The organism is Serratia sp. TSA_7, from assembly GCF_052692135.1.
In genome coordinates, this window is record NZ_JBQZFU010000007.1 from 57672 (window position 1) to 115342 (window position 57671).

General features: G+C 57.7%; 45 protein-coding genes and 1 pseudogene (2 of these 46 cut by a window edge). 31 read left to right on the forward strand and 15 right to left on the reverse strand.

The window, feature by feature from the left end:
* From ACUTQW_RS19560 to ACUTQW_RS19575, 4 genes are all read left to right on the forward strand, one after another.
* Positions 1 to 77, forward strand: partial view of a beta-barrel assembly-enhancing protease gene (locus ACUTQW_RS19560; RefSeq protein ID WP_004951876.1) — the 3' portion only. Its footprint begins 1393 nt before the window's first position; the window shows 77 of its 1470 coding nt (coding positions 1394-1470); the start codon falls outside the window, past its left edge; the stop codon is at positions 75 to 77.
* Between the two features lie 20 nt (positions 78 to 97).
* Positions 98 to 451 carry an arsenate reductase (glutaredoxin) gene (arsC, locus tag ACUTQW_RS19565; RefSeq protein WP_006327209.1) on the forward strand — a complete coding sequence of 118 codons (354 nt, stop codon included), beginning with the start codon at positions 98 to 100 and terminating at the stop codon, positions 449 to 451.
* A gap of 200 nt (positions 452 to 651) precedes the next feature.
* Positions 652 to 882 carry a hypothetical protein gene (locus ACUTQW_RS19570; RefSeq protein ID WP_071919919.1) on the forward strand — a complete coding sequence of 77 codons (231 nt, stop codon included), beginning with the start codon at positions 652 to 654 and terminating at the stop codon, positions 880 to 882.
* Between the two features lie 12 nt (positions 883 to 894).
* A complete protein-coding gene (locus tag ACUTQW_RS19575) occupies positions 895 to 1434 on the forward strand; it encodes a helix-turn-helix transcriptional regulator (protein ID WP_006327214.1) in 540 nt (179 codons plus the stop codon).
* Positions 1435 to 1461: 27 nt separating this feature from the next.
* On the opposite strand, the gene hda is transcribed toward ACUTQW_RS19575, so the two are convergent.
* Positions 1462 to 2163: a DnaA inactivator Hda gene (gene hda, locus ACUTQW_RS19580; protein ID WP_013814077.1), complete on the reverse strand. Its 702-nt coding sequence runs from the start codon at positions 2161 to 2163 to the stop codon at positions 1462 to 1464.
* A gap of 229 nt (positions 2164 to 2392) precedes the next feature.
* Here hda and ACUTQW_RS19585 point away from each other — a divergent pair, with 229 nt between their 5' ends.
* Both ACUTQW_RS19585 and ACUTQW_RS19590 read left to right on the forward strand, forming a co-directional pair.
* Positions 2393 to 2908 carry a hypothetical protein gene (locus ACUTQW_RS19585; protein ID WP_006327215.1) on the forward strand — a complete coding sequence of 172 codons (516 nt, stop codon included), beginning with the start codon at positions 2393 to 2395 and terminating at the stop codon, positions 2906 to 2908.
* Positions 2909 to 2946: 38 nt separating this feature from the next.
* Complete coding sequence (locus ACUTQW_RS19590) at positions 2947 to 3195, forward strand: GlsB/YeaQ/YmgE family stress response membrane protein (protein WP_004951888.1); 249 nt, start codon at positions 2947 to 2949, stop codon at positions 3193 to 3195.
* Positions 3196 to 3244: 49 nt separating this feature from the next.
* Here the strand turns inward: ACUTQW_RS19590 and uraA are convergent, their stop codons facing one another.
* Both uraA and upp read right to left on the reverse strand, forming a co-directional pair.
* Complete coding sequence (gene uraA / locus ACUTQW_RS19595; protein WP_445654937.1) at positions 3245 to 4534, reverse strand: uracil permease; 1290 nt, start codon at positions 4532 to 4534, stop codon at positions 3245 to 3247.
* Positions 4535 to 4717: 183 nt separating this feature from the next.
* Positions 4718 to 5344 (reverse strand): uracil phosphoribosyltransferase, encoded by a 627-nt coding sequence (gene upp, locus ACUTQW_RS19600; protein ID WP_006327216.1) that lies wholly within the window; start codon positions 5342 to 5344, stop codon positions 4718 to 4720.
* Positions 5345 to 5599: 255 nt separating this feature from the next.
* Between upp and purM the strand changes: the two genes are divergently transcribed.
* The 3 genes from purM to speG all read left to right on the forward strand — a co-directional run bounded on the left by purM (position 5600) and on the right by speG (position 7941).
* Entirely contained in the window at positions 5600 to 6637 is a 1038-nt protein-coding gene (gene purM / locus ACUTQW_RS19605; RefSeq protein WP_006316901.1) for a phosphoribosylformylglycinamidine cyclo-ligase, read from the forward strand.
* Positions 6637 to 7275 (forward strand): phosphoribosylglycinamide formyltransferase, encoded by a 639-nt coding sequence (gene purN, locus ACUTQW_RS19610; protein ID WP_013814081.1) that lies wholly within the window; start codon positions 6637 to 6639, stop codon positions 7273 to 7275. Before purM ends, purN begins: the two co-directional genes overlap by 1 nt.
* A gap of 114 nt (positions 7276 to 7389) precedes the next feature.
* Entirely contained in the window at positions 7390 to 7941 is a 552-nt protein-coding gene (gene speG, locus ACUTQW_RS19615) for a spermidine N1-acetyltransferase (RefSeq protein WP_004951898.1), read from the forward strand.
* Positions 7942 to 8017: 76 nt separating this feature from the next.
* Here the strand turns inward: speG and ACUTQW_RS19620 are convergent, their stop codons facing one another.
* From ACUTQW_RS19620 to ACUTQW_RS19655, 8 genes and pseudogenes are all read right to left on the reverse strand, one after another.
* Positions 8018 to 8212, reverse strand: coding sequence for a DUF596 domain-containing protein (locus ACUTQW_RS19620; RefSeq protein ID WP_445654938.1), 195 nt, complete (start codon positions 8210 to 8212; stop codon positions 8018 to 8020).
* A 195-nt stretch (positions 8213 to 8407) separates the two neighbouring features.
* Positions 8408 to 8650: pseudogene (locus ACUTQW_RS19625) on the reverse strand (DUF637 domain-containing protein); the annotation flags it as partial.
* A gap of 42 nt (positions 8651 to 8692) precedes the next feature.
* Positions 8693 to 9058, reverse strand: a complete 366-nt coding sequence (locus tag ACUTQW_RS19630; protein ID WP_041417089.1) for a DUF596 domain-containing protein — start codon at positions 9056 to 9058, stop codon at positions 8693 to 8695.
* Positions 9059 to 9066: 8 nt separating this feature from the next.
* Positions 9067 to 15129: a DUF637 domain-containing protein gene (locus ACUTQW_RS19635; RefSeq protein WP_445654939.1), complete on the reverse strand. Its 6063-nt coding sequence runs from the start codon at positions 15127 to 15129 to the stop codon at positions 9067 to 9069.
* A gap of 63 nt (positions 15130 to 15192) precedes the next feature.
* A complete protein-coding gene (locus ACUTQW_RS19640) occupies positions 15193 to 16872 on the reverse strand; it encodes a ShlB/FhaC/HecB family hemolysin secretion/activation protein (RefSeq protein ID WP_445654940.1) in 1680 nt (559 codons plus the stop codon).
* Between the two features lie 229 nt (positions 16873 to 17101).
* Positions 17102 to 17914, reverse strand: a complete 813-nt coding sequence (gene pstB / locus ACUTQW_RS19645; RefSeq protein ID WP_006316912.1) for a phosphate ABC transporter ATP-binding protein PstB — start codon at positions 17912 to 17914, stop codon at positions 17102 to 17104.
* A 28-nt stretch (positions 17915 to 17942) separates the two neighbouring features.
* Positions 17943 to 19595 (reverse strand): phosphate ABC transporter permease PstA, encoded by a 1653-nt coding sequence (gene pstA, locus ACUTQW_RS19650; protein ID WP_020439566.1) that lies wholly within the window; start codon positions 19593 to 19595, stop codon positions 17943 to 17945.
* Positions 19592 to 21766, reverse strand: coding sequence for an ABC transporter permease subunit (locus ACUTQW_RS19655; protein ID WP_006327223.1), 2175 nt, complete (start codon positions 21764 to 21766; stop codon positions 19592 to 19594). Before ACUTQW_RS19655 ends, pstA begins: the two co-directional genes overlap by 4 nt.
* 490 nt (positions 21767 to 22256) lie before the next feature.
* On the opposite strand from ACUTQW_RS19655, the gene ppk1 reads away from it, so the two are divergent.
* From ppk1 to ACUTQW_RS19685, 6 genes are all read left to right on the forward strand, one after another.
* Complete coding sequence (gene ppk1 / locus ACUTQW_RS19660) at positions 22257 to 24320, forward strand: polyphosphate kinase 1 (RefSeq protein WP_004951925.1); 2064 nt, start codon at positions 22257 to 22259, stop codon at positions 24318 to 24320.
* A gap of 10 nt (positions 24321 to 24330) precedes the next feature.
* Complete coding sequence (gene ppx / locus ACUTQW_RS19665) at positions 24331 to 25881, forward strand: exopolyphosphatase (protein WP_004951928.1); 1551 nt, start codon at positions 24331 to 24333, stop codon at positions 25879 to 25881.
* A 190-nt stretch (positions 25882 to 26071) separates the two neighbouring features.
* A complete protein-coding gene (locus ACUTQW_RS19670; protein ID WP_004951930.1) occupies positions 26072 to 26251 on the forward strand; it encodes a YfgG family protein in 180 nt (59 codons plus the stop codon).
* Positions 26252 to 26451: 200 nt separating this feature from the next.
* Positions 26452 to 27885, forward strand: a complete 1434-nt coding sequence (gene mgtE, locus ACUTQW_RS19675; protein ID WP_004951933.1) for a magnesium transporter — start codon at positions 26452 to 26454, stop codon at positions 27883 to 27885.
* Between the two features lie 164 nt (positions 27886 to 28049).
* Entirely contained in the window at positions 28050 to 31388 is a 3339-nt protein-coding gene (locus ACUTQW_RS19680) for a diguanylate cyclase (RefSeq protein ID WP_020439569.1), read from the forward strand.
* A gap of 215 nt (positions 31389 to 31603) precedes the next feature.
* Complete coding sequence (locus tag ACUTQW_RS19685; protein WP_004951938.1) at positions 31604 to 31954, forward strand: DNA-binding protein; 351 nt, start codon at positions 31604 to 31606, stop codon at positions 31952 to 31954.
* Positions 31955 to 31956: 2 nt separating this feature from the next.
* Here ACUTQW_RS19685 and alkA read toward each other — a convergent pair whose 3' ends face one another.
* The gene (gene alkA / locus ACUTQW_RS19690) at positions 31957 to 33453 is read right to left on the reverse strand and encodes a DNA-3-methyladenine glycosylase 2 (RefSeq protein ID WP_006327225.1); all 1497 of its coding nucleotides are present in this window, start codon (positions 33451 to 33453) and stop codon (positions 31957 to 31959) included.
* Positions 33454 to 33634: 181 nt separating this feature from the next.
* On the opposite strand from alkA, the gene yegD reads away from it, so the two are divergent.
* The 3 genes from yegD to ACUTQW_RS19705 are packed head-to-tail and all read left to right on the forward strand — an operon-like array spanning position 33635 to position 36101.
* Positions 33635 to 34987 (forward strand): molecular chaperone, encoded by a 1353-nt coding sequence (yegD, locus tag ACUTQW_RS19695; protein WP_006327226.1) that lies wholly within the window; start codon positions 33635 to 33637, stop codon positions 34985 to 34987.
* 47 nt (positions 34988 to 35034) lie between these two features.
* Positions 35035 to 35598 (forward strand): GNAT family N-acetyltransferase, encoded by a 564-nt coding sequence (locus ACUTQW_RS19700; RefSeq protein WP_006327227.1) that lies wholly within the window; start codon positions 35035 to 35037, stop codon positions 35596 to 35598.
* Positions 35592 to 36101: an AAA family ATPase gene (locus tag ACUTQW_RS19705; RefSeq protein WP_006327228.1), complete on the forward strand. Its 510-nt coding sequence runs from the start codon at positions 35592 to 35594 to the stop codon at positions 36099 to 36101. Before ACUTQW_RS19700 ends, ACUTQW_RS19705 begins: the two co-directional genes overlap by 7 nt.
* Here ACUTQW_RS19705 and ACUTQW_RS19710 read toward each other — a convergent pair.
* Both ACUTQW_RS19710 and ACUTQW_RS19715 read right to left on the reverse strand, forming a co-directional pair.
* Positions 36098 to 36715, reverse strand: coding sequence for a pyridoxamine 5'-phosphate oxidase family protein (locus ACUTQW_RS19710; protein ID WP_004951944.1), 618 nt, complete (start codon positions 36713 to 36715; stop codon positions 36098 to 36100). The two genes, ACUTQW_RS19705 and ACUTQW_RS19710, sit on opposite strands and share 4 nt — an antisense overlap.
* Before the next feature lie 68 nt (positions 36716 to 36783).
* The gene (locus tag ACUTQW_RS19715; RefSeq protein WP_004951950.1) at positions 36784 to 37737 is read right to left on the reverse strand and encodes an aldo/keto reductase; all 954 of its coding nucleotides are present in this window, start codon (positions 37735 to 37737) and stop codon (positions 36784 to 36786) included.
* A 454-nt stretch (positions 37738 to 38191) separates the two neighbouring features.
* Between ACUTQW_RS19715 and ACUTQW_RS19720 the strand changes: the two genes are divergently transcribed.
* Genes ACUTQW_RS19720 through baeR form a run of 6 tightly spaced genes read left to right on the forward strand, consistent with a single transcriptional unit; the run spans position 38192 to position 49177 of the window.
* On the forward strand, positions 38192 to 39436 hold the full coding sequence (locus ACUTQW_RS19720) for an MdtA/MuxA family multidrug efflux RND transporter periplasmic adaptor subunit (protein ID WP_006327229.1): 1245 nt from the start codon (positions 38192 to 38194) through the stop codon (positions 39434 to 39436).
* Positions 39436 to 42552, forward strand: a complete 3117-nt coding sequence (locus ACUTQW_RS19725; protein WP_445654941.1) for an MdtB/MuxB family multidrug efflux RND transporter permease subunit — start codon at positions 39436 to 39438, stop codon at positions 42550 to 42552. Before ACUTQW_RS19720 ends, ACUTQW_RS19725 begins: the two co-directional genes overlap by 1 nt.
* On the forward strand, positions 42549 to 45629 hold the full coding sequence (mdtC, locus tag ACUTQW_RS19730; protein ID WP_064799087.1) for a multidrug efflux RND transporter permease subunit MdtC: 3081 nt from the start codon (positions 42549 to 42551) through the stop codon (positions 45627 to 45629). Before ACUTQW_RS19725 ends, mdtC begins: the two co-directional genes overlap by 4 nt.
* 19 nt (positions 45630 to 45648) lie before the next feature.
* Entirely contained in the window at positions 45649 to 47082 is a 1434-nt protein-coding gene (locus tag ACUTQW_RS19735) for an MFS transporter (protein WP_006327232.1), read from the forward strand.
* Positions 47079 to 48461, forward strand: coding sequence for a two-component system sensor histidine kinase BaeS (gene baeS / locus ACUTQW_RS19740; protein ID WP_006327233.1), 1383 nt, complete (start codon positions 47079 to 47081; stop codon positions 48459 to 48461). Before ACUTQW_RS19735 ends, baeS begins: the two co-directional genes overlap by 4 nt.
* On the forward strand, positions 48461 to 49177 hold the full coding sequence (gene baeR, locus ACUTQW_RS19745; RefSeq protein WP_004951961.1) for a two-component system response regulator BaeR: 717 nt from the start codon (positions 48461 to 48463) through the stop codon (positions 49175 to 49177). Before baeS ends, baeR begins: the two co-directional genes overlap by 1 nt.
* Here the strand turns inward: baeR and ACUTQW_RS19750 are convergent.
* Entirely contained in the window at positions 49172 to 49357 is a 186-nt protein-coding gene (locus tag ACUTQW_RS19750; protein WP_064799088.1) for a hypothetical protein, read from the reverse strand. The two genes, baeR and ACUTQW_RS19750, sit on opposite strands and share 6 nt — an antisense overlap.
* 351 nt (positions 49358 to 49708) lie before the next feature.
* On the opposite strand from ACUTQW_RS19750, the gene ACUTQW_RS19755 reads away from it, so the two are divergent.
* The 7 genes from ACUTQW_RS19755 to ACUTQW_RS19785 all read left to right on the forward strand — a co-directional run.
* The gene (locus ACUTQW_RS19755) at positions 49709 to 50047 is read left to right on the forward strand and encodes a YegP family protein (protein ID WP_004951963.1); all 339 of its coding nucleotides are present in this window, start codon (positions 49709 to 49711) and stop codon (positions 50045 to 50047) included.
* A gap of 235 nt (positions 50048 to 50282) precedes the next feature.
* On the forward strand, positions 50283 to 51635 hold the full coding sequence (trhP, locus tag ACUTQW_RS19760; protein WP_004951966.1) for a prephenate-dependent tRNA uridine(34) hydroxylase TrhP: 1353 nt from the start codon (positions 50283 to 50285) through the stop codon (positions 51633 to 51635).
* A gap of 487 nt (positions 51636 to 52122) precedes the next feature.
* The gene (gene yegS / locus ACUTQW_RS19765; protein ID WP_006327236.1) at positions 52123 to 53022 is read left to right on the forward strand and encodes a lipid kinase YegS; all 900 of its coding nucleotides are present in this window, start codon (positions 52123 to 52125) and stop codon (positions 53020 to 53022) included.
* Between the two features lie 200 nt (positions 53023 to 53222).
* Positions 53223 to 54437, forward strand: coding sequence for a D-mannonate dehydratase ManD (manD, locus tag ACUTQW_RS19770; RefSeq protein ID WP_006327237.1), 1215 nt, complete (start codon positions 53223 to 53225; stop codon positions 54435 to 54437).
* 14 nt (positions 54438 to 54451) lie between these two features.
* Complete coding sequence (locus ACUTQW_RS19775) at positions 54452 to 55468, forward strand: Zn-dependent oxidoreductase (protein WP_261150259.1); 1017 nt, start codon at positions 54452 to 54454, stop codon at positions 55466 to 55468.
* Positions 55469 to 55552: 84 nt separating this feature from the next.
* Complete coding sequence (locus ACUTQW_RS19780; protein ID WP_006327239.1) at positions 55553 to 56842, forward strand: MFS transporter; 1290 nt, start codon at positions 55553 to 55555, stop codon at positions 56840 to 56842.
* Between the two features lie 47 nt (positions 56843 to 56889).
* On the forward strand, positions 56890 to 57671 hold the 5' portion of the coding sequence (locus ACUTQW_RS19785) for a mannitol dehydrogenase family protein (protein WP_006327240.1). The gene runs 703 nt beyond the window's last position; the window shows 782 of its 1485 coding nt (coding positions 1-782); it begins with the start codon at positions 56890 to 56892; the stop codon falls past the right edge of the window.

Here is a 57671-nt window from a genome sequence, read left to right on the forward strand (position 1 = left end):
AACAGGCGCGTTATGATGCGCGCATCGACCAGCTGCGCCAGTTGCAAGAGCGTTTCCGCCAGTACCAGCGCGGCTGATTTTCATAAGGATGAATTAAATGAAAAACGTCACTATTTACCACAACCCGCGCTGTTCCAAGAGCCGCGAGACCCTGGCGCTGCTGGAACAGCATGGCGTAACGCCTGAAGTGGTGCTGTATCTGGAAACGCCGCCGTCGGCAGACGAGCTGAAGAAACTGCTGAAGGAATTGGGTTTCAGTTCCGCACGCGAGTTGATGCGTAAAAAAGAGGATCTGTACAAAGAACTGAAGCTGGCGGATGAAACCCTGAGCGAAGCGCAATTGCTGGCGGCAATGGTGGAGCATCCGAAGCTGATCGAGCGCCCTATCGTGGTCAAAGGCAGCAAAGCCCGTATCGGCCGGCCGCCGGAGCAGGTGCTGGAGATATTGTAAACGCCGCTCCGGTAGCCCCCATTGACCAAGATTATGATCATAGCCCTTACCTGGGCTATTTTTAATTGATTGTTATATAAATACTTTTCATCATCCCTTTTGGTTCTTCCTGCTATTCTCCCGGCGTGCAGTTTTAACTCACAAACGGCGTTGACAACCGTCAACGGTTAAAATATCCTCAACATAGCTTTAGGTGGCCGATGAAAAACCACCCTAATAAACATATTCAGGCCGCGTTATCCTATGCCATCTCGCAAGGTTGGTTTTTTCGCTCCAGCAATGGGCACGCGTTTGGCCGCCTACAATGTTCTCTTCCGGAGCATCGAGAACACATGATGAGCATCTGGTCCACGCCAAAAAACCCTGAACAGCACGCCATGCAAATACGGCGCAAGGTAGATCAATGTCTTGCTCAATCAGGAAAAAAGTAACAGGGGGCCCCTATGGCGCTTTACCATTTCTCACTGACGCTGACCGGCGTCACCTCAGATACCGCCAATCTGGAGGATGCATTGTATGCCAGCGGGTGTGATGACGGCTTAATCTGTTTCTATGGCAAGACCGTTTACCTGGAGTTCGATCGTGAAAGCGACAGCTTCGCCAAGGCTATTTTCAGCGCCATCGAAGATATCGAATCCGCCGGTATTGCCGCTCAGGTAGTGTCCGTCGATTCCTCTCTGGTGGGCTTAAGCGATATTGCCGAGCTCACCGACATGTCGCGGCAAGCCATCGCTATGCTGAAAGACGGCACACGCGGTTCCGGTGATTTCCCCTCCCCGATCCAAAGAATCAAAGGTTCGTCGCCCTTATGGCGTTGGGCTAGCGTAGCAACCTGGCTGGCGAGCAAAGGTAAAATTGGCCAGGAACTGGCAGATAATGCGCGCTGTCTGGAGAACATCAATCTGGCGTTGCAACTGAGAGCCAGCAAGGAACGCGATCAGATTGATCGCTATTTTTCCTTACTGGAACACGCGGAAGAATAACGGCGGTAGGTCATTGTAGGGCTACGGCTACAGCCCCAGAATTTCTTTGACGAATGGGATAGTCAGCTTGCGCTGAGCGGTGATAGAGGCGCGATCGAGCTGATCCAGCGTCGTAAACAACGTGCGCATTTCACGATCCAACCGTTTCAACAGGAAACGGCCTACATCTTCCGGCAGTTCAAACCCACGCAGTTTACCGCGCAGTTGCAAAGCCTGCAGTTTCTCTTCATCCGACAGCGGTTGCAGCTTGTAGATTTGCCCCCAGTCGAGGCGCGAAGCCAGGTCAGGCAGATGGAGGTTCAATTGGCGCGGCGGGCGATCGCCGGTAATAAACAGGCGCGTGCGGCCGGTTTCCAGAATGCGGTTGTAGAGATTAAAGATCGCCATTTCCCACTCTTCGTCGCCTGCGATGCATTCGATATTGTCGATGCACACCAGGGCCAACTGCTCCATGCCATCCAGCACTTCAGGCACGAAATAGGCGCGCTTATCCAGCGGGACATAGCCTACCGCTTCACCGCGCTGTGAAAGCTCCGCACAGGCCGCATGCAACAGGTGACTGCGCCCACCGCCCTCGCGAGACCAGAAATAGATATAACTGCCATGTTCCTGACGAACGGCGGACTGGATCGCGCTCAATAGGGATGGGTTCTCGCCCGGATAAAAACTGGCAAAAGTTTCATCATCGGGAAGATAAAGTGGCAGTGACAGCTGTGCCGGCGTATTCAGGGAAGCACCTCAACCAAAACTGGCAGGAAAACGCGGTAAGTCTATCACAAAAAGCGGGCTCTGTTGAACCGGCAGGATTTTATGCCGCAATAGTGAGCAACGGGCCCCACTGACGGCAAACCAACGCATTGCCATTGCGGGTGAAATTTGTATTTTATCCAAGGATTATCCTAGTATAGAAAGGCGAAATGCAGTCACCATAAACAAGGTTTCTACAAGGACATAGACAATGAAAGTATGGAATAAAGTGCTTTTGGCCTCAATCATTGGGCTGTTGGTTGCCGGCTGTGATGATTCATCCAAAGTCGACGCCAATCTTGAGAAAGCCAAAGACAGCGCAGAGCAGATGAAAGACGCCGCACAGAAAAAAGCGGACGATCTGACCGATAAAGCGGAAGCTACCGCCAAGGACATCAAAAAAGAGGCGTCCACTCAGGCTGACCAGCTTAAAGACAAGGCTTCAGCCATTAAAGACGACGCGTCCAAGCAGGCGGAAGCGATCACCAACGATGCCAAGGCCAAAGCCGACGCCATCAAGAATGACGCCACCCAACAAAGCCAACAGTTGGTCGAGCAGGCTAAATCCATTAAAAACGATGCCATCAGTGGCGCCAAGGATCTGACCGAAGAAGCCAAAGCGAAAACCGAAGCCATTAAAAACAGCGCTGAGAACAAAGCGGAAGAATTAAAAAATGATGCCAACGCTGTAGGGACAGAAAACACCCCGCCGGCCAAGCAGCAGTAATAGAAATCGAGTCTCAAAAGCAAAGTAAGGAGCAGTAAATGGGTATTATTTCCTGGATTATCTTCGGCCTCATCGCCGGTATTTTAGCCAAGTGGATCATGCCAGGCAAAGACGGTGGCGGTTTTATTCTGACTATCGTGTTGGGTATTGTCGGCGCCGTGGTCGGTGGCTATATCAGCACCTTCTTTGGTTATGGCAAAGTTGACGGTTTCAATTTCGGCAGCTTCGTGGTGGCGGTGATCGGCGCTATCGTGGTGCTGTTCGTTTACCGTAAAATCCGCAGTTAACGGATTGCGCATTAACGAAACGGGCAGCCCTTTGGCTGCCCATTTTTATTTATTTCCGTTGTGCCGATTCATCCGCTGCGTCGATCACCTCTTCTTCCTTGCGGTACAGGCTGATGACCTTGAACAGCAGGCTGAGGCCGATACCGACGATAGTCGCCAGCGCCATGCCCTTCAACTCCGCCGCGCCGATATGCACCTTGGCGCCGCTAACGCCGATAATCAGGATCACCGAAGTCAGGATCAGGTTCTGCGCCTTGTTGTAATCCACTTTGGATTCAATCAGCACGCGAATGCCGGAAGCCCCGATCACCCCATACAGCAGCAGTGAAACGCCGCCCATCACCGGTACGGGCACCGCCTGAATGGCCGCCGCCAGCTTGCCGACGCAGGAAAGCAGAATCGCCAGAATGGCCGCGCCGCCGATCACCCAGGTACTGTAAACCTTGGTGATGGCCATCACGCCGATATTCTCGCCGTAGGTGGTGTTCGGCGTTGAGCCGAAGAAACCGGAGATGACCGTCGAGATGCCGTTGGCAAACATCGAGCGATGCAGGCCCGGATCGCGGAGCAGGTCTTTCTTCACGATATTTGCGGTCACGACCAGGTGCCCAACATGTTCGGCGATCACCACCAGCGCCGCCGGCAAGATGGTGAAGATGGCGAACCATTCAAAACGCGGGGTGTAGAAGGTCGGCAGCGCAAACCAGTGCGCCTCGCGGATTGGCGTCAAATCCACCACGCCCATAAAGAACGCCAGCCCATACCCCACCAGCACGCCAATCAGGATCGGGATTATCGCCAGAAAACCGCGGAACAGCACAGAACCCAGGATGGTCACGCCCAATGTCACCAGTGATATGGTCACGGTAGTGGTATCCGCATTGGTGCCGTCGGCCGGCAGCAGGCCCGCCATGTTGGCCGCCACGCCCGCCAGTTCCAGGCCGATAACGGCAACAATCGCCCCCATCGCCGCCGGCGGGAATATCACATCCAGCCAGCCGGTACCGGCTTTTTTGACGATCAGCGCCACCAGGCAAAACAGCACGCCGCACATGATGAAACCGCCCAGCGCCACCTCATAACCCAGCGGCAACAGCAGCAGTACCGGTGAGATAAACGCAAAGCTGGAACCGAGATAGGCCGGGATCTTGCCCTTGCAGATAAACAGATACAGCAGCGTGCCGACGCCGTTGAACAGCAGCACCGTCGCCGGGTTGATCTTGAACAGGATGGGCACCAGCACGGTTGCGCCAAACATGGCGAAAAGATGCTGGAAGCTGAGCGGAATGGTCTGCAATAGCGGCGGGCGTTCGCTGACGCCAATGGCGCGACGGGTCATGGGGGCCTCTGAGTCGTTATCGGTTGTATAAGCTTCGTGATATATGCTCAATGGATTTCAAGTTACAGCCAGGCAGCAAGGGGAATAAGCCTCAGGAACTTATCCATGCCCGTAGCCAGCGACGCTGTCGCTTGAAAGACGAAGAGCATAAAAAAGCCGACTCATTAAAGTCGGCTAAATTTGTTACTTGGTACCAAATATCTTGTCGCCGGCATCACCCAGGCCCGGCACGATGTACCCTTTCTCGTTCAGACATTGGTCGATGGAGGCGGTGTACAATTCGACGTCCGGATGCGCTTTCTCCAGCGCGGCGATCCCTTCCGGCGCCGCAACCAGCACCAGCACCTTGATGCTGTTGCAGCCGGCTTTCTTCAGCAGATCGATAGTGGCGATCATCGAACCGCCGGTAGCCAGCATCGGGTCAACAACCAGCGCCAAACGCTCTTCGATATTGGACACCAGCTTCTGGAAATACGGCACCGGCTCCAGGGTTTCTTCGTCACGGTAAACGCCAACCACGCTGATACGCGCGCTCGGGACGTGCTCCAGCACCCCTTCCATCATGCCCAGACCTGCACGCAGGATCGGCACAACGGTAATTTTTTTCCCTTTAATCTGGTCTATTTCAACCGGCCCACACCAGCCTTCGATGGTGACTTTTTCCGTCTCCAGATCGGCGGTCGCTTCATAGGTCAGCAAACTACCCACTTCAGAAGCCAGCTCACGGAAGCGTTTGGTGCTGATGTCATGTTCACGCATCAGACCAAGCTTGTGTTTCACCAGCGGGTGTTTCACCTCAACGATCTTCATCATTTTTCTCCTATTAAGGTGGTTGACGGCCAAAAAAATCGCGGGATTATAACTCCTTTTACCGGCCGCGCCACCCACAATAGCCCGATCGGGATCAACTAAAGTTCGAATAACAGTATAGATGACGAAAAAACGGAGCTGGTTCACAAGCCACTCGCAAACGTTTGCCTGCGCTGTTAGAATTGCCGCGCCTTATTCCGGTATCAACGCCGGATGCACCGTATTCAAACCGCAAACCGTCGTGGGGATCGCGCAGTGACCGACAAAACCTCTCTCAGCTATAAAGACGCAGGTGTCGATATCGATGCTGGCAATGCATTGGTAGACCGCATCAAAGGTGTAGTTAAACAGACCCGCCGCCCGGAAGTGATGGGTGGTCTGGGCGGTTTTGGCGCCCTGTGTGCGTTGCCGCAGAAATACCGCGAGCCGATCCTGGTTTCCGGTACCGACGGCGTAGGCACCAAGCTGCGTCTGGCGATGGACCTGAAACGCCACGACACCATCGGCATCGATCTGGTCGCAATGTGTGTGAACGACCTGGTGGTACAGGGCGCTGAGCCGCTGTTCTTCCTGGATTACTTCGCCACCGGCAAACTGGACGTGGACACCGCGGCCAGCGTCATCACCGGTATCGCCGAAGGCTGCAAGCAGTCCGGCTGTGCGCTGGTGGGTGGTGAAACCGCCGAAATGCCGGGTATGTACCACGGCGAAGATTACGATGTGGCCGGCTTTTGCGTCGGCGTGGTCGAGAAATCCGAAATCATCGACGGCAGCAAAGTGCAGTCCGGTGACGCACTGATCGCACTGGGCGCTTCCGGCCCGCACTCCAACGGCTACTCGCTGGTGCGCAAAATCCTGGAAGTCAGCAATACCGATCCAACCACCACCGACCTGGAAGGTAAACCGCTGGCTGACCATCTGCTGGAGCCGACCAAGATTTACGTAAAATCGGTACTGGAACTGATCGAGAAAATCGACGTGCACGCCATCGCTCACCTGACCGGCGGCGGCTTCTGGGAAAATATCCCGCGCGTGCTGCCGGAAGGCATGCAGGCGGTGATCGACGAATCAAGCTGGCAGTGGCCGGCGGTATTCAGCTGGCTGCAGCAGGCCGGTAACGTCAGCCGCCACGAAATGTACCGCACCTTTAACTGTGGCGTGGGCATGGTAATCGCACTGCCGGAAGAATCCGTTGAACAAGCCATCGCATTGTTGACCGCAGCCGGTGAAAAAGCGTGGAAGATCGGTAAACTGACCGCATCTTCTGACGAACAACAAGTGGTCATCAACTGATGAAAAAGATCGTGGTGTTGGTCTCCGGCCAGGGGAGCAATCTCCAGGCACTGATTGACGCCTGCCAGCAGGGCCGGATTGCCGCCGATATTGTGGCGGTGTTCAGCAACAAGGCGCAGGCTTACGGCCTGCAACGCGCAGAAGCGGCAGGCATTGCCGCCCATGCGCTGGATGCCAAGGCCTTTGCCGACCGCGCAGCGTTTGACGCTGCGCTGGCAGACGCCATCGACCGGTATCAGCCGGATCTGGTGGTGCTGGCCGGCTATATGCGCATTCTCAGCCCGCAGTTCGTGCAGCGCTATGCAGGCCGCATGCTGAATATCCACCCTTCCCTGCTGCCGAAATACCCTGGGCTGCATACTCACCGCCAGGCCATCGACAACGGTGACAGCGAACACGGCACCTCGGTGCACTTCGTGACCGAACAGCTCGACGGCGGCCCGGTGATCCTGCAAGCCAAGGTACCGATTTTCCCCGGCGACGAGGAAGACGAGGTGGTTGAACGGGTGCAAACCCAGGAACACACCATTTACCCGCTGGTGGTGAACTGGTTTGCCGAAGGCCGCCTGGCGATGCGTGATAACGCCGCCTGGCTGGACGGCGAACGCCTGCCGGAACAAGGGCACGCAGCGGACTGATCGCTGTACTCTGAACACCGTCTAAACGGCGCCTTTCACGGCGTCGTTTTTTTTCGCCGCAATCAAGCCCCTGACGTTATACTTTGCACAATTTCACGACATAGAGGAACACACATGTCCAGCACTACCAGCGTCAGGCTACGTCCATTGGAACGGGATGATCTGGCGTTCGTCCATCAGATGGACAACAACGCCAGCGTGATGCGCTATTGGTTTGAAGAACCTTACGAAGCCTTTGTCGAGCTTTCCGATCTCTACGACAAACACATCCACGATCAGAGCGAACGGCGTTTTATCATCGCCCACGAAGGCGCCAAGGTCGGGCTGGTGGAACTGGTGGAGATCGACCACATCCACCGCCGCGCAGAATTCCAGATCATCATAGATCCGGCCCATCAGGGCAAAGGCTACGCCAGCACCGCCGCCAAGTTGGCGATGGATTACGGCTTCTCGGTGCTGAACCTGTACAAGCTGTATCTGATCGTCGACAAAGAAAACCCGAAGGCGATCCACATCTACAGCAAGCTGGGCTTCGAAGTGGAAGGCGAACTGATTGACGAATTCTTCGTTAACGGCGAATACCGCACCGTGCTGCGCATGTGCATCTTCCAGCCGCAGTATCTGGCGAAGTTCAAAACGCCTGGCGATAAGCCGCTGGTTAAATAAAAGTGAAAAACCCGCGAATGCGGGTTTTTATAGCGTACTTGATGGCCCTTACGGGTTGTTAATATGACAAAGCAAATCAAGTCCAGTCTTGATATCCATCATCATAGATCCAGACAGCCCCCCCTGGGCATTCTCCAAATGTGAACCACAGTCCGTAATACATTTCTTGCTCACAGGAAGGCATGGCTTTTCTATACATATCGATCTGTTTATCAATAGAGCCGTCCAAGAGTCTATCGTGTTTGCCCAGCTTAATTTTACCATCTTGCATGAGACGCTGAAGTAACTCTAAAAAATATCCTTTTTTTTCATCATACGATATTTTTTTCCATTAAAGTTTTCAGGTATCATCGCAGACCATATTGTTCCAACGGATGAGCCATCCAACTCTTGACTGAACAACTCGTATTCTTCATCGCTATATAGCATGGGTGACCTCATCGAAATTTAATTTCTGTTCTTCACTTCCCAATACCTCGCCATTATCGCCAATCAACTTCGCCCCTTCGGCATTAATCTGGCTGCCGATATTGGCCAGCAGGGCATTGGTCAGATTGTCCTTAAAGCTGCCGCCATTAATGGCGGTATTCAAGCTGGAACTGATGACCGATTGCCCCGCCACCCGCTGCGCCACCTTGCTCCAATCGCCATTGCTCAGTTGCGGCAACTTGACGTTGTGCGGGTTGAGCGGTTTCTGTGTCGTTGTTTTGAATAAATTAAACGGCTCCGAAGAGCCGTCTCTGCAAAGTTGTTAGGTCCAGTCTAAGTATCCGTTTTCATGGATCCAGACTATCCCGCCAGGGCATTTCTCGGTCAGGAACCAAAAGCCATCAAAAGCACCAGCATCCATATCTTCTTGGCTATGAGGAAATTTTTTTTCAAATAAATTCATTTGTTCCTCTATAGTTCCAGACAGGAACTCCCCATAATTAGCTAACTTTACTTTACCATCTTGCATTAAGCGCCGAAGGAACCATAGAAAAATTGCTTTCTCTTCATCAAAGCTTAAATTAACCTCCCCTGATACACTATCAGGGTGAATGTTCTTCCAAAGATTCCCAATTGACAAACCTTCGAGAAGATCTTTTCTCTCTTCATACTGTTTCTCTGTCAACATATTCTCACCTAACGAAATTTTAATTCATATTTATTTGATGCTATGCCTACCGCATTTTTTATCCTCTCATTACCAATGATGTCAATTGTCCAGCGAGCTTGAGTTTCTCCTGCTGAGCTCGAGTAATTTCGAAGATTAACTGTCATATCACCTGATTTTGCAAAGTATACCGTACCTTTCGGAGTTATTACTTCTTTCAGTGGTATACAGCCTATCAACGATTGCGCATAGTCAAAAATTTCTCTTTCTGTTAGGGTTTGTGAAGCAAAAACTTTTGTCTTTCCTTTCCTATCACTTCCCCCATCCCCAAGTACTTGTTCAAACTGTCGCCCAAACACACTCAGCTTAGTATCACTCTGTTTCTGGTCAAATATCTTGACCAACTGATCTGTATTGGTTTTCTGAACTCCCCGCAGATAATCCGCGGTCTTCGTTGACAAGTTTGTACCCGCAGCCGTTTCGCCTTTGATGAAATCGGCAACCGGTTGAGCATTGAAATTTTTTGTTTTATACAACTCGTCTGAAGTCGTCACCAACTGCTGCGTCAGCTTCTTAACGCTATCCTCGGTTTTTCCCAGGATCAGCGTGCTGCCGGTAGTAATGGCTCCCGTTCCAATTATCGCCTCCGGTGCCACAATGTCTGCCGCATAAATCCCAGCCTGATTCAGGCAAAGTGCCGGATTGGTTTTGCAACCGGCAATCGCCAATCGTGCTGCCAGAACCAATTCTGGCGCAGCTCCCACCAGCGTCATCCCCCCAGCGGCAAGTACCAGACCACCGCCACCTACGGTCGCCACTATCGCGGCAGCTTCTCGACGAGCCACAACACGTTTTGCCGCAGCAACATCGCCTTTATCAGCGGCCAAAATATCTTTCTGATTATCCAGCGCATACTGCATCAACATATGTTCGGTCATGTTGTAGCGATAAACCGACTGTGCACTGTCCGCAGCACTGTAGGCGCCTTCCGGTGTATGCGTTGTCAACGCCCCGGTCAAAGCCCCGATTACTCGTGCCGTTTGCTCTTTTACTTCATTGCCGTTTAACGCTTCCTGCAGACGGTAGAGCTGGCGTTCCTTTTCATTGAGATTGGCCGGTTCAAACAGTGTGCTTTGCATAATCACCCCGGCCAGCTCCGCCGCCAGCGCCCCTGCCGCCGCACCTTTACCGTCACCGCGTCCGATTTCCGCCGCCACACCCGCCACCACCGCATGGCTGACAGATTTACCGACTACGCCCAATACCTCGCCGTTATCGCCAATCAGCTTCGCCCCTTCGGCATTAATCTGGCTGCCGATATTGGCCAGCAGGGCATTGGTCAGATTGTCCTTAAAGCTGCCGCCATTGATGGCGGTATTCAGGCTGGAGCTGATGACCGATTGCCCGGCCACCCGCTGCGCCACCTTGCTCCAATCGCCATTGCTCAATTGCGGCAATTTGACGTTGTTCGGGTTGAGCGGTTTGCCCGCTGCGTCCTTGCTCCAACCCATCGCGCTGTCAAAGCCGTTGAGCGCCCCGCCAATCGCCATGGCGGTCGCGGTCGCTTTGACGCTTTCGTTACTGCCCAGCACTTTCAGGGTTTTCGATAGGTTGCCCTGATTTTCCACCAATGCCACTGCCGCTTGAGAGGCAAGCGACGACATCCCTGCCGTCACCGCACCACTGGTCACTGCACCGCCACCAATGGCCCCGGCAACATTGCTGGCAGCTAGCGCCGTGAGCGAACTGCCCGCTGTCACTGCCGCCGCTGCAATGGCAATCACCGCCGCCACCGCCGGGTTCAGGTGTTGGCTCTTGTAATCCCAGCTGTCGTAGGCGTCCTTGACGATGTTCCACTGCACGTCGTTGCGTTTGTTGAGGTCTTTTACCCAGGTGGTGCCCGGCGTATTACCCAGCGCATCTATCGCGCTTTGCAGCACCTGGCCGTTTTTCGCCTTCACGTCGGCGCTAACACCCTTTGCCGCATCGACGGTCAGCGTACCGCCAGTATGAATGCTCGGCAGCACCCACTTGTTGTCTTCATAGCCTTTATTGGATTGCTTGATGAAGAAACCTTTCGAGTTGCTGATCGTTTGCTCGAAGGAGGTATTTTTTACGGCACGGAAGTTGACCTGCCCATATGTGCTGGTTAATCGAACATTCTGCCCGGCGGCGATTTTACTGGCTTCATAGGTGCTGTCGTCGCGGCTCATTAGGTTGATGTTGCCGGCGGCAGTAAACTCGGTGACCTTATTGGCTACATCATGGCGAGTCTGCTTAACTTCGGTTTTCTTGCCCCACCATTTGCGCTTGGTTTCCTTTTTCTCGTAATGGCTGGACTCTTCCATTGCCTGGGCGTAGAGATAACCGCCCTTGGCGGCGATATCCAGAGTCCCCGTACGCACAGCCAATTCTCGGTTGTTAGCGTCTTCTTGACCTTTACGTTGTCTTTCCGCATCGTATTGGCGCTGCCTTTCCGATCGTACTGTGTTCAGCCGATTCTCGGCATCCTCTTTTTCCCTAGCCGGTTGCATAACTTGCTGCTGTGCCTGCTCAAACACACTTTGAGCGACATTTACTGCATTCAAGGCATTATTTACTGCATTCCGCCGGTCTATCAGGCGCTGACGAATTTTGTCATATTCCGCCACGGTGGCATCTTTGAATGCATTGCCCACCTTGGTACCTTCTGGCGTAGGTGCCGAGGTTTCCCCCCATTGCAGAACATTATTGACAAAGGCCAGTCCGCCTTCACGCAATAAATGGTCGAGATGCGCCTGGTTGTCAATGTGTGCCGATACATCGAGATACGCGCCACCACCACTGTATATCGGTACGGCAACGAATCGGACTGACGAAGAAGTGATAGGGTGAGCTACGACATCAAACAACGATAGGGTATCGGGGTGATGACGTGCGGCTTCCAACTCCCGCCGACGTTCATTAAGCTGCCCTTCGGCATTGCCTCTGTTTTGCTGCGCCTGTTCATATCGCTGACGGAACTGCTGAGCCTGCAGTTCCGCCGTTGCCAATACGGCATCAATGCTGGAGAGGTCAGCCGGTGTCGACACCAGCCCGAGCGCCCCTTTCGTCACCAGTTTGGTGGCCTGGAATAAAATGCTGCCATTAGAAATGATCGTCATCAGACCACCGGCAGTTAGCTCAGTACCCTGCTGGGTTCGTGTTTCGGTAAATTCCTTGTTGCCCTCGCGGTAGGTATGATTTTGCACTGCCTCGAAACGCATGTCTCCGCCCGAGGTTAGGGTCATGTTACCGCCAGAGCTCAGTTTGGCGCCGTAGGTCAGCAACTGGTTGTTGGCCGCAGCAGTAAAGTTTTTCCCTGCGTTAAGGGTCGTGACCAGATGACGATCGTCTTTGTTATTATCGTTAACCGCATCGATGGCAGAGTAACCAGCCGCCGCCAACCACAAGTTTTGCCCGGCCAGCAACGTGATGTTGCCATTGGCAGAGAGAGTACCGCCCTGAGTCCCGAGATCACGCGCAGAGTTAATCAGCAGATTGCCCCCGGCGTGCACTTTGCTGCCTAACTCAGGAGTCCTGGTTGAGTGAAAAAGATAATTAACTCGTTCATTCAACCCACGATAATTGAGATCGGCGTTATGGCCAGCCAGTAACGTAATATCCTTGGCCGCTTTAATCTGAGCACCCCGTAGAGCCAGGTATCCGCCGGAATTAAGCAGCACCGAGCCGCTGGCCTTCATCTGACCTACCGCCAACATCTGGTTAAACAGCGCCAACTCTCTGGCTGGAGTAGGCGAAATGACGGGTGAAAACGGCTTGTACCACAGCCAGGAGAAGTCTCTGTCCAACGTAATGCTGCCATTCGCCGTCATAGCGATGTTACGGCTCTGTGGCGCCAAACGCGTATTGAGAAGCGCGATGGTACTGCCTGCATTCAACGTCAGATCGCCGCTGGCTTCCAGCCCTCCCATCCAATGCGAACCGTCCGGTTGGAAATAATGCGGTCCCTGACTGGTGTGGAACTTGATCTCACCATTCTTCGTCAACAGAGTGACGTTTTTTCCTTTCACCTCGCTCTGCCAGGCATCGATATTATTCACCGCCGCCATGGACACATTATTTCCGGCGTTTAGTACACCTTGACCAAGATTAATTCTATCTTCGGCAATAAGTGTGATATCACCGCTTGCCCGAATGGCATCGGTACTGCCGATAGTATTGGCATGCAGCAGAATATTTTTCGCGACTAACGTGTCTGGACGAGTTGAAACCACAGCCTCACTGGTTTTCACGTCGTACGGCAACGGCGTATCGATATGAATTCCGCCGTTAAAATCCGCAGTCAGGTTATTACCAGCGGTAATTGACGATTTCTGATGCCCCTTATCTTTCCATGCCAGTAACTCCTGCTGCCTGGTATATGCAGCTTTTTCAGTAATATTTAACAGATCCCAGTCACCTGGAGGAGCATCTTCATCACGGGCTATGCTACCGACACCAAAAGTAGAAGAACCTAATTGCCAATACAGATCCTTTTGGCCAAGTTGCAAACTCTTTACGATAAAGTCTTTCCCCGTCAGTATCAGGTCTTTGGCTGCATTAATATTGGACTGATCGTTCCAGAGAGAAGTCGCGTTTATATAAGCATTACTACCCGAGCTGATCACACCCGGCACCTGTGATTTAGTGATCACATAGTCATCCCGTCCGACATTAACCTTATCGTTTTTAGATAGATTGATTTCCCCAAACCAACTGCCAATACCAAAATCCTTCAATTCAGGTTCCAGTCGCACAACAGCATCCACCCCTTGCCGTGTGTCGTAGTAACTGCCAACGGATGATTTATTAAATGCCTTTGAATCCCCGGGGATATTTCTCCAGCCCGCGCTCACTTCATTCCGAACGTTATTCAGACTCTCAGTTCTAATAACCAAATCACCGCTGTTGGTCAGTATCTTCGCCGAGCGGTTCTCAACGCTAGTCGCCTTATTGCCCTGCGCATCCTTCTGGATCCATAAAGTGTTGTTGCTGTGCAACGCCGTGTTGTCTCCGTCACGCAGTTCAACATTGCGCACCTTGTCGGCAAACACCCGCATATCTCGGTGTGCAGTCACATTGCCGTTGTTGTTGAGCGTATCGGCAGCCAGCGTCACGTCGCGTTCGCCACGGACCTTAACGCCGGTGGCAATATGAACCTCTCTGGCACTGACGTTCAAATCCGTTTGTGCATGCGCTTGTCCCAGTTCAATACGTCCATTAACGGTAAGTGTGACATCCCGTTGCGTGCTATTGATATTATTTAGGTTGACCCCGACCCCATCCTCATTGGCCACGAGACGGATCTTATTGGCATACATACCGCCCAATGCTTTGGTGTCCACCGCGAGCACAGGTTTAGCGCCTTCGCCGGCGATAGGCTTGATGGTGCCGTCTTTGAAACTGACGCGGTTAGCCCCCAGGGTCAGCGACAGATTATTGGCGTTGATCTTGCCATTCAGTTCGGTAGCGCGGCTGATGATGTCGACGTAGTCGGCGCTGTTGCCGTCCAGCCCTTTGCCGCCGATGGTGACGCCACCCTTTTTCACCTCCAGCGCTTCCAGCGCGCCCTGCTTGTCGAACTGCGGTTTACCGGTAGTCAGGGTGACGCCGGGAGCGTTGATAAAACCACAACCGTCGCAGCTGATACCATTGGGGTTGGCGATCATCACGTTGGCCTTGTTGCCGAACACCTCAAGCTTGCCCTGCAGTTCGGAACGGCTGCCGCCGGTGACTTCGTTGATGATCAAATCGGCCGGTTTACCCTTGAGGTTAGGGTTGCCGTTGATAATATCGACACCTAGCTGCGTTTTTCCGCCCTGTGTCGCATTGTTCAGCACAGCCCCCGGAGCCCCGACGTTGAAATCCTTATAGGTGTTATGAGAAATGCCCGCACCGTTCGGCGTGGCGATATTCACCACCGGTACGTTACCCGGTTTGATGACCACCTGAGTGTTGCCGTTGGCGGCGTTGATACCCGCGGCAAAGGCGGGGTGCAATGGCTGCAGCGCCGTCAGATAAATCAGCAGATAGCTGATACTCCGGGGTAACGGGTGGTTGAGCTTATCCATTATTCACTCCTTTGAAATGATGTTGGTTTTAGACATCTGCGGGCGTCTTACCCTGTGCTGACGTTATAACGTGAAGGCGGCTTGCCAGTAGGCCACCCAATGATCCGGTTGCAAGCTGCCAGGGTGCTTCAGGGGTTTACCGACGGTGAACGACTGATTGAACCATCGCCCATTCAGCAAAGCGCCCAGCGCCACGCCACTGACGTTTCCACCGTCGATTTGCCCGGCGCGCCCCTGCACCCAGCCGGTGTCCAACGCGCCAATCAGAGAGAGGTCCCCCAGCCCCGGCTGCGTCATCCATTGCCAGTTGAGCTCGTTACGCCAGTACCCACCGCGATTGCCGGTCAGGTATTGCTCCTTGAAGCCGCGAACCGAATACTGCCCGCCAACGGAGACGCGCTCGCTGGAGTACAGGTTATCCGGCGTAGTTTGCCCGTAGGCTGATGTCAGGTAGTACAAAGAGGGTGTCAGAGGATAGAAGTAACTGGCGCTGAGGCTGAGTTTGCGAAACTCGCTGCGCGGCGCATTGGTATGCTCCGGGTCATCCGTGGTGGCACTCAACATACGTAGGCCGTGGCTTACCGTCGGGTTCAGCGTCAGATAGCCGCGCCCGGCGACCGCGCTGTAATTCCCGCCGAGGCTAAATACGCTGAGCGTCGGGCTGCTGATAGCCAGACGTTCGCCCGCCAGTTGGTTCTCTGTACGCCTGCGCGTCAGCCCTATGTCGACAGAAAACTTGCGCGAACCGTCCCGCAACAGCGTGCGGTTGGCACCCAAACGCTGGGTTTGACTATTTCCCTTATAGCGGTAAGCGTCGCCATTGAACGGCACGTTCTGGAAAAAATCATTCCAGGCATATTGATAGCTGAATAGCCAGTAGCCGTAGGGCAAGGTCACGCCGCCGTTGAGGCTGCGGCTGCGATGGCTATGGTTGAAATCGCTGTTACGTGCCGCAGAAAATGACCACTGTTCGGCAAGGCGCAACGGATTATCCAACGTTATGCCGGCATTCATCTGCCCGGTGCCCGTACTTTTCTGGCCGCTGTTGTCTGCACCAAAAGAAAGTGCAACGGGCAAACGCGCGGAACTGCGCCGCAATACCACGTTTGAATAACCAGAATGCGTTCCAGGCTGGATATCGATGCTCACCTGCTTTGAGGGCAACCGATTGAGCTGTTCCATCCCCTGTTCAATATCCCGCAGGTTCAATACCTCACCGGCCCTGCCGGGGAACGCCATTCGTAACGCCAGCGTGTTTTCTCCATCAAGCGTAATGGATTCCACCCGTCCTTCATTGGCGCTGACAATCAACGTACCGCCGGCAATATCCTGATCCTGCAGGAAGGCCTGCGAGGTGATATAGCCGCGTTGCAGATAGGCATTGGTGGTTTCTCGCACCAGGCGATTGATGTGGTTCAAAGTCAGGCAACGGCCCTGGTAGGGTTTTGCCAGTTTTTCTTTCACCGACCAGGAGAGGTGTTCCGCCCCCTGAAAGACAATGCGTTGCACATTGTGGCAGGTTTCCTCGCCCGCACTCGCCACAGGCAGCGGTAATGCAGGCAACGCGACATTGTTTTGCAGTGCTTCACGTTGCTGCTGTGCTTGTTCCAGCAACGTTTTTTGCTGTTGGGTAATGCTGTCGCGGTCGACCGGGCTGGCAATTTCCGCTGCCTGAACGCAATGAAAACGCCCGACACTGGCCATAAACGCCAAAGCCCAGATGCATAGCTTCCATGTACACATTTAAAAACATCCATTTACGATAATTTACATAGATTAGCGAATTATAAACATTTATCCCTTCTCGTCTATACGAATGAGAATTGTTTTTATTCAAAGTACAGAAAATAGCGAAAGTTCAGGGGATAACCGTGAAGGAGCGGGAGGACGAGCGGCGTAATGAACTAAAGGGCATTGAAGCTAACGAGCTCCAGTGGAACGGGGCGCAGCATTGAACTGCGCCCAACAATCCTTAACCGTAACGCCCGGTAATATAATCCTCGGTGCGGCGCTGACGCGGTGACGTAAAGATATCGTCGGTCGCGTTGTATTCCACAAGTTGCCCCTGGTGAATAAACGCCGTGTAATCGGACACCCGCGCCGCCTGCTGCATGTTGTGGGTAACCAGCACCACGCTGTACTGCTGTTTCAGCGCGGAGATCAGCTCTTCGATGGTCAGGGTGGAGATCGGATCCAGCGCCGAGGTCGGTTCATCGAGCAACAACACTTCCGGCTCAATGGCTATCGCCCGCGCAATCACCAACCTCTGCTGCTGGCCGCTGGAAAGGCGGAACGCATTCTCGCGCAACCGATCCTTGACCTCATGCCACAGCGCTGCGGCGCGCAGCGAACGCTCCACCGCCTCGTCCAGGATCCGCCGGTCGCGCACGCCCTGTAGCCGCAGGCCATAGACCACGTTTTCATAAATCGACTTCGGGAACGGGTTCGGGCGCTGGAACACCATACCGACCCGCCGCCGCAGTGCCGCCACGTCGATCTGCGTGCCGGAAATGCCCTGCCCGTTGAGTTGCAGCTCACCTTCGATCCGGCAGTTATCCACCAAATCGTTCATGCGGTTAAAGCAGCGCAGCAGCGTCGACTTACCGCAACCGGAAGGGCCGATCAGCGCCGTAACGCGGTGCTTGGGAATACGCAGCGAAATATTGTGCAGTACCTGTTTCTCGCCATAAAACAGGTTGAGGCCGTTCACCGCCAGCGCGGTATGTTCATCATCAAGATGCTGGACATCCAGCCGGGGCAAACTGCCTGGCGTCATCAAACCCATTACGCACTCCCCAGAAATAACGTCATTGTTACTGCGACCATGCTCTGTACCGCTCCCTCAGCGAATGGCGGATGCCCATCGCCGCCAGATTCAACCCCACCACAATCGCCACCAGCAAAAACGCCGTGGCGAACACCAGCGGCCGGGCGGCTTCCACGCTCGGGCTCTGGAAGGCCATATCGTAAATCTGGAAGCTCAGATGCATAAACTTCCGCTCCAGATGCAGATACGGGAAAATATCGTCCACCGGCAGCACCGGCACGGATTTCACCACGCCCACCAGCATCAGCGGCGCCGTTTCCCCGGCGGCGCGCGCCACCGCCAGGATCAGGCCGGTCATCATCGCCGGAGCGGCCATCGGCAGAACGATACGCCACAGCGTTTCCGCACGGCTGGCACCTAATGCCAAGGATCCCTGGCGCAGCGTGGCGGGAATGCGCGACAGCCCCTCCTCGGTAGCGACGATCACCACCGGCAGCGTCAGCAACGCCAGCGTCAACGCCGCCCACAGCACGCCAGGCGTACCGAAGGTCGGGTTGGGCAGCGACTCCGGGTAAAACAGCTGATCGAGGGTACCGCCAATCATATAAACGAAGAACCCCAGGCCAAACACGCCGTAAACAATCGACGGCACGCCGGCCAGATTGACCACCGCAATGCGTATCAACCGCGTAAGCAAATTATTGCCGGCATACTCGTGCAGGTAAACGGCGGCGATCACGCCAAACGGCATCACCACTATCGACATCAGGATCACCATCAGCACGGTGCCGAAAATCGCCGGGAACACGCCGCCTTCGGTATTGGCCTCACGCGGGCTGTCGCTGAGGAATTTCTTCACCTGCTCGGCCCAGTGCACCAGCTTCTGGGTGGTGTTCATTGCATTGGGATACCAGGCATCGCGCACCTGGCTGAGCGCAATGGTATGAACCTGCCCGTGCATGTCACGCAGCAGCAGCGCATCGCGCTGGCGATCGCGGTTCAGCCCTTCCAGCCGGTCAGACAACTGCCGATACCGGCGTTGCAACTCCAGCCTTTCAGCCCTGATGGAGGCCTGCGAACGAGCGTCCAGCTTGTCATCGCGCTGCAGGCTCTTTTCGCGCAGGCGCAGTGTATCGAACCTTTGGTTGATGCGCGCCATATCGCGAAATTGAATGTCGTGCGCCTGCCGCGAAAGCGCGGCGATCTGCGGCAAACGCTGCTGCAGCGCCTGGTTGATATTGCGCCCGGTCAAAGGCTGGCCGTCTTCCAGCATCCCCGCCAAATAGCCATAAGCGGTGCCGTTGCTGTTGCGCTCCAGCACCAGCAGATCGCGCGGCGTACTCTGCCGCAGGATGTCGCTGGCCAGCAACGTGCGGAAATCCTGCCCTTCGCTCTCGCGGTTGCCGACTTTGATCAGATAACGTTCGAAGCTCTGCGCATTCCCCGGCGGCAGCGCAACGCCGGACTCCTGCAACTGGCGGCGGGGAAGGCTTTGCTGCTGGTACAGCTCGCCGATCATCATCACCGGGCCGGCCGCGCTCTGATTCAACTCAAACTGGTAAACCGGGCTGGGCCAGAAATAGCGCATCCCCTGCCCGGCCAACAGCAACATGATACCGAGCAACGCCAGCAGGCTGACGGTCACCGAACCGGCGGTCAGCCAAATCCACGGCGAACCGCTTTTCACCCAGTGCTTCATGGCGCCTCCTGATTCAGGGTATAGCGTTTACGCAGACGCAGACGAACCGCCTCCGCCAGCGTATTGAACACGAAAGTGAAAATAAACAGCACCAGCGCGGTAAGGAACAGCACCCGGTAATGGCTGCTGCCGGCTACCGCCTCGGGCATTTCTATCGCGATATTGGCCGCCAGCGCACGCAGGCCCTGGAACAGGCTGCCGTCAATAATCGGCGTATTGCCGGTGGCCATCAACACAATCATGGTCTCGCCCACCGCCCGGCCAAACCCTATCATCAGCGCCGAGAAAATACCGGCGCTGGCCGAAGGCAGCACCACCCGCATCACGGTTTGCCACTGGGTCGCCCCCAACGCCAGCGATCCCTGGCTGAGCGTGGCCGGCACGCTGAACAAGGCGTCTTCCGCCAGCGAGAAAATAATCGGCACCAGCGCAAATCCCATCGCCACGCCGACCACCAGCGCGTTGCGCTGGTCATAATCATCGCCCAGCCAGAAATGCAGCGGTTCCCCGAACAGTTTCACTTCCAGCCACGGCCCAACGCTGAACGTCAGCCAGACGACCAGCAGCATCAAAGGCAGCAGGATCAGCAGATCGAAACCTGGCGGTAACCGCCGCGGCGCAAATCGGTTCACCACTGCGCCACAGGCCAACACCGCTACCGCCAGCAGCACCGGCAGCGACAGCACCGCCAGCAAATAATGTTCAATCACCGGGGCCAGCCAGATGCCGGCCACCAGCCCGATAACCACCGTCGGCAACGCGCCCATCACCTCGATAGCCGGTTTGATCACCCGCCGCAGCCCGGGCGACATGAAATAAGCGGTGTAAATCGCCCCCGCCAGCGCCAGCGGGATCGCGAACAGCATCGCGTAACTCGCCGCCTTAAAGGTGCCAAAAATCACCGGCATCAGGCTGAATTTGGCCTGATAGCTGTCCTCGCCGGAGGTCGATTGCCACACGTAGGCCGGCTCAGGGTAATTCTCATACCACACCTTGTGCCACAGCGAACGCCAGGTCACGTCAGGGTAAGGGTTATCAATCGCATAGTGCTGCCAGCCCTGCGCCGTTTCCAGCAGCAGGCCGTCGCCGCTCGGGGCGAACGCCATCTGCCGAACGCCACTGCTCAGCCTGCCGTTGAGCAACGGCTGCGGCTGAATGCTCGAGAACAGCGAGAAACCGCCATCGGGCCGCAGGGTAGCGAACACCCGGCGATAAGGCTCGGCCACCAGCAAATCTTGCGGTTCGGCACTGTGTTCGAAATGCTGCACCGGCGTCAGTTGCCAGCGCTGGTTCTTTTCCACGTCGAACCATTCGCGCACGCTGCCGTCAGCCGCTTCGATCAACAGCGCACTGCCGCCGGGCAACGCCGTCAGCTGATAAGGCGAATGCTCCCCGAGGGTGCGGGTTTCTTTCAGTTGCAGCTGCGTGCCGTTAATCTGGTAACGCGCCAGGCGGTTATCCGTCAAAAGGTACAGCTGGCGCCCGTCCGGGGTCAGCACGATCTGCTGCGGCGCACGGTCCAGTGCGCTTGCGCTCAACTGCGGCGGATGTTCGTTACCGAAACGGCCAAACACCAACCGGTTATCGTCGGTGACGCCGGCCAGCAAGTACTGGCCGCGCCGCGCCTCGGCCAGCGTCAGCAGCGTCAGCGGCCGGCCCCGTTGATCCAGCGCCTGTGGCCGTTGTCCGAGTGGAAACGCCCACTGCGGCACCGCCGATCCCGCCGCGGCAAAGTCCGCGCTGGCGACAATAAACCGGCCATCGGCCTGCGCCAAAGCAAACAGGTCGCGTTCGCCCGCAGCCTGGGCGAGCAACCTCGGTTTGGCCAGCAGCGGTTGCTGCGCCAGCAGTTCGCCGGCCTTCGCGCCCTCTTGCGGCGTCAAACGGTAAAACTGGCCCGCGCCCTGCGTATCAATGCGATAACCGATGCGTTGCTGCACATCCATGCCCAACGCCAGCGCCGGTGCAGAAGCTGCGATCGCCAGCGGCTGCGCCTTGCCCATCGCCGCCGGTTTGAACAGCGGCAACACCGCAAACAGCAGGTAAACGAAGATCAGCATGAGCGTCATCAGCACCAGCAGCCCGCTGACGGTCACCGCCGCCTGCACGCTCCGGTCGATGCGCGCGCGCAGGCGATCCCGGGGATGTTGGTTTACCGTAGTCTGTGCCATGTCTCTCGCTGTCGCTGATGTAATCAGGCTTGCGCCATAGAATAACCGGGCATCTTATGTCAGTTTTGTGACGTTTGCATGACAAAGTTCCTCACCTATTAATTGGATTATTCAACTAATAAAACCCACTGTATGCCAAGTATATTTCTGAAATATGATGAAAATACCGGTCATATAGCAAATAACAAGGGTTAATATTCGAGATTTTATATCGGACAATATTGACCAGCGGCTTCAACGCCGCAAAAATATTTTTTATACCGCAAAATGCCCCGTGCCAACGCAATGGATATGTTGGACTTTCCTGTCAATCTCTCGCAATAATGATGAAGGACAATAGGCTGTGTCCCGGTGCCGCTGCGGACTCAAAAGCCCATCATCAAGGTTGAGGGTGCAGGACATAGCCGGGCTACGTTCAAGCCCGACAACGCAGAGTACGGGCTTTGGGGGGGCGTCCCGGGTCCTTTTCTAAAATTGAACTGGAGTGGCAATGGGTCAGGAAAAGCTCTACATCGAAAAAGAATTAAGCTGGTTATCCTTTAATGAACGCGTGTTGCAGGAAGCCGCAGATAAGAGCAATCCCCTGATTGAGCGCATGCGTTTTCTGGGCATTTACTCCAATAACCTCGACGAGTTCTATAAGGTCCGCTTTGCCGATCTCAAACGACGCATCCTGATCAGCGAAGAGCAAGGCTCCGGCGGCGCTTCACGTCATTTGCTGAAGAAGATCCAGGCCAAGGTATTAAAAACCGATCAGGAATTCGACAGCCTGTATAACGATCTGCTGCTGGAAATGGCACGCAACCAGATCTTCTTGATCAACGAACGTCAGGTGTCGGAGAACCAGCAGTCCTGGCTGCGCCAATACTTCAAGCAGCATCTGCGCCAACACATCACCCCGATCCTGATCAACCACGACACCAATCTGGTGCAGTTCCTGAAAGACGATTACACCTATCTGGCGGTAGAGATTATCCGCGGTACGCGCATCGAGTACGCGCTGCTGGAGATCCCGTCCGATAAGGTACCGCGCTTCGTCAACCTGCCGCCGGAAGCGCCGCGCCGCCGCAAACCGATGATCCTGCTGGACAACATTCTGCGTTACTGCCTGGACGATATCTTCAAGGGCTTCTTCGATTACGATGCGCTCAACGCCTATTCGATGAAAATGACGCGCGACGCCGAATATGACCTGGTGACAGAAATGGAATCCAGCCTGCTGGAACTGATGTCCTCCAGCCTGAAACAACGCCTCACCGCCGAACCGGTGCGTTTCGTTTATCAGCGCGACATGCCGAACGAAATGGTGGAACTGCTGCGCGGCAAGCTCGGCATCTCCAACTATGATTCGGTGATCGCCGGTGGCCGCTACCATAACTTTAAGGATTTCATTGGCTTCCCGAACGTCGGTAAGGCCAACCTGGTCAATAAACCGCTGCCGCGCCTGCGCCACATCTGGTTCGATAAATTCCGCAACGGCTTTGACGCCATCCGCGAACAGGACGTGCTGCTCTACTACCCATACCATACCTTTGAGCACGTGCTGGAGCTGGTGCGCCAGGCGTCGTTCGACCCGAGCGTGCTGGCGATCAAAATCAATATTTATCGCGTGGCGAAAGACTCGCGCATTATCGAGTCGATGATCCACGCCGCGCACAACGGCAAAAAGGTCACGGTGGTGGTGGAACTGCAGGCGCGCTTTGATGAAGAGGCCAATATTCACTGGGCCAAACGCCTGACCGAAGCCGGCGTGCACGTGATCTTCTCTGCGCCAGGGCTGAAAATTCACGCCAAACTGTTCCTGATCTCGCGCCGTGAAGGCGACGATATTGTGCGCTATGCTCATATCGGTACCGGTAACTTTAACGAGAAAACCGCGCGTATTTACACCGACTATTCACTGCTGACCGCCGACTCGCGCATCACCAATGAAGTGCGTCGGGTGTTCAACTTTATCGAGAACCCGTACCGGCCGGTTACCTTCGACAATCTGATGGTGTCGCCACAGAACTCGCGCCTGAAGCTGTACGAATTGATCGATCAGGAAATCGCCAACGCCCAGGCCGGGCACTCGGCCGGCATTATGCTGAAAATCAACAATCTGGTGGATAAAGGGCTGGTAGATCGGTTATATACCGCCTCCGGCGCCGGCGTAAAAATCCGCCTGTTGGTCCGGGGTATGTGTTCTTTGATTCCCAACCTGCCGGGGATCAGTGACAATATTCAGATAATCAGCATCGTCGACCGCTATCTGGAACACGATCGGGTTTACGTTTTCGACAACAAAGGTGACAAACTGGTCTATCTGTCCTCTGCGGACTGGATGACCCGTAACATAGATTACCGTATAGAAGTGGCGGTCTCGCTGTTGGATCCAACGCTGAAACAACGGGTTCTGGATATTCTGGAAATCCTGTTCAGCGACACGGTCAAGGCACGCTACCTCGATAAAGAACTGAGCAACCAGTACGTACCGCGCGGCAACCGCCGTAAAGTGCGCGCTCAGGTTGCCATTTATGAGTATTTAAAAGCTCTGGAACAACCAGGACAGTAGGCCAGCCACTATGCCGCTAAAAAGCACTGCAACGAACAAACCGCAGGAAATCGCTGCCATCGACCTTGGGTCGAACAGCTTCCACATGGTGATTGCCCGCGTCGTCAACGGCGCCTTACAGGTATTGGGCCGTTTAAAACAGCGGGTCCACCTCGCCGATGGATTGGACAGCAACAATGTGCTCAGTGAAGAGGCAATAGAACGCGGCCTTGCCTGCCTGGCGCTGTTCGCCGAACGGCTGCAAGGCTTTCCGGCGGATAACGTCACCATCGTCGGCACCCATACTTTGCGCCAGGCGATTAACGCGGAAGTGTTCCTCAAACGCGCGGCCAAGGTGATCCCCTATCCGATTGAAATCATCGCCGGGCAGGAAGAAGCGCGCCTGATCTTTATGGGCGTGGAACACACGCAGCCGGAAAAAGGCCGCAAGCTGGTGATCGACATCGGCGGCGGCTCCACCGAGTTGGTGATCGGCGAAGACTTTGAACCGCTGCTGGCGGAAAGCCGCCGCATGGGCTGCGTCAGCTTCGCACAGCAGTTCTTCCCGGGCGGTGAAATCAGCAAGAACAACTTCAAGCGCGCACGCCTGGCGGCGGCGCAGAAGCTCGAGACCCTGGCCTGGCAATACCGTATTCAGGGCTGGCAGTATGCGCTTGGCGCGTCCGGCACCATCAAGGCCGCACATGAAGTGCTGGTGGAGATGGGCGAAAAAGACGGCCTGATCACCCTTGAGCGGCTGGAGATGCTGGCGGAACAGGTGCTGCAGTTTAAAAACTTCAGCGCGCTGAGCCTGCCGGGATTGTCCGAAGACCGTCAGTCGGTGTTTGTGCCGGGTCTGGCGATCTTGTGCGGCGTGTTCGATGCGCTGGCGATCCGCGATCTGCGCCTTTCCGACGGCGCGCTGCGCGAAGGCGTGCTGTACGAAATGGAAGGCCGTTTCCGCCATCAGGATATCCGTAGCCGCACCGCCAAAAGCCTGGCCGATCACTACAATATTGACCGTGAACAGGCCAAGCGCGTGCTCGAAACCACCGAGCTGCTGTATGCACAGTGGACGGCGCAAAACCCCAAGCTGGCGAATCCGCAGTTGGAAGCGCTGTTGAAGTGGGCGGCGATGTTGCATGAAGTGGGGTTGAGCATCAACCACAGCGGCATGCATCGTCACTCGGCTTATATTCTGCAGAACACCAACCTGCCGGGTTTCCATCAGGAACAGCAATTGCTGCTGGCGGCGCTGGTGCGTTTCCACCGCAAGGGCATCAAGCTCGAAGAGCTGCCGCGCCTGAACCTGTTCAAGAAAAAGTATTATCTGCCGCTGATCCAGTTGCTGCGCCTGAGCACCCTGCTCAACAACCAGCGCCAGTCGACCACTACGCCGGAGACGTTGCGTCTTAGCACCGACGATAACCACTGGACGCTGCGCTTCCCGGCCGGCTATCTGGCGCTGAACAACCTGGTACAGCTGGATTTCGAACGTGAGCAAGCCTACTGGAACGACGTAGTGGGCTGGAAACTGATGATTGAAGAAGAAGGCTCGCAGGACGAGAAACGCTCTGCCTGAGTCCGTCGCCCCCACCCTGCGGTGGGGGCTCGTTAAACGCCGAAGCGGCTGAATCCCTACCCTAAACGACGATGAAATGCCCGGTGGCTTACGCCGGAAATAAATGGACAACTTTTGTCATCCCCTCCTGGAATTCCGGTTACAATTCCCAACACCAGATAGCACAGGAAACCGGCATGCCGGGTGATATATGCGTAAAAAAACCACCGGACAGATGACAAAGATAGTGCTGTTGATCAGCTTTATCATTTTAGTCGGCCGCCTGCTGTATGCCGCCGTGGTTGCGGTTCCCCATCATCAGGAAAAAAAGCTCGCCCCCGTTCAGGGCACCACGGAGATCCGCCAAGAAAACCGGGACGGCTCCCCCTGAAACGGCAAGAAGCCATCAACACTCAGGGCAACCGAATAGTTAAGCAGCCTGCCGCCGGCCAACGCCTGTTGGGTATGCCAGGCCCCTTACTTATTCCTCAGCGCCTGCATCCATTTCATAAAAATGACGCCTGCATTCACTATGTTCTATCTTGGGTAGAGATTGTCTGTGAGGACTACTGAGTGCCAGTAAGGAATACCATGTCAGTCGCAACGCATAACGTTAAAAAAGTCGCTGAATATCGCCAGCGCATTCTTTCGCTGCTGTTAAACAATAAAGACCTGGTCGATGGCATTCTTGGTCGGCCGGGGGATGAAAATGCGCTCAGCAAAACCGAATTGCTGAACCAGACCGCCGAAATAACCGGCCTGCTGGACGATATGCACGCCGCTGACCTCGCGGACCTGCTGGAAGCCCTGCCGCAAGACGAACGCCTGGCGCTGTGGCGGTTGGTAGGCAACGGCAAGCGCGGCCAGACGCTGGTGGAAGTGGCCGAGCCGGTGTGGGACAGCCTGATCGAAGAGATGAGCGATAAAGACCTGCTCAAGGCGATCAAAACGCTGGACGTCGATGAGCAGGCCTATCTGGCGCAATATCTGCCGCGTAACCTGATGGGCCGCCTGTTGACCTCGCTGGAGCCTGATCAGCGCGCGCAGGTACGCGAGATGATCCACTACGGCAAGGACACCGTAGGCTGGATGATGGATTTTGAGCTGGTCACGGTGCGTCCGGACGTCACGCTCGGGGCGGTACACCGTTTCCTGCGTTTGCGTAAAACCATCCCGGCGGCTACCGACAAACTCTTTGTCACCGATCGCAAGAATACCCTGCTGGGCGAGTTGCCGCTGACCGCCGTGCTGCTGAACGACCCGGAAACCCCGGTGCAGGACGTGATGGACAGCGATCCCACCCGCTTCCTGCCGGAAGACAGAGCCGAGGCGGCGGCCAGCGCGTTCGAACGTTATGACCTGATCAGCGCCCCGGTGGTCGACGCCAAGGGCAAGCTGATGGGCCGCCTGACCATTGAAGAGATCGTTGACGTGGTCAACGAGGAAAGCGACACCACCCTGCGCCGCATGGGGGGCTTGAGCCCGGACGAGGACGTGTTTGCCCCGGTCATGAAAGCGGTAAAAACTCGCTGGGCATGGCTGGCTATCAATCTGTGCACCGCGTTTATCGCCTCGCGCGTCATCGGCATGTTTGAACACACCATTTCGCAGTTGGTGGCGCTGGCGGCGTTGATGCCGATCGTCGCCGGTATCGGCGGTAACACCGGCAACCAGACCATCACCATGATCGTCCGCGCGCTGGCGCTGCACCAGATCGAAGTCGGTAATATCTCCCGCCTGATGTTGAGAGAGCTGGGGGTGGCGATTATCAACGGCGTGGTTTGGGGCGGCATCATGGGAGTGGTCACCTGGCTGCTGTACGGGGACTGGGCGATGGGCGGCGTAATGACGCTGGCGATGATCCTCAACCTGTTGGTGGCGGCGCTGATGGGCGTGGTGATCCCGATGACCATGATCAAAATGGGGCGCGATCCGGCAGTGGGCTCCAGCGTCTTGATCACCGCGCTGACCGACACCGGCGGCTTCTTTATCTTCCTTGGCCTGGCGACGCTGTTCCTGCTTTGAACCTTTATCGCCGGCGCCTGCGCCGGCTTTTGCGTTCGCTCACTAAAGCCGTATGATTCGGTAGGTTTTATTACCGAGCTGTACTACCCTTTGCCAATAAATCGTCTCATTCTATCCGCGTCATGACCTCGTTCAGTGACAGAGATGCCGCGAAAAGGTTATCTATGGATATTAGCGCACCCAATCACGTCACCCCGCGTAAAGGCACTTGGCTGACACAGACGCTGCTGGCGACGCTGGCGGTTTTTGTCCTGGCGCTGCTGAGCTTGTTGCTGTCCCGTGAATCCAGCCATTTTACCCCGCTGTGGTTCCCGACCGCCGCCATCATCGTGGCACTGTACCGGCTACCGACGAAACTGTGGGGATTGCCGCTGTTGGCATTCTGGGTTGCCATCATAGCAGCCAGTTTTACCCTTTTCGGCTACAGTTGGCTGCCGGCCAAGCTGGCGCTGCTCAACCTGCTGGAAGCCGTGGTCAGCACGCTGCTGCTGCGCCGCCTGCTGTCGGCGGACGATCCGCTGAACGGCCTGGTCAGTTGGCTTAAATTCGTGGTCTGCGCGGTGATTTTCACCCCCTTGTTCAGCGCCCTGCTGGCCGCCTGGTGGGCCCCTGACCCCAGACAACCGTTCTGGTACCCATTCAGCACCTGGTTTATTTCGGAAGCGGTTGGCGTGCTGTCGCTGACGCCGATCGGGCTGGCGTATAGCCGCCGCATGCTGGAGACGCTTAATCTGTTCTCGTTGTTGCTGACGCTGATGGGGGCGCTGGCCTTCAGCTACCTGGCGCTGAGCTACCTGCCCTTCCCGTTCACCTTCGTTATTCTACCGCTGCTGTGGGCGGCAATCGCGCTGCCGCGGCTGGAAGCCTTCACCATCTGTTTTTGCACCACGCTGATGGTCACCATGATGATCTCGTTCGGGCTGCTGCATGTCCATCTGACTCTAACTCCCCTTAGCAATATCGAGATTTACCTGCCGATTTTGCTGATTTTGATCCCGGCGCATTCGATGGCGATGGTGATGCACGCGTTCCGCGAGGAAAAACGGCATATCGTCGAAAGCGAAGCCCGCTTTCGCAACGCCTTGGAATATTCCGCCATCGGCATGGCGTTGGTGTCTCCGCAAGGGAAATGGCTGCAGGTCAACCAGGCGCTGTGCAAACTGCTTGGCTATACGCCAGAGGCGCTGCATCGGCTGACGTTCCAGGAAATCACCCACCCGGACGATCTGGATGCCGATCTGACCCAAGTGCGCGATCTGCTCGACGGCCATATCAGCAGCTACACCCTGGAGAAACGTTATATTCGCAGCGACGGTGAGCAAGTCTGGGCGCTGCTGGCGGTATCGTTGGTACGCGATCCCGAAGGACTGCCGCTGTATTTTATTTCTCAGGTGGAAGATATCAGCGAACTGAAACGCACCGCAGCGGAAAACCATCGGCTGGTGGAGCGCATCACGCTGGCCAATCAGGTAGGCGGCGTCGGCGTTTGGGAATGGATGATGCACGGCGAAGTCCTCACCTGGGACAAACGCATGTATGAGCTTTATGACCTTAGCCCGGACCAGACGCCGACGCTGTCGCTGTGGCGCACGCTGCTGCTGCCGGAGGACCGCGAGCGCACCGATCGCGAGATCGCCTCGTTGCTGGAACATCCGCAGCCGTTCATTCTGGAATTCCGGCTGCTCACCCGCCAGGGGAAAGTGCGCCACATTCGTGGCCAGGGCAACGTCATTCTGGACGAACAGGGCCTCCCCTTGCGCATGATCGGCACCAACATCGACATGACGGAGGTCAGAAACCTCGCCGGAGCGCTGCACGAAGAAAAAGAGCGCCTGCACATTACGCTCGACGCCATCGGCGAAGGCGTGATCTCCACCGACGATGAAATGCATATCACCTTTATGAACCCGGTGGCCGAACAGATGTGCGGCTGGCCGCTGGGCCTGGCGATCGGCATGCCTATCGCCGGCGTGGTGCGCCTGACCAACGGCAAAGACGGCGAGGAAGTGGAAAACCCGATCCAGTGCTGCCTGCAGGAAAACCGGGCGTTATCGACAGATTATGCCCTGGTGCTGCACAGCCGTGACGGGCACCATTTCGACATTCAGCAGTCGGTATCGCCGCTGAAAACGGTGGACGGCGAAGTGATGGGCGCAGTGATGGTATTGCAAGACGTCACCGCCTCCCGCGAACTGATGCGGAAACTGAGTTACAGCGCCTCGCACGACGCGCTGACCGGCTTGCCAAACCGCACCAGCTTTGAGAAGCGCCTGAAAGCCGCCATCGCCGGTGCCGGTGAAAAGCAGCAGCATGCGCTGGTCTTCCTCGATCTCGACCGCTTCAAGGCGGTCAATGACAGTGCCGGCCATGCCGCAGGCGACGCGCTGCTGAGGGATATCGCCCAGTTGATGAAACATCACCTGCGCAACAGCGATTGCCTGGCCCGGCTCGGCGGCGATGAATTTGGCTTGATCCTGTTCGACTGCCAACGGGAACAGGCCAAATCCCTGACGCAACAACTGGTTAGCCATATCAGCCAACACCCGTTTTTTTGGGAAGGGAAAATTTATCACGTCGGCGCCAGCGCAGGCATCACCCATATCGATGCTGCCAGCGGCAATAGCGGCGAACTGCTGGCGCAGGCGGATATCGCCTGTTATACCGCCAAACATCGCGGCCGCGGCCAGGTTTACCTCTACGAAGCGCGCCAAAAAACGATGCAGGAGCGCCAGCATCAAGTGCTGACGCGGCAGGAAGTGACAACCATCATCACCGAGGGGCAGTTGGTGCTGAACGTCACGGCCGTGGCGCCGCCCAAAACGCCGCAGGCGGTCTGTTTTTATCAACTGAAATTGCAGGTCATGCCGCTGGACGACCGGTCGTTGACCCGCGACGAATTTATCGCCGCCGCACAGCTTTACGATCTGCTGCAGGCACTGGATCGTTGGATCATCGGGCAAATTTTGACGCAGCACGCTGCCGACATTAGCCGCAAGGGCCTGTCAGTGGCGCTGCCGCTGGCGACCGACAGCCTGCTCGATGCGCAATTCCAGCGCGATCTGCTGACATCTTTCGGCGCTTCCCCATTGCAGCCTGAGGCCCTGTTGTTGATGGTCGATGACACTGCGCTACTCGAGCATGCGGCCATCTGCAAGCCCTTTATCCACCAGTTGCAGCAGCTGGGTTGCAAGCTGATCGTCAACGGTTTTGGCAACAACCTCAATGCCTTCGACGAGTTGCACGGCCAGAAGATTGACTATATTCGCATCGACGAACGCTTTATCACCAACGTGCATTGCAATCAGATGGACGAGCTGATGGTGTCCATGCTCAACAGCGCGGCTCACCGGGTACAGGCCCAGACGCTGGCCGGCCCGGCGCACCAGCCGATCACGCTCAATACGCTGCAGGCCATCGGCGTCGATCTGGTCGACGGCGACACCGTGGCGCTGGAACTGCCGCTGTCGGAGCTGCTCAGCAGCGGTTATTTCGGCATCCGCTAACCCTGGCCTTTCCCCTGCCTTTCAGACTGCGGCCTTATCATCGGCCGCACGCCCCTTGCCGATCTTTTTTGCTTAGCCAAGCTTGAGTTAATGGTATAACTAATGGGTAAAGATTAATCGTTTGAATAACATGACATCGCCGGACGGCGATCAAAAACGCCAGTCAGGCCGTTTAGAGCACCGTCTTTGCGTACGATTGCCCAGGGATTATGGCTATGAAAAATGAGTGGTTCGCCGCCAGGGAGCTTACAGGCATTGCAGGATTACCCACCTCACCACAGGGAATCAATTTGAAAGCCCGGCGCGAAGGCTGGATCAGCCGCCGCCGAGAAGGCATACAGGGCAAAGCCGTGGAATACCATATCGACAGCCTGCCCATCGGCGCGCGCAGTTTGCTGATGCTGCAAGAAGAACCGGCTGCCTATCAGGTGGAACGCCAGCCGCCGCTGGCCGTGTGGATTGAGTATTACTACCACCTGACGCAAAGCGAACGCGAAAAGCTGCTGAGTTTTTTGATGCGCGAAGGCATCAGCAGCCTGCTGGCGCTTATCGCCACGAAAGAGTAACCCTACCCGGCAGCCTCTGTCAGCGGTGCCCAGCCGTCGTTATGCCACAAATGCAGCGTGGCGTAGGAACGCCACGGCCGCCAGCGTTCGGCATAGCGCTCAATCTGGCGCGGCGTCATGCCGGGGAAACGCTGTTTGATCAGATAATCCCCCGTTAAAAATACATCCGGCCATGACCAGGCTCGCATGGCGATGTAGCTCGCCGTCCAACTGCCGATACCCGGCAGCGCGGTCAGCGCCTTGATCCCCTGCTCTATATCCAGCACGTTATCCAACTGCAATCGCCCTTCGGTGACCGCCTGTGCAATGGCGATCAGCGCCGCCGCGCGTTTGAGCTGTACCCCCAGCGGGCGCAAATCTTCGGGCTGCAATTGAGCCACCCGTTCAGCGCCGGGAAACACATGAGTAATGCCGTCGTAAGGCTGTTCCAGCGCGGTGCCCCAGCGTTCGGCCATACGCCCGGCAAAGGTGGCCGCCATCTTCACGCTGACCAGTTGCCCCAGCACCGCGCGGGTCGCCTGCTCGAAGCTGTTGACGCAGCCGGGCAGCCGTAAGCCCGGCGTATCGGCGGCTAATGCCCCTAACGCATTGGCGATAAGATCCGGGGCAGCGTCCAAATCGAAGAGCTGGCGGATACGCCGCAGCACCTCGGTGGTCACCCGGCTCAGCGAAGGCGCAATTTCTACCCGCACCCGGTTACGCGCCTCTTCCGGCAGCACGCTGACCCAACCACGGTATTCCACCCCGCCCAGAGTGACGGCGATCGACCGCAAATATTGTTTATCCTGAACTTTTTCCACACCGCTTACCGCACGCGTCTGTAAAAAACCCAGCATGCGCGGCCAGTCATACGGTGGGCGATAAGCCAGATGAAACACCAACCCACTGGCGACGGTGCGCTCATTGCGGCTACCGTTGCTGCGCAGCGCGGAGGGGATCAGCCGGTAGCGCGCCTTGAACAATTCATTAAACCGCCGCAGGCTGCCGAAACCTGCGGCAAACGCCACCTCGCTCAACGGCAAATCGGTATCCGCCAGCAGCCGCTTGGCCTGCAACAGCCTATGTGACTGGGCGTAATCAATCGGCGATGCGCCAAACTGATCGGCAAAGATGCGCCGCAGGTGGCGATCGGAAATCCCCAGCCGCGCCGCCAGTTGCTCGCAGCTGTGTTCGGACAAATAGCCCTGCTCAATCAGTTGCACCGCCACCTGCGCATAACGATTGCCGAGGTCGATCAGCGCCAATCCCGGCGCCAACTCCGGCCGGCACTTCAGACAGGGGCGAAACCCCGCCAGTTCCGCCGCCGCCGCACTGGGATAAAAAGTGCAGTTTTCGATTTTCGGCGTGCGGGCGCTGCACACCGGTCGGCAATAGATGCCGGTCGACGACACGCCGACGAAAAAGCGGCCGTCAAATTTTCGATCGCGCGCACTCAGTGCGTCATACAGGGCCTGTTGCTGGTTTTTCATGGCAACGCTCGGGGTCAGTTTTTTGTTCATTATGCGACTCGGCTAGCGCGCTGACGTGCGGGATTCGGACATTAAGACAGGAAGCCTAAGTTAAGCATAGCGCCGCCCGCCCCGCTAAATTTTTCGTCAGTTAAGCGCGCATACGTTGCCCAGGGGCCGGGACTCGGGTAAAGTCGCCCCCCTTCATTGGCATGGGGATTAGAGAAAAGACATGTTTATTGGATTTGACTACGGAACGGCCAACTGTTCCGTCGCAGTGATGCGAGATAACGGCCCCGAGCTGCTGGCGCTGGAAAACAACGAACCTTACCTGCCGTCGATGCTGTGCGCACCGACGCGCGAAGCGGTGAGCGAATGCCTGCACCGCCACTGGCAGGTGCCGACCGGCAGCGAAGAGAACCAACAGTTGCTGCGCAGGGCCATCAACTACAACCGCGAAGAAGACATTCCGGTCGGCAACGACAGCGTTCAGTTTGGCCTGCTGGCACTGGCGCAGTACGTTGAAGATCCGGAAGAAGTCTATTTTGTCCGCTCGCCGAAATCCTTCCTCGGGGCCAACGGCCTGAAGCCGCAGCAGATCGCGCTGTTCGAAGACCTGGTGTGCGCCATGATGTTCCACATCAAGCGCCAGGCGGAAAACGTGCTGCAAAGCAGCATCAGCCAGGCGGTCATTGGCCGCCCGATCAACTTCCAGGGCATCGGCGGTGAAGACGCCAACCGGCAGGCGCAGGGCATTTTGCAGCGCGCCGCCGAACGCGCCGGGTTTAAGGATATTGAATTCCAGTTCGAGCCGGTAGCGGCAGGTCTGGACTTCGAAGCCACGCTGAACGAAGAGAAAACCGTGCTGGTGGTGGACATCGGCGGCGGCACCACCGACTGTTCGGTGTTGTTGATGGGGCCGCAATGGCGCGATCGCGCCGATCGCCAGCAGAGCCTGCTGGGGCACAGCGGTTGCCGCGTCGGCGGTAACGATCTGGACATCATGCTGGCGTTCAAACAGTTGATGCCGCTGTTCGGCATGGGCGGCGAAACCGAAAAGGGCATCGCCCTGCCTGCGCTGCCTTACTGGAACGCGGTAGCCACCAACGACGTGCCGGCGCAGATCGATTTCTACAGCGCCGCCAACGGCCGTATGCTGCGGGATCTGATCCGCGACGCCGCCGATCCGGAAAAGGTCAAGCGCCTGCTGAAAGTACACCAACAACGGTTAAGCTACCGTTTGGTGCGCGCAGCGGAGGAGAGTAAAATCGCCCTGTCCGCACAGCAAACCACCCACGCACCGCTGGCGTTCGTCCAACCGGAACTGGCGGAAACCATCAGCCAGGATCAGTTGGCCGACGCTATCTCTCAGCCGCTGTTGCGCATTCAGGAACAGGTCAGTGCCGCGCTGGCCAGCAGCCAGACCGCGCCGGAGGTGATTTACCTCACCGGCGGCAGCGCACGCTCACCGCTGCTGCGCGCCGCGCTGCAACAACAGCTGCCTGGCATTCCTATCGTCGGCGGCAACGATTTCGGCTCGGTCACCGCCGGGCTGGCGCGCTGGGCGCAAACGCTGTTCCGTTAATTGCCCGTGGGCGCGGCCTGCCGCGCCCCGGTCATTGGAGGCCAGTGATGTCTGAAATACTCTCCCCTGAAAGCGCTCGGCTGCGGTTGCGCGCCTGGCGCGACGAAGACCTGCCGGCCTTTGCCGCCCTCAACGCCGATCCGCAAGTCATGCGGTATTTCCCCTCGGTGATGACAGCCGATCAAAGCGATGCGCAGGCCGACAACATCCGCCGGTTCATGCGCCTGCACGGCTGGGGCTTTTGGGCAGTGGAAGTGAAAGGCGGCGCGCCTTTTATCGGCTTTGTCGGGCTGGCGAGGCGGGCGGACGATCTGCCCTGTTCCCCCTGCGTGGAAATCGGCTGGCGGTTGGCGGCCTCCCATTGGGGCAACGGCTACGCCAGCGAAGCGGCCAGGGCGGTACTGGCTACCGCCTTTAATTCGCTGCAACTGGATGAAGTGGTGTCTTTTACCGCCGCCGTCAATCAGCCTTCGCGTCGGGTAATGGCGCGTATCGGCATGGCGTTCAACGGCGAAAGTTTCCTGCACCCGCGCTTGCCGCAGGGCCATCCGCTGCAAAACCATGTAGTGTATCGGCTGGGACAGCAACAATGGCGGGCACAGCAATGCTGATCGTTTTTTCCGGGCTGCCGGGCAGCGGTAAAACCACACTGGCGCGAGCGCTGGCGGCCAGGCTACCGGCGATTCATCTGCGCATAGACACTCTTGAACAGGCGATCCGCAACAGCGGCATGCTGGCGGGCGACATTGGGCCGGCCGGTTACTTTGCCGCTTATGGCGTGGCCGAAGACAACCTGCGTTTGGGCCACCGGGTGATTGCCGACTCGGTCAACCCGCTGCCGGTGACGCGGGCCGCCTGGCATGGCGTGGCGCAACGCGCCGGCACCACTTGCTTTGATATTGAAGTCTACTGTTCCGACAGCGCCGAACACCGCCGCCGAGTGGAAACCCGCGACGGGGATATCGCCGGGCTGAAACTCCCCGGTTGGCAGAGCGTTATCGATCATGACTATACGCCTTGGGCCACGCCGGTGGCCCGCATCGATACCGCCGGCCAGCCGGTGGAAAGCTGCCTCGCCCGGCTGCTGGCGTTGTTAAGCGCCACGCCGCGCTAATACAGCGTATCCCGCAGCCGCTGCGGCAGTGCGCTGTCGTACTCGTCGCCGTCAAACTGCGTTTTACTCACTTCGGCCAGAATGTTGCCGGTGCTGGGCAGTGCCGAACGCTCAAGGTGGCTGGCTTCGTCCCACAGCCCTGAGCGCAATATCGCCCGGCTGCACTGGAAAAACACCGCCTCCACATGAATGCGCAGCACCGAACGCGGCAGCATTTTGCGGTGGGCGAAGCGCTGCAGCACCTCTTGCGCCACAACAATCTCCGCACGGCCGTTAATCCGCAGCGTTTCGCCGATACCTGGGATCAGCAACAGCAGCGCCACCCGGTTGTCGTGCAAGATATTGCGCAGGCTGTCGATACGGTTGTTACCGCGCCGGTCCGGCAGCAGCAGGGTTTTCTCATCTTCGATATGAATGAAACCGGGCGGATCGCCGCGTGGGGAAACGTCCATCCCATCAGGTCCAACGGTGGACAACGCGGCAAAAGGTGCAGCTTCGATAAAGGGGCGGTAGACCGGATGAATGTAACTGACTTCTTTAAATATCGACGGCGCGGCGGGTTTGCCGTACAGCTGCTCCAGCGCGGCAAGATCGTTGATAATATCGCTTTGCATTACTGCTCCCTGAATGGATCACATTGACCCATTCAGGATAGAGCAAAATTACCGTCCAGTAATCCCTATTACCCGGCGCTGGCTTCGTTTAGCACCTTAATATCATCGGCATCCAGTTGCAGCCGGGTAGCGGCGATCAGCTCATCCAGCTGCTTTAACGACGTGGCGCTGACGATTGGCGCAGTGATGCCCGGCCGGGCGATCAACCAGGCCAGCGAGACTTGCGTCGGCGAAGTGCGGTGTTTTTCCGCCACCCGATCCAACGCGGCCAAAATGCGGAAACCGCGCGGGTTGAGATATTGCGCCACAATACGGTCCCCGCGCTGGCTTTTGCCCTCATCCTGCGCACTGCGGTATTTGCCGGTCAGGAAGCCGCTGGCCAGCGAGAAGAAGTTGATCACCCCCAGGCCATGGCGTTGCGTCACCGCCGCCAGCTCTTTTTCGAACCCTTCGCGCGCGTACAGGTTGTATTCCGGTTGCAGGGTTTCGTAACGCGCCAGCCCTTCCTGCTCACTCACTTTCAGCGCCTCTTCCAGGCGATCGGCCTGATAGTTGGAAGCGCCTATCGCCCGCACCTTACCGGCCTTGATCAGCGCATCGAACGCGGCCAGGGTTTCCGCCAGCGGCGTGTCCCGGTCATCGTCGTGCGATTGATAGAGATCGATATAGTCGGTCTGCAGGCGGCGCAACGAGTCTTCCACCGCCTGCCGGATGTAGCGCGGCGACAGCCCCTGTTTGCCTTCGCCCATCGGCTTGCCCACCTTGGTGGCGATAATCACCTGGTCGCGCTTACCGCTTTTTTTCAGCCACTCGCCAATCGTGGCCTCGGACTCCCCACCCTGATTACCCGGCGCCCAGCTCGAATAGACGTCGGCGGTATCGATGAAATTGAGCTGGTTTTCCACCAGCGCGTCCAACAGGCTGAATGACGTCTCGCGATCCGCCGTCCAGCCAAACACATTACCGCCGAAGGTCAATGCCGGCACCTGAATGCCCGAACGGCCCAATTCTCTTTTGCTCATTGCATGCTCCATGGGATAAATAATTTGCAGGGTAATTATTAGCGCAGAATCAAGAAATCGTTAAAACGCATTGGCTATAAGCCGGAATAACTCACTTATAAACATAGTCAATTTATATCCTATAGCTTTCAAATTGCAGCCAGGCGGCAAGCGCAGGACAAATCGGTCGGGAACCGATTTGAACAGCACTTGTGCTGCCCGAAGGGTGGGCCTCAGGGATGAGGCTCATTAGTCCCCATGAGCTTACTTAGGTAAGTGATTGGGGTGAGTGCGTGCAGCCAACAACGCTGCGGTTTGAAAGATGACGGATATATTCAGATAATGCTGACGCTTCCTCCATATTTCCTTCATTTTTATGCCGTCTTTACTGGCTAAACTAGTATTCTGTAAGGAGTGTAACTTTTGTGGCAATGAATGCCCGCACCCCTGCCTTTTGGAGAGAATTTTCGCCACCATGAATGCAAAAACCCAACGTCGTTCACTGCTGCCGCGCCTGCTGGTTGTGGTGATAGTGGTCATTGCCGCCGTTCTGATTTGGCGTCACTTCAATACTGCGGTTCCCGCATCAGATACGGCCTCTGCCGCACCTCACGCCGGTGGCGGCAAAGCCGCAGCGGGTGGCCGACGCGGCGCGCCGATGTCGCCGGTACAGGCGGCCACCGCCACCGAACAGACGGTACCGCGCTATCTTTCCGGGTTGGGCACCGCCACCGCCGCCAATACCGTTACCGTCACCAGCCGGGTCGACGGCCAACTGATGGCCGTCCACTTTACCGAAGGCCAGCAGGTCAAAGCCGGCGATTTGCTGGTCGAAATCGACCCGCGTCCGTTTGAAGTGCAACTGACGCAGGCGTTGGGGCAATTGGCAAAAGATCAGGCGACACTCGCCAATGCGCGTCGGGATCTGGCGCGCTACCAGCAACTGGCGAAAACCAACCTGGTTTCACGTCAGGATCTGGATACCCAGCTCTCGCTGGTGCAACAAACCGAAGGCGCGATCAAAGCCGATCAGGGCTCAGTCGACAGCGCCAAACTGCAAATCACCTACAGCCGCATCACCGCGCCGATTGACGGCCGCGTCGGCCTGAAGCTGGTCGACGTCGGCAACTACATCACCAGCGGCAGCACCACCGGCATCGTGGTGATCACCCAGACCCACCCTATCGACGTGGTGTTCACCCTGCCGGAAGGCAATATCAGCGATTTGCTCAAGGCGCAAAAAGCCGGTCCGGTCAGCGTCGAAGCCTGGGACCGCACCAACCAGACTCAACTGGCGACCGGTTCGCTGCTGAGTCTGGACAACCAGATTGACACCACGACCGGCACCATCAAGCTGAAGGCGCGTTTCACCAATGAAGACGATGCGCTGTTCCCGAACCAGTTCGTCAACGCCCGGTTGAAGGTGGCTACTCTGCATAACGCGATTGTCATCCCGACCGCCGCGTTGCAGATGGGCAACGAAGGCAACTTCGTCTGGACCCTGAGCGAAGACAACAAGGTCAGCAAGCACCGCGTAACCACCGGCGTGCAGGACAGCCGACAAGTGGTCATCAGCGCCGGCCTGAACGCCGGTGACCGGGTAGTGACCGACGGCATCGATCGCCTGACCGAAGGCATGCAGGTTGAAGTGGTGACACCGCAGGCCACCCCGGCGGCAGCCACGCCGGGCAGCAAGCCGCTCGCACAGAGGAAATCCTGATGCAGGCGATGCCGCCTAACGCCGGCGGCCCCTCCCGCCTGTTTATTCTGCGCCCGGTCGCCACCACGCTGTTGATGGTGGCTATTTTGCTGGCGGGGATTATCGGCTACCGCTCCCTGCCGGTTTCCGCCCTGCCGGAGGTGGATTACCCGACCATTCAGGTGGTCACGCTGTATCCCGGCGCCAGCCCGGACGTGGTCACCTCGGCCATTACCGCCCCGCTCGAGCGCCAGTTTGGCCAGATGTCCGGCCTGAAACAAATGGCGTCGCAAAGCTCCGGCGGCGCGTCGGTGGTCACGCTGCAATTCCAGCTCGAGCTGCCGCTCGACGTCGCCGAGCAGGAAGTGCAGGCGGCGATCAACTCCGCCACCAACCTGCTGCCGAGCGATCTGCCCTACCCGCCGATTTACAGCAAGGTCAACCCTGCGGATCCGCCGATCATGACGCTGGCCGTCACCTCGACCGCCATGCCGATGACCCAGGTGGAAGACATGGTGGAAACCCGTGTCGCGCAAAAAATTTCCCAGGTGACCGGCGTGGGCCTGGTTACCCTCTCCGGCGGCCAGCGGCCGGCGGTGCGCGTGAAGCTCAACGCTGCGGCGGTAGCCGCCTACGGTCTGGACAGCGAAACCATCCGCACCGCCATCGGCAACGCTAACGTCAACTCCGCCAAAGGCAGCTTGGACGGGCCGACGCGCTCGGTGACGCTTTCCGCCAACGATCAGATGAAATCCGCCGACGACTACCGCCAACTGATTGTCGCCTACCAAAACGGCGCGGCAATTCGGTTGCAGGATATCGCCACCATCGAGCAGGGGGCGGAAAATACCCGCCTGGCCGCCTGGGCCAACAAACAGCCGGCAATAGTGCTGAACATTCAACGCCAGCCGGGCGTGAACGTGATCACCACCGCCGACAGCATTCGCGAAATGTTGCCGCAGCTGATAAAAAGCCTGCCGAAGTCTGTGGACGTCAAGGTACTGACCGATCGCACCACCACCATTCGCGCTTCGGTCAACGACGTGCAGTTTGAATTGTTGCTGGCGGTCGCGCTGGTGGTGATGGTGATTTACGTGTTCCTGCGCAACGTGCCGGCCACCATTATTCCGAGCGTCGCGGTACCGCTGTCGCTGGTCGGCACCTTTGCCGCCATGTATTTTCTCGATTTCTCGATCAATAACCTGACGCTGATGGCGCTGACCATCGCCACCGGTTTTGTGGTCGATGACGCCATCGTGGTGATCGAAAATATCTCGCGCTATATCGAAAAGGGTGAAAAACCGCTCGACGCGGCGCTGAAAGGCGCCGGCGAAATCGGCTTCACCATCATCTCGCTGACCTTCTCGCTGGTGGCGGTATTGATTCCGCTGTTGTTTATGGGCGATATCGTTGGCCGGCTGTTCCGCGAGTTCGCCGTGACGCTGGCGGTGGCGATCCTGATTTCCGCCGTGGTGTCGCTGACGCTGACGCCGATGATGTGCGCACGCATGCTGAGCCACGAATCGCTGCGCAAGCAGAACCGCTTTTCCGCCGCCTCCGAACGCTTCTTTGACCGGGTGATTGCGCAGTACGGCAAGTGGCTGAAAATCGTGTTGAACCACCCGTGGCTGACGCTCGGGGTGGCGCTGAGCACTCTGGTGCTGACGGTGCTGCTGTATCTGCTGATCCCGAAAGGCTTCTTCCCGTTGCAGGACAACGGCATCATTCAGGGCACGGTGGAAGCGCCGCAGACGGTGTCGTTCAGCAATATGGCCGAACGCCAACAGCAGGTCGCGGCGGAAATCCTCAAAGACCCGGCGGTGGAAAGCCTGACATCGTTCGTCGGCGTCGATGGCAACAACGCCACGCTCAACAGCGGCCGTTTGCAGATCAACCTTAAACCGCTGAGCGAGCGCAGTGAACGCATTCCGGCGATCATCGCCCGTCTGCAACAGCAGAGCGCGCAGTTCCCCGGCGTGAAGCTGTATCTGCAACCGGTGCAGGATCTGACCATCGACACCCAGGTCAGCCGCACGCAATACCAGTTTACGTTGCAGGCGATGTCGCTGGACGATCTCAGCCTGTGGGTGCCGCAGTTGATGGCCGAACTCAAGCAGACGCCGCAGTTGGCGGACGTAACCAGCAACTGGCAGGATCAGGGGCTGGTGGCTTACGTGAATGTCGATCGCGATTCGGCCTCGCGCCTTGGCATCAGCATGAGCGACGTGGATAACGCACTGTACAACGCCTTCGGCCAGCGGCTTATCTCCACCATTTACACCCAGGCCAACCAGTATCGCGTGGTGCTGGAGCACGATGTCAGCACCACGCCGGGGCTGGCGGCGCTGAACGATATCCGCCTGACCAGCAGCAACGGCACCACGGTGCCGCTGAGCACTCTCGCCAAAATCGAAGAGCGCTTCGGGCCGCTGTCGGTCAACCATCTCGATCAATTCCCGGCGGCAACCATCTCGTTTAACGTGGCGGGTAACCATTCGCTGGGCGAAGCGGTGGACGCCATTAGCCTGGCGGAAAAAAACCTCAACATGCCGAAAGACATCACCACCCAGTTCCAGGGCGCAACGCTGGCGTTCCAGGCGGCGCTGGGCAGCACGCTGTGGCTGATCCTGGCGGCGGTAGTGGCGATGTATATCGTGCTGGGCATACTGTACGAGAGCTTTATTCATCCGGTGACCATTCTCTCCACCCTGCCGACCGCCGGGGTCGGCGCGCTGCTGGCGCTGATGATGGCCGGCAGCGAGCTGGACGTGATTGCCATTATCGGCATCATCTTGCTGATCGGTATCGTGAAGAAAAATGCCATCATGATGATCGACTTCGCGCTGGCCGCCGAACGTGAGCAGGGCATGACGCCGTACGACGCGATTTATCAGGCCTGCCTGCTGCGTTTCCGGCCGATCCTGATGACCACGCTGGCGGCATTGCTTGGCGCGCTGCCGCTGATGCTCAGCACCGGCGCCGGCGCTGAGCTGCGTCACCCGCTCGGGGTTTGTATGGTCGGCGGGCTGGTGATGAGCCAGATCCTGACGCTGTTCACCACGCCGGTGATCTACCTGCTGTTTGACAAACTGGCGCGCAATACCCGTCGCCAGCCCGATGCGCAGGAGTTGCCGTGAAATTCTTCGCCCTGTTCATCTACCGGCCGGTCGCCACCACGCTGCTGACGCTGGCGATAGCCATCAGCGGTGTGATTGGCTTTAGCCTGTTGCCGGTCTCGCCGCTGCCGCAGGTCGATTACCCGGTGATTTCGATCAGCGCCTCACTGCCGGGCGCCGATCCGGAAACCATGGCCTCGTCGGTGGCGACACCGCTGGAGCGTGCGTTGGGGCGGATTGCCGGGGTCAATGAGATGACCTCGATGAGTTCGCTGGGCAGCACGCGGGTGATCTTGCAGTTCGATCTCAATCGCGATATCAACGGCGCCGCCCGCGACGTGCAGGCGGCGATCAACGCCGCGCAAAGCCTGCTGCCCACCGGCATGCCGAACCGCCCGAGTTACCGTAAGGTCAACCCGTCCGACGCGCCGATCATGATCCTGACGCTGACGTCGGAGACTTACAGCCAGGGCCAACTGTACGACTTTGCCTCCACAAAGCTGGCACAGAAAATCGCCCAGACCGAAGGCGTGGGCGACGTCTCGGTCGGCGGCAGTTCGCTGCCTGCGGTGCGGGTGGAGTTGAACCCGACCGCCCTGTTCAACCAGGGCGTATCGCTGGACGCCGTGCGCCAGGCCATCAGCGGCGCCAACGTGCGCAGGCCACAGGGATCGGTGGAAAGCCCGCAGCAGCGCTGGCAGATCCAGGCCAATGACGAGCTGAAAACCGCCGACGCCTATCGGCCGTTGATTATCCACTACAACAACGGCTCGGCAGTGCGGCTGGGGGATGTGGCCGAGGTCAAAGACTCGGTACAGGACGTACGCAACGCCGGCATGACCAATGCCAAACCGGCGATTATTTTGGCGATCAGCCGTGCGCCGGACGCCAACATCATTGAAACCGTCGATCGCATTCGCGCCGAGTTGCCGACGTTGCAGGACAGTATCCCGGCGTCAATCCAGCTGAATATCGCTCAGGACCGTTCGCCGACCATTCGCGCCTCGCTGGCGGAAGTGGAGCAGTCGCTGGTGATCGCCATCGGCCTGGTGATCCTGGTGGTGTTCATCTTCCTGCGCTCCGGCCGCGCCACGCTGATCCCGGCGGTCGCGGTGCCGGTGTCGCTGATCGGCTCCTTCGCCGCCATGTACCTGTGCGGCTTCAGCCTGAATAACCTGTCGTTGATGGCGCTGACCATCGCCACCGGTTTTGTGGTCGATGACGCCATCGTGGTGCTGGAGAATATCTCGCGCCACGTCGAGGCCGGCATGAAACCGCTCAACGCCGCGCTGCAAGGGGTGCGGGAGGTCGGCTTTACCGTGCTGTCGATGAGCGTGTCGCTGGTGGCGGTGTTTATCCCGTTGCTGCTGATGGACGGCCTGCCCGGGCGGCTGTTTCGCGAGTTCGCCGTCACCCTGTCGGTGTCGATCGGGCTGTCGCTGATCGTCTCGCTGACGCTGACGCCAATGATGTGCGCCTACCTGCTGCGCCACCAGCCGGCGCGCGCGCAGCGGCGCATTCGCGGCTTCGGCAAAATGTTGCTGGCCTTGCAACAGGGCTACGGCCGCTCGTTGAACTGGGTGCTCGGCCACTCGCGCTGGGTGCTGGCGATATTTTTCGCCACCATCGCGCTCAACGTCTGGCTGTATGTCAGCATCCCGAAAACCTTCTTCCCGGAACAGGATACCGGCCGCCTGATGGGCTTTATCCAGGCCGACCAGAGCATTTCCTTCCAGGCGATGCGCGTCAAACTGGAAGACTTCATGAAGATCGTGCGCGAAGACAAGGACGTGGAAAACGTCACCGGTTTTACCGGCGGTTCGCGCACCAACAGCGGGTCGATGTTTATCTCGCTGAAGCCGCTTTCGGTGCGCAGCGATGACGCGCAGAAGGTGATCGCCCGGCTGCGCGCCCGGCTGGCGAAAGAGCCGGGGGCCAGCCTGTTCCTGATGGCGGTGCAGGACATCCGCGTCGGCGGCCGGCAATCCAACGCCAGCTACCAGTACACGCTGCTGGCAGACGATCTCGCCGCGCTGCGCGAATGGGAGCCGAAGATCCGTACCGCGCTGGCCGCGCTGCCGGAGCTGGCGGACGTCAACTCCGACCAACAGGACAAAGGCTCGGAGATGGATCTGATCTACGACCGTGAAACCATGGCACGGCTCGGCATTTCGGTCTCCGACGCCAACGCCCTGCTGAACAACGCCTTCGGCCAGCGGCAGATTTCCACCATCTATCAGCCGCTCAATCAGTACAAGGTGGTGATGGAAGTGGCGCCGCCCTATACCCAGGACGTCAGCTCGCTGGACAAGATGTTCGTGATAAACAAAGACGGCAAGGCGATCCCGCTGGCCTATTTCGCCCGCTGGCAGCCGGCCAATGCGCCGCTGTCGGTCAACCATCAGGGGCTGTCGGCGGCCTCGACCATCTCCTTTAACCTGCCGGACGGCGGCAGCTTGTCAGACGCCACCGCCGCGGTGGAACGCACCATAACGGCGCTCGGTGTGCCGTCCACGGTGCGCGGCGCCTTTGCCGGAACCGCGCAGGTATTCCAGGACACGCTGAAATCCCAGCTGTTCCTGATCGCCGCCGCGATCGCCACGGTGTATATCGTGCTCGGCGTGCTCTACGAGAGCTATATTCATCCGCTGACGATTTTGTCGACCCTGCCTTCCGCCGGGGTCGGCGCGTTGCTGGCGCTGGAGCTGTTCGGCGCCCCCTTCAGCCTGATCGCGTTGATCGGCATTATGCTGTTGATCGGCATCGTGAAGAAGAACGCCATCATGATGGTCGACTTCGCCCTCGATGCGCAGCGCAACGGCGGCATCGGCGCACGAGAAGCCATTTTCCAGGCCTGTCTGCTGCGTTTTCGGCCAATCATGATGACCACGCTGGCGGCGCTGTTCGGCGCATTGCCGCTGGTGCTGACCAGCGGCGACGGCGCGGAGCTGCGCCAGCCGCTCGGCATCACCATCGCCGGCGGTCTGATCATGAGCCAGTTGCTGACGCTGTACACCACGCCGGTGGTGTATCTGTATTTTGACCGGCTGCAGATGAAGTTCCGGCGCGGCAAGAAATTGGATCCGCTGCCTCACTAATGATTAACCCGGTTGACTGATGATCATAAAACGCACCGCCTCAGTACAGTGGCAACTCTGGATCGTGGCGTTCGGCTTCTTTATGCAGACGCTGGACACCACCATCGTCAACACCGCCCTGCCGTCGATGGCCGTCAGCCTGGGGGAGAACCCGCTGCGCATGCAGTCGGTGATCGTCTCCTACGTGCTGACGGTAGCCGTGATGCTGCCCGCCAGCGGCTGGCTGGCGGACCGGGTCGGGGTGCAGCGGGTGTTCTTCAGCGCCATAGTGCTGTTCACCCTGGGCTCGATCCTGTGCGCCCGCTCGGAGACCCTGAATGAGCTGATCGCCTCGCGGGTGATCCAGGGCATCGGCGGCGCGATGATGGTGCCGGTCGGCCGCCTGACGGTGATGAAGATCGTGCCGCGCGAGCAATATATGGCGGCGATGACCTTCGTCACCCTGCCCGGCCAAATCGGCCCGCTGATGGGGCCGGCGCTGGGCGGCTTTTTGGTGCAGTACGCCAGCTGGCACTGGATTTTCCTGATCAATATCCCGGTCGGCCTTGTCGGCGCCATCGCCACGCTGCTGCTGATGCCCAACTACCGCATGCAGACCCGGCGCTTCGACGTCGGCGGTTTTATCATGCTGGCGATCGGGATGGCGACGCTGACGCTGGCGCTCGACGGCCACAAGGGCATGGGGCTGTCCATCGCCACTATCGCCGGGCTGGTGGCGATGGGCATTGCGGCGCTGGCAGGCTACTGGTGGCATGCGCGCGGTAACAGCCGGGCGCTGTTCTCCCTGCGGCTATTCAGAACCCAGACCTACAAGGTGGGGCTGACCGCCGGCCTGCTGGGCCGCATCGGCAGCGGCATGCTGCCGTTTATGACCCCGCTGTTCATGCAGGTAGGCATGGGGTTTTCCCCGTTCCACGCCGGGCTGATGATGATCCCGATGATTATCGGCAGCATGGGGATGAAGCGTATCGTGGTGCGGGTGGTTAACCGTTTCGGTTACCGTAACGTGCTGGTGGCCGCCACGCTGATGCTGGCGTTGATCAGCCTGAGCTTCCCGCTGGTGGCGATGATCGGCTGGATCTGGCTGCTGCCGGTGGTGCTGTTCTTCCAGGGCATGGTCAACTCGCTGCGCTTCTCGGCAATGAATACCCTGACGCTGAAAGATTTGCCGGACCGGCTGGCCAGCAGCGGCAACAGCCTGCTGTCGATGGTGATGCAGCTGTCCATGAGCCTCGGCGTCAGCATCGCCGGGATCCTGATTGGCAGCTTTGCCCATCACCAGGTGGTCACCGACAGCCCGGCGATACACAGCGCATTTATTTACAGCTACTGCTGTATGGCGTTAATCATTGCCCTGCCCGCGCTGGCTTTTGCCCGCGTGCCACCGGATAGCGCGCCAAACCGCACGCTGACCAAAGAGCCGGGCACCGGTTCAACGAGGTTACAAAAATGAGAATAGGCATCACCGGGAAACTGTTCCTGGCCATCTTCGCCACTTGCATGCTGGTGTTGATCACCATGCACTGGGGCGTGCGCGTCAGCTTTGAACGCGGTTTCATCGGCTACATCAAGCACAGCAACGAACAACGTATCAACATGCTGAGCGAAGCGCTGGAAGAACAGTACAGTCATCACGGCAACTGGGTTTTTCTGCGCAATAACGATCAGGTGATTTACCAGATCATGCGCTCGTTCGAACAAAACAGCGACAGCAGCCATAATCTGCCGCCCAAAGGCTGGCGCACTCAGTTTTGGGTGGTGGACAATCAATTCAACCGGCTGGTGGGGCATTCCGGCCCGGTGCCCAAAGAAGGCCCGCGCCACCCGATCCGCTACAACAACGAAATCGTCGGCTGGGTGATCACTACGCCGGTCGAGCGGTTGACCCGCAATACCGACATCAATTTCGACCAGCAGCAAAAGCGCACCAGTTGGATGATAGTCGCACTCTCCACGCTGCTGGCGGCGGCGGTGACCTGGTTGATGTCGCGCGGGCTGTTGGCGCCGGTCAAACGGCTGGTCGCCGGCACCCACCGGCTGGCGGCCGGTGATTTCAGCACCCGCGTGACCGTCGACAGCCAGGATGAGCTCGGCCGCTTGGCGCAGGATTTCAATCAGCTCGCCACCTCGCTGGAAAAGAACGAGCAGATGCGGCGCGCTTTTATGGCCGACGTGTCGCACGAGCTGCGCACCCCGCTGGCGGTACTGCGCGGCGAACTGGAGGCATTGCAGGACGGCGTGCGCCAGCCGACGCCGGCGTCGCTCAGCTCGCTGCAGGCGGAAGTTACCACCCTGACCAAGCTGGTGGACGATCTGCATCAACTGTCGCTGTCCGATCTCGGCGCACTGGCCTACCGTAAATCGTCGGTCGACTGCGTACATTTGCTGCAAATTGCGGTCGCCACCTTCCGCGAACGTTTTCGCGCCAAAGGGCTTGAGATCGTCACCCTGCTGCCAGAACAGGCGCCGCTGTTCGGCGATCCCGATCGTCTCAATCAGTTGTTCAACAACCTGCTGGAGAACAGCCTGCGCTACACCGACGCCGGCGGTAAGTTGGAGCTTGGCGCAGAACAGTTGCCGGGCCGGCTGCGGCTGTACTGGCAGGACAGCGGGCCGGGCGTCACCGACGAACAGCTGGCGCGCATTTTCGAACGCTTTTACCGCACCGAAGGCTCGCGCAACCGCGCCAGCGGCGGTTCCGGCCTGGGGTTGTCGATCTGTCAAAACATCGTGGAAGCCCACAACGGCCAGATCTTTGCTGCGCACTCGCCTTTGGGCGGCGTGCGGATTACAGTAGAATTTGCCACCCCGATAATGAATAAGGCGCCATGATGGAATCCCAGAATCAGCCGTTGCAAATCATGATTGTTGAAGACGAACCCAAGCTGGGCCAACTGCTGGTGGACTATCTGCAGGCCGCGGGATACGCCACCCGCTGGCTGACCAACGGCAGCGAGGTGGTGCCGGCGGTGCATGAACACTCCCCGGCGCTGATCCTGCTGGATTTAATGCTGCCGGGCAGCGACGGGTTGACGGTATGCCGCGAACTGCGCCGTTTTACCGATGTCCCTGTGGTGATGGTAACGGCGAAGATTGAGGAGATTGATCGCCTGCTGGGGCTGGAGATTGGCGCGGACGATTACATCTGCAAGCCTTACAGCCCGCGAGAAGTGGTGGCTCGGGTGAAAACCATTTTACGCCGCTGCTATCGGCCGCTGGAAAACCAGCAGGAAGAAACGCAGTTGCATATCGACGAACCGCGCTTTCAGGCCAGCTATCAGGGCCAGATGCTGGACCTCACCCCGGCGGAATTCCGCCTGTTGAAAACCCTGGCCAGCCAGCCGGGCAACGTCTTCTCGCGTGAGCAGTTGCTGAACAATCTGTATGACGACTACCGGGTAGTCACCGACCGAACCATCGACAGCCACATCAAAAACCTGCGGCGCAAGCTGGAGCTGATCGACGGTGAAAAATCGTTTATCCGCTCGGTCTACGGCGTGGGCTATCGCTGGGAATCCGAACCTTGTCGGCTGATAAACGGGCTATAAGGAGGGTAAACTGGCTGCGCTCCGAAAAGGGTCGCGGTCAACAACCTCCTGCCGGCGTTCCTCAGCCGTCAGAAAATCATGGGGCATCTCTGTTTTGGCGATCATTGCCAGCAATAAATCCCAATTATCCGGGTTAGCCTGGCTTTTGCCGTCTCTAAACTGCTTTGCGTTTCTTTCCATCCCTGACTCCTTTTGACGAATTCCTTTCCAAGAATATGCCTGTTGAGCGTCGATATCCAAATGCTTCGCTTGTTTTTTAATCGCATTGTTTTGCGATGCGGCAAACCTTAACGCGCAATGCCCTTCAGCGGAATACCGCGTTATCCAATGTGCGGCAAGCTACGCAATTTGGGCATCGGGATCGCCATTAGCTTCCCGTGCTTTGGCGCCCCTTGCTGATGAAATTCAACGCCAACGCAAAAAAATTGCGTCTTTTTTAAGCTATGCTGCGCAAAGGATGTTTATTAGCCGCTCAATTTCAAGCTATTGGCTACACTTACATCACTTATCGGAACCCACAGGAGAGGAACCATGGCAATCGGTCACTATGAGCTGAAAAAAGCAAAGAATGGGCAATACCACTTCAACCTGAAAGCCAGTAATGGCGAAATCATTTTGGGCAGTGAGATGTACGCCAGCAAAGCCTCGGCGGAGAATGGCATTGCCTCGGTGCAAACCAACTCCCCCCAGGAAGCGCAGTATGAATTGAAACACAGCACCAGCAATCAACCTTACTTTGTACTGAAAGCCAAGAACCATCAGGTGATCGGCGTCAGTGAAATGTACAGTTCTGAAACTGCCGCGAAAAACGGCATTCAGTCGGTGATCAAGAACGGCCCAAGCACCGACGTGCGCGATTTAAGCGCGTAACTTCGTCACCCGGCGCGCGATGATCGCCATCGCGCGTTTTTCTTATGACCGGGATCAATCCCCCTGTAATAAATCCGGTTAACTGCTGATTTTTTGCCGCTCTGCCGCTACAATCCCCCGCTTTTACTGCGCCATTTGGTGGTGCGTTATACCCACTGGCTTTCATGTTGCGGTCAACAACGCTGCAGTTTGAAAGACACAGGTATACTGACCTGAAATCAGACCGAGACTCATTATGTTTACACCGGAACTTCTCTCCCCGGCCGGAACGCTGAAAAACATGCGTTACGCCTTTGCCTATGGCGCCGATGCGGTTTATGCCGGCCAGCCGCGTTACAGCCTGCGGGTGCGTAACAACGAATTCAATCACGAGAATCTGGCGCAGGGGATCAACGAAGCCCACGCGCTGGGCAAGAAGTTCTACGTGGTGGTGAACATCGCGCCGCACAACGCCAAGCTGAAAACCTTCCTGCGCGATCTTAAACCGGTGATCGATATGGGTCCGGACGCGCTGATCATGTCCGATCCCGGCCTGATCATGATGGTGCGCGAAGCCTTCCCGCAGATGGACATTCATCTGTCGGTGCAGGCCAATGCGGTCAACTGGGCGACGGTGAAGTTCTGGCAGCAGATGGGGCTGACGCGCGTGATCCTGTCGCGTGAGCTGTCGCTGGAGGAGATCGCCGAGATCCGCAGCCAGGTCCCCGAGATGGAGCTGGAAATCTTCGTCCACGGCGCGCTGTGCATGGCCTACTCAGGCCGTTGCCTGCTGTCCGGTTACATCAACAAGCGCGATCCCAACCAAGGCACCTGCACCAACGCCTGCCGCTGGCAGTACAAGGCGGAAGAAGGCAAAGAGGATGACACCGGCAACATCGTGCATCTGCATGAGCCTATCCCGGTGCAGACCGTCGAGCCGACGCTGGGCATTGGCGCGCCGACCGACAAGGTGTTCATGCTCTCCGAAGCGCAAAAGCCGGATGAATACATGAGCGCCTTTGAAGATGAACACGGCACCTACATCATGAACTCGAAAGATCTGCGCGCCATCCAGCACGTAGAGCGTCTGACTCAACTCGGCGTGCATTCGCTGAAAATTGAAGGCCGCACCAAGTCCTTTTACTACTGCGCGCGCACCGCACAGGTTTACCGTCGCGCCATTGACGATGCGGTCGCAGGCAAGCCGTTCGATCCCTCGCTGCTGACCACGCTGGAAGGTTTGGCGCACCGCGGTTACACCGAAGGGTTCTTGCGCCGCCACGTGCATGAGGCGCAGCAAAATTACGATTACGGCTCCTCGCTGTCCGAACGCCAGCAGTTCGTCGGCGAATTTACCGGCGTAAGGCGCGACGGCTGGGCGGAAGTGGACGTGAAAAACAAGTTTATGATCGGCGACGGCGTGGAGATGATGACCCCCGGCGGTAACGTGTTGTTTACCCTGGAGAGCATGCAAAATAAAAAAGGCGAAGCGATCGACGTGGCACCGGGCAACGGGCACATCGTTTATTTGCCGATCCCACAGGATATCGATCTCAATTACGCATTGCTGATCCGCAATTTACCGGACACCCAGAGTCCCGCCGCGTAAAAACACCCATCGCCACCCTTAGGTGGCGATTTTTAGCAAATATTAGAATTGGATCACATCAATTACCGCGCAGCTTGGTTACCATCAGCCTGCTTAAAACCAAGAATGAAAAATATTTGCATAGCAATACTAGGAACCACCTCCTTAGCCGGTCCAATCTCCCTTGGGCTGGCTTTTTCTTTGGTGCCGTCAAAATACCCGCAGATGAAACCCTAATATTTTTCGACAGTTAAAATTGTCGCGTTATCTATTTTAATAACACGCCAATCCGCATTTCCATATAAATACCCAACCTCATCGATTAATTAAACCATTAACGATAACTCGCTGCTGATACCGCACCTATATCTTAAATTAAGCCAAATATGCAGAAATAATCATTGGCCCGCTGACGATAATCAGAATTAACTGAATATTCTGATGGTCTGCTCTCCGCTTGTAGTTTATCTTTTTCAGTCCAAAGCATTGGTCAGCCGGGAGAGAGGGAATGAGTCAACACACGTCAGCGCTTCTTATCATTAATGGCAAAGGCGCAGGCAACGAAGACGTTCGCCTTGCGGTGCAGAAGCTGCGGGATGAGGGCCAGACCCTGCACGTTCGCGTTACCTGGGAACAGGGTGACGCAGCGCGCTATGTGAAGGAAGCTTGCCAACTGGGGGTCGCCACGCTGATTGCCGGCGGCGGCGACGGCACCATCAACGAAGTGGCCGCCGCGCTGACGGCGCTGCCTGCGGGCAGCCGCCCGGCACTGGGCATACTGCCCCTGGGCACCGCCAATGACTTCGCCGTGGCCTGCAATATTCCGCTGATACCGGAACAGGCGCTGCAGTTGGCGACGAAAGGCCGTGCGGTGCCGATCGATCTGGCGAAGGTCAATGACGAACGCTACTTTATCAACATGGCGACCGGCGGTTTCGGCACCCGCATCACCACCGAAACGCCGGAAAAACTAAAGGCCGTACTGGGCGGCGTTTCTTACTTTATTCATGGCCTGCTGCGCATGGATACGCTGAAGGCCGACCGCTGCGAGATCCGCGGGCCGGATTTCCAGTGGTCCGGAGACGCGCTGGTGATTGGCATCGGCAACGGCAAGCAGGCCGGAGGCGGCCAGCAGCTGTGCCCGGACGCGTTAATCAACGACGGGCTGCTGCAACTGCGGCTGCTGATCGCAGACGAACTGCTGCCGGCGTTGGTGGCCAGCCTGGTTAACGGCGAGGAAAACAAAAACGTGGTTAGCGCCGCGCTGCCTTGGCTGGAAATCAATGCGCCGCACGAGATCACCTTTAACCTCGACGGCGAGCCGCTGAAGGGCACGCATTTCCGCATCGAAGTGCTGCCGAACGCCATTGAATGCCGCCTGCCGCCCAACTGCGAGCTGCTGGGTTAAGGCCGCCCTTTCTCTGATCCCTGGGCGCAGCCAGCCTGCTGCGCCCCCGCCGGTTCCCCCCCTTCTCCCTTCCCTCTATTTACGTTACGCGATGAAATGTGATCTTCCCCGGCAAATCCTTTAAATCATACTTGTATGGTAGTTAGTTCATAGCGTATTTTCCCCCTATTAATGACCCGTGGGAACAGGATGTAGACGTTATGAAAATTGTTAACGCAGAGGTGTTTGTCACTTGCCCAGGCAGGAATTTCGTCACGCTGAAGATCACCACCGACGACGGCATTACCGGCATCGGCGACGCCACCCTCAATGGCCGCGAACTGCCGGTAGCCTCCTACCTGAAAGATCATGTCTGCCCGCAATTGATCGGCCGCGATGCCCACCAGATCGAAGACATCTGGCAATTCTTCTATAAAGGCGCCTACTGGCGGCGCGGCCCGGTCACCATGTCCGCCATCTCCGCCGTCGATATGGCGCTGTGGGACATCAAGGGCAAGGCCGCCAATATGCCGCTGTATCAGCTGCTGGGCGGCGCATCGCGCACCGGCGTGATGGTTTACTGCCACACCACCGGCCATTCCATCGACGAAGTGCTCGACGACTACGCCAAACATAAAGAGCTGGGCTTTAAAGCCATTCGCGCCCAGTGCGGCGTGCCGGGCATGAAAACCACTTATGGCATGGCCAAAGGCAAAGGGCTGGCCTACGAACCGGCCACCAAAGGCAACTGGCCGGAAGAGCAGCTGTGGTCCACGGAGAAATACCTCGATTTCACCCCCAAGCTGTTCGAGGCGGTGCGCAACAGGTTCGGTTTTGACGAGCATCTGCTGCACGACATGCACCACAGGTTGACGCCGATCGAAGCCGCGCGCTTTGGCAAAAGCATTGAACAGTACCGGTTGTTCTGGATGGAAGATCCGACCCCGGCGGAGAACCAGGAATGCTTCCGGTTGATCCGCCAGCATACCGTTACGCCTATCGCCGTCGGCGAAGTCTTCAACAGCATCTGGGACTGCAAACAGCTGATTGAAGAACAGCTGATCGACTATATCCGCACCACCCTCACCCACGCAGGCGGTATCACCGGCATGCGCCGCATCGCCGATTTCGCCTCGCTGTATCAGGTGCGTACCGGTTCGCATGGCCCTTCCGACCTGTCGCCTATCTGCATGGCGGCGGCGCTGCACTTTGATCTGTGGGTACCGAACTTTGGCGTGCAGGAATATATGGGTTACTCCGAACAAATGCTCGAGGTGTTCCCGCACAGCTGGACCTTCAACGACGGCTACATGCACCCGGGCAACAAACCGGGGTTGGGCATTGAGTTCGACGAAAAACTGGCCGCACGCTATCCGTACGAACCGGCCTATCTGCCGGTCGCGCGCCTGGAGGACGGCACCTTATGGAACTGGTAACGGGAGAACGCGCAATGCAAAGCGTGGTGATTGAACAACCTGGCCGGCTGGTTATCCAGCAGCGCCCACTGCCGCAGCCGGCGGCCGGCGAAGTGCGGGTAAAGGTGAAGTTTGCCGGCATCTGCGGCTCCGATGTGCACATTTATCATGGGCATAACCCGTTCGCCCGCTACCCGCGCGTGATCGGCCATGAGTTTCTCGGCGTGATTGATCAGGTGGGCAGCGACGTCGACCCGCAACGCATCGGCGAACGCGTTTCGGTGGATCCGGTGGTGAGCTGCGGCCATTGTTATCCTTGTTCCATCGGGCGCCCCAACGTCTGTAGCGAGCTGCAGGTGATCGGCGTGCACCGCGACGGCGGCTTCAGCGACTATGCCTGCGCCCCGGCGCGCAACGCTTACCGCATTCCTGAAAGCATCAGCGATCGCCACGCCGCGATGGTCGAGCCTTTCACCATTGCCGCCAATATCACCGCCCACCTGCAGCCCAGGGCCGAGGATATCGCGCTGATCTACGGCGCCGGGCCGATGGGGCTGACGGTGATCCAGACGCTGAAAGGGGTCTACGGCGTGAAGCAGGTGATTGTTACCGATCGCATCGCCGAACGGCTGGTTATGGCGCAAGAAAACGGTGCCGACTGGACGTTCAATAACGCCGAGGCTTCGCTGCCGGCAGAACTGGAACGACGCGGCATCCGCCCGACGCTGATCGTCGACGCCGCCTGCCACCCGGCTATTTTGCAGGAAGCCATTAACCTTGCATCACCGGCGGCGCGCATCGGCATCATGGGTTTCTCCGGCGATGCCTGCACCGTCACCCAGCAAAGCATCACCAGCAAGGAGCTGTCGATTTTCTCCTCGCGCCTCAACAGCGCCCGCTTCCCGCAGGTTATCGACTGGATGGCCGGCGGAAAAATCGACCCGCAGCGGTTAATCACCCATTGCGTCGCCGCCAGTGAAGTGGAACAGGCGATGCTGATGTTCGAAAAAGATCAGCGCACCTGCTGCAAAGTGTTACTGCAATTCAGTTAGTTTTGTTAACACCGGGGCATAGGGCGGCCTGGCCGCCCTTGCAGAGAACAAAGCATCAAAACTAGAAATATATGGAGTGCTTTTATGTTTAAAAACCTGCGTTGGACCATAGTATTCCTGCTGTTCATGGTCTTTATGATCAACTACCTCGACCGCGTCGCGCTGTCGATTACCGTACCGATGATCGAAAAAGATCTGATGCTGAACGCCGAGCAGTTCGGCCTCATCTTCGGCAGCTTCTTCTTCGGCTACGCCATCTTCAACTTCATCGGCGGGCTGGCGGTCGACAGGTACGGCCCGACGCTGGTGCTCGGCATCGCCGTGGCCTTATGGTCAATCTTCTGCGGCATGACGGCGTTCGCCACCGGCTTCTATTCCATGCTGATCCTGCGCATCCTGTTCGGCATGGCCGAAGGGCCGATCAGCTCTTCCGCCAACAAAATGATCAACGGCTGGTTCCCGAAGAAACAGGCGGCCACCGCCATGGGCCTGCTCAGCGCCGGTTCGCCTTTGGGCGGTGCGGTAGCCGGGCCGATCGTCGGCTATCTGGCGCTGGCGTTCGGCTGGCGGATGGCGTTTATGATCATCTGCTCGATCGGCATCGTCTGGATGCTGGTGTGGTTCTTCGTGGTGGCGGATAACCCGGCCAAGAGCAAGCACGTCAGCGAAAACGAGCGGGCACTGATCAACAAACTGAAAGAGGAAAAAATCAGCGAAGAAGAAGAGCTGAGCGACGCCGCGCATGGGCTAGGCTACTACCTGAAGCAGCCGATCATCCTGGTCACCGCGTTCGCCTTCTTCTGCTACAACTACATCCTGTTCTTCTTCCTGAGCTGGTTCCCGGCGTATCTGGTGCAGGCGCACAACCTGAACATCAAGGAAATGAGCCTCACCACCATGATCCCGTGGATTGTCGGTTTTGTTGGGCTGGCGCTCGGCGGCTATATCTCCGACAAGATTTTCAATATCACCGGCAAGCTGCTGCTGTCACGCAAGATCGTCCTGGTGACCAGCCTGTTGGCGGCGGCCATTTGCGTCGCATTGGCGGGCACCGTCAGCAGCGTGGTGCCGGCGGTCATGCTGATGTCGGTCTCCATCTTCTTCCTGTATATCACCGGGGCCATTTATTGGGCGATCATTCAGGACGTGGTGCATAAATCCCGGGTCGGCGGCGCCAGCGGCTTCGTTCATATGATCGGCAGCGTGTCGGGGATCATTGGCCCGGTAGTGACCGGTTATATCGTGCAGAACACCGGCAAGTTCGACAGCGCCTTTATCCTGGCAGGCGGCGTGGCCGCACTCGGCGCCGTGCTGGTGTTGCTGGTGATCAAGGCACCGCGCAATGCCGCACAACCGCAGATCTCGAAACACTAACCCCTTCGGGGCGGCCAACGTCGCCCCGCTCTTTCAGGGATTTCAGCATGACACTTTCCAGCAACAGCGCGCTGCCGGCGGCAATTGCCCGGCCAGGTTACGCCCGTGAACGCATAAAACCCCGCATTGTCCACCTCGGCTTTGGCGCCTTTTTCCGCGCGCATCAGGCCGTGTATGCCGAGCAGTTGGCCAACGAGCACGCCGGCGACTGGGGCTACTGCGTGATCAGCATGCATAACGGCCAGCAAAAAATCGCCGATCTGCGGCAACAGGATTTGCTGTATACAGTGGCCGAAATGGACGGCGACGGCTGGCGCGGCCGCACGATCGGCGTGATCAGGCAGGCGCTGCACCTGCAGGTCGACGGGTTGGCAGCGGTACTCGACGCCATGACGCAGCCAGAGATTGCCATAGTTTCATTGACCGTCAGCGAGAAAGGCTACTGCTATCAACCTGCCAACGGCCAGTTGATGCTCGATCACCCGGATATTCAACACGACATCGCCAACCCGCTGCGGCCGCGGTCCGCGCCGGGGCTGATCCTGGCTGCGCTGCGCTTGCGCCGGGAACGCGGCCTGCCGGCATTTAGCGTGATGTCCTGCGACAACATGCCGGCCAACGGCCAGGTAACCCGCAACGTCGTCACTCAACTGGCGCAGCGGCAGGATGCCGGGTTGGCCGACTGGGTGCGGCAAAATGTTCGCTTTCCTTCCACCATGGTAGACCGCATTGTCCCGGCGGTGACGCCGGAAACCCAACGCCAGTTGCAGGCGTTGCTGGGCGGCGTGAGCGATGCGGTCGGCGTGGCCTGCGAACCCTTTCGCCAATG

What these genes read in the sequence shown, in the direction of transcription:
- arsC (WP_006327209.1), top strand. Translation starts at nt 98, where the DNA reads ATGAAAAACGTCACTATTTACCACAACCCGCGCTGTTCCAAGAGCCGC.
- ACUTQW_RS19570 (WP_071919919.1), top strand. Translation starts at nt 652, where the DNA reads ATGAAAAACCACCCTAATAAACATATTCAGGCCGCGTTATCCTATGCC.
- ACUTQW_RS19575 (WP_006327214.1), top strand. Translation starts at nt 895, where the DNA reads ATGGCGCTTTACCATTTCTCACTGACGCTGACCGGCGTCACCTCAGAT.
- ACUTQW_RS19585 (WP_006327215.1), top strand. Translation starts at nt 2,393, where the DNA reads ATGAAAGTATGGAATAAAGTGCTTTTGGCCTCAATCATTGGGCTGTTG.
- ACUTQW_RS19590 (WP_004951888.1), top strand. Translation starts at nt 2,947, where the DNA reads ATGGGTATTATTTCCTGGATTATCTTCGGCCTCATCGCCGGTATTTTA.
- uraA (WP_445654937.1), bottom strand. Translation starts at nt 4,534, where the DNA reads ATGACCCGTCGCGCCATTGGCGTCAGCGAACGCCCGCCGCTATTGCAG.
- upp (WP_006327216.1), bottom strand. Translation starts at nt 5,344, where the DNA reads ATGAAGATCGTTGAGGTGAAACACCCGCTGGTGAAACACAAGCTTGGT.
- purN (WP_013814081.1), top strand. Translation starts at nt 6,637, where the DNA reads ATGAAAAAGATCGTGGTGTTGGTCTCCGGCCAGGGGAGCAATCTCCAG.
- speG (WP_004951898.1), top strand. Translation starts at nt 7,390, where the DNA reads ATGTCCAGCACTACCAGCGTCAGGCTACGTCCATTGGAACGGGATGAT.
- ACUTQW_RS19620 (WP_445654938.1), bottom strand. Translation starts at nt 8,212, where the DNA reads ATGCAAGATGGTAAAATTAAGCTGGGCAAACACGATAGACTCTTGGAC.
- ACUTQW_RS19630 (WP_041417089.1), bottom strand. Translation starts at nt 9,058, where the DNA reads ATGTTGACAGAGAAACAGTATGAAGAGAGAAAAGATCTTCTCGAAGGT.
- ACUTQW_RS19635 (WP_445654939.1), bottom strand. Translation starts at nt 15,129, where the DNA reads ATGGATAAGCTCAACCACCCGTTACCCCGGAGTATCAGCTATCTGCTG.
- ACUTQW_RS19640 (WP_445654940.1), bottom strand. Translation starts at nt 16,872, where the DNA reads ATGTGTACATGGAAGCTATGCATCTGGGCTTTGGCGTTTATGGCCAGT.
- pstB (WP_006316912.1), bottom strand. Translation starts at nt 17,914, where the DNA reads ATGGGTTTGATGACGCCAGGCAGTTTGCCCCGGCTGGATGTCCAGCAT.
- pstA (WP_020439566.1), bottom strand. Translation starts at nt 19,595, where the DNA reads ATGAAGCACTGGGTGAAAAGCGGTTCGCCGTGGATTTGGCTGACCGCC.
- ACUTQW_RS19655 (WP_006327223.1), bottom strand. Translation starts at nt 21,766, where the DNA reads ATGGCACAGACTACGGTAAACCAACATCCCCGGGATCGCCTGCGCGCG.
- ppk1 (WP_004951925.1), top strand. Translation starts at nt 22,257, where the DNA reads ATGGGTCAGGAAAAGCTCTACATCGAAAAAGAATTAAGCTGGTTATCC.
- ppx (WP_004951928.1), top strand. Translation starts at nt 24,331, where the DNA reads ATGCCGCTAAAAAGCACTGCAACGAACAAACCGCAGGAAATCGCTGCC.
- ACUTQW_RS19670 (WP_004951930.1), top strand. Translation starts at nt 26,072, where the DNA reads ATGCGTAAAAAAACCACCGGACAGATGACAAAGATAGTGCTGTTGATC.
- mgtE (WP_004951933.1), top strand. Translation starts at nt 26,452, where the DNA reads ATGTCAGTCGCAACGCATAACGTTAAAAAAGTCGCTGAATATCGCCAG.
- ACUTQW_RS19680 (WP_020439569.1), top strand. Translation starts at nt 28,050, where the DNA reads ATGGATATTAGCGCACCCAATCACGTCACCCCGCGTAAAGGCACTTGG.
- ACUTQW_RS19685 (WP_004951938.1), top strand. Translation starts at nt 31,604, where the DNA reads ATGAAAAATGAGTGGTTCGCCGCCAGGGAGCTTACAGGCATTGCAGGA.
- alkA (WP_006327225.1), bottom strand. Translation starts at nt 33,453, where the DNA reads ATGAACAAAAAACTGACCCCGAGCGTTGCCATGAAAAACCAGCAACAG.
- yegD (WP_006327226.1), top strand. Translation starts at nt 33,635, where the DNA reads ATGTTTATTGGATTTGACTACGGAACGGCCAACTGTTCCGTCGCAGTG.
- ACUTQW_RS19700 (WP_006327227.1), top strand. Translation starts at nt 35,035, where the DNA reads ATGTCTGAAATACTCTCCCCTGAAAGCGCTCGGCTGCGGTTGCGCGCC.
- ACUTQW_RS19705 (WP_006327228.1), top strand. Translation starts at nt 35,592, where the DNA reads ATGCTGATCGTTTTTTCCGGGCTGCCGGGCAGCGGTAAAACCACACTG.
- ACUTQW_RS19710 (WP_004951944.1), bottom strand. Translation starts at nt 36,715, where the DNA reads ATGCAAAGCGATATTATCAACGATCTTGCCGCGCTGGAGCAGCTGTAC.
- ACUTQW_RS19715 (WP_004951950.1), bottom strand. Translation starts at nt 37,737, where the DNA reads ATGAGCAAAAGAGAATTGGGCCGTTCGGGCATTCAGGTGCCGGCATTG.
- ACUTQW_RS19720 (WP_006327229.1), top strand. Translation starts at nt 38,192, where the DNA reads ATGAATGCAAAAACCCAACGTCGTTCACTGCTGCCGCGCCTGCTGGTT.
- ACUTQW_RS19725 (WP_445654941.1), top strand. Translation starts at nt 39,436, where the DNA reads ATGCAGGCGATGCCGCCTAACGCCGGCGGCCCCTCCCGCCTGTTTATT.
- ACUTQW_RS19735 (WP_006327232.1), top strand. Translation starts at nt 45,649, where the DNA reads ATGATCATAAAACGCACCGCCTCAGTACAGTGGCAACTCTGGATCGTG.
- baeS (WP_006327233.1), top strand. Translation starts at nt 47,079, where the DNA reads ATGAGAATAGGCATCACCGGGAAACTGTTCCTGGCCATCTTCGCCACT.
- baeR (WP_004951961.1), top strand. Translation starts at nt 48,461, where the DNA reads ATGGAATCCCAGAATCAGCCGTTGCAAATCATGATTGTTGAAGACGAA.
- ACUTQW_RS19750 (WP_064799088.1), bottom strand. Translation starts at nt 49,357, where the DNA reads ATGGAAAGAAACGCAAAGCAGTTTAGAGACGGCAAAAGCCAGGCTAAC.
- ACUTQW_RS19755 (WP_004951963.1), top strand. Translation starts at nt 49,709, where the DNA reads ATGGCAATCGGTCACTATGAGCTGAAAAAAGCAAAGAATGGGCAATAC.
- trhP (WP_004951966.1), top strand. Translation starts at nt 50,283, where the DNA reads ATGTTTACACCGGAACTTCTCTCCCCGGCCGGAACGCTGAAAAACATG.
- yegS (WP_006327236.1), top strand. Translation starts at nt 52,123, where the DNA reads ATGAGTCAACACACGTCAGCGCTTCTTATCATTAATGGCAAAGGCGCA.
- manD (WP_006327237.1), top strand. Translation starts at nt 53,223, where the DNA reads ATGAAAATTGTTAACGCAGAGGTGTTTGTCACTTGCCCAGGCAGGAAT.
- ACUTQW_RS19775 (WP_261150259.1), top strand. Translation starts at nt 54,452, where the DNA reads ATGCAAAGCGTGGTGATTGAACAACCTGGCCGGCTGGTTATCCAGCAG.
- ACUTQW_RS19780 (WP_006327239.1), top strand. Translation starts at nt 55,553, where the DNA reads ATGTTTAAAAACCTGCGTTGGACCATAGTATTCCTGCTGTTCATGGTC.